This window comes from Bacteroides sp. 2_2_4 (assembly GCF_000157055.1).
In the GTDB taxonomy this organism is placed as follows: Bacteria; Bacteroidota; Bacteroidia; order Bacteroidales; family Bacteroidaceae; genus Bacteroides; species Bacteroides ovatus.
In genome coordinates, this window is record NZ_EQ973365.1 from 19,519 (window position 1) to 60,128 (window position 40,610).

Annotated in this window: 34 protein-coding genes and 3 pseudogenes; 23 read left to right on the top strand and 14 right to left on the bottom strand. The window is 43.5% G+C overall.

The features are described from left to right. The 22 genes and pseudogenes from BSCG_RS07070 to BSCG_RS07020 all read left to right on the top strand — a co-directional run. On the top strand, positions 1 to 2,455 hold a 2,455-nt coding region (locus BSCG_RS07070; protein WP_083793668.1), incomplete at its 5' end, for a SusC/RagA family TonB-linked outer membrane protein. 12 nt (positions 2,456 to 2,467) lie between these two features. Next, the gene (locus BSCG_RS07065) at positions 2,468 to 4,129 is read left to right on the top strand and encodes a RagB/SusD family nutrient uptake outer membrane protein (RefSeq protein WP_008776798.1); all 1,662 of its coding nucleotides are present in this window, start codon (positions 2,468 to 2,470) and stop codon (positions 4,127 to 4,129) included. Positions 4,130 to 4,222: 93 nt separating this feature from the next. Next, positions 4,223 to 4,633, top strand: a complete 411-nt coding sequence (locus BSCG_RS0127675; RefSeq protein ID WP_255421438.1) for a Spi family protease inhibitor — start codon at positions 4,223 to 4,225, stop codon at positions 4,631 to 4,633. A gap of 33 nt (positions 4,634 to 4,666) precedes the next feature. Then, complete coding sequence (locus tag BSCG_RS0127680) at positions 4,667 to 5,656, top strand: C10 family peptidase (RefSeq protein ID WP_175285330.1); 990 nt, start codon at positions 4,667 to 4,669, stop codon at positions 5,654 to 5,656. A gap of 122 nt (positions 5,657 to 5,778) precedes the next feature. Then, positions 5,779 to 6,054, top strand: coding sequence for a hypothetical protein (locus BSCG_RS07060; RefSeq protein WP_139016503.1), 276 nt, complete (start codon positions 5,779 to 5,781; stop codon positions 6,052 to 6,054). Positions 6,055 to 6,060: 6 nt separating this feature from the next. Continuing rightward, positions 6,061 to 6,420, top strand: coding sequence for a hypothetical protein (locus tag BSCG_RS07055; RefSeq protein WP_008776801.1), 360 nt, complete (start codon positions 6,061 to 6,063; stop codon positions 6,418 to 6,420). Positions 6,421 to 6,449: 29 nt separating this feature from the next. Continuing rightward, positions 6,450 to 7,922: a glycoside hydrolase family 30 protein gene (locus BSCG_RS07050; RefSeq protein WP_008776802.1), complete on the top strand. Its 1,473-nt coding sequence runs from the start codon at positions 6,450 to 6,452 to the stop codon at positions 7,920 to 7,922. A gap of 336 nt (positions 7,923 to 8,258) precedes the next feature. Then, complete coding sequence (locus BSCG_RS07045) at positions 8,259 to 9,764, top strand: sulfatase (protein WP_008776803.1); 1,506 nt, start codon at positions 8,259 to 8,261, stop codon at positions 9,762 to 9,764. Between the two features lie 2 nt (positions 9,765 to 9,766). Next, positions 9,767 to 10,116: pseudogene (locus BSCG_RS30935) on the top strand (nitroreductase); the annotation flags it as partial. Between the two features lie 61 nt (positions 10,117 to 10,177). Continuing rightward, positions 10,178 to 10,699, top strand: a pseudogene (locus BSCG_RS07040) (EamA family transporter). 899 nt (positions 10,700 to 11,598) lie between these two features. Continuing rightward, positions 11,599 to 12,165 carry a DUF3575 domain-containing protein gene (locus BSCG_RS07035; RefSeq protein WP_032849669.1) on the top strand — a complete coding sequence of 189 codons (567 nt, stop codon included), beginning with the start codon at positions 11,599 to 11,601 and terminating at the stop codon, positions 12,163 to 12,165. A 92-nt stretch (positions 12,166 to 12,257) separates the two neighbouring features. After that, positions 12,258 to 13,922, top strand: coding sequence for a hypothetical protein (locus BSCG_RS30540; RefSeq protein WP_234116396.1), 1,665 nt, complete (start codon positions 12,258 to 12,260; stop codon positions 13,920 to 13,922). 86 nt (positions 13,923 to 14,008) lie between these two features. After that, a complete protein-coding gene (locus BSCG_RS30545) occupies positions 14,009 to 14,632 on the top strand; it encodes a fimbrial protein (RefSeq protein WP_008776811.1) in 624 nt (207 codons plus the stop codon). A gap of 30 nt (positions 14,633 to 14,662) precedes the next feature. Continuing rightward, complete coding sequence (locus BSCG_RS30550) at positions 14,663 to 15,187, top strand: hypothetical protein (RefSeq protein ID WP_050428057.1); 525 nt, start codon at positions 14,663 to 14,665, stop codon at positions 15,185 to 15,187. A 393-nt stretch (positions 15,188 to 15,580) separates the two neighbouring features. Continuing rightward, a complete protein-coding gene (locus tag BSCG_RS07030) occupies positions 15,581 to 16,405 on the top strand; it encodes a FimB/Mfa2 family fimbrial subunit (protein WP_229077592.1) in 825 nt (274 codons plus the stop codon). 75 nt (positions 16,406 to 16,480) lie between these two features. Further along, positions 16,481 to 18,175 (top strand): fimbrial protein, encoded by a 1,695-nt coding sequence (locus BSCG_RS30555; protein WP_008776814.1) that lies wholly within the window; start codon positions 16,481 to 16,483, stop codon positions 18,173 to 18,175. Between the two features lie 28 nt (positions 18,176 to 18,203). Beyond that, positions 18,204 to 18,815 (top strand): hypothetical protein, encoded by a 612-nt coding sequence (locus BSCG_RS0127720; RefSeq protein WP_050428058.1) that lies wholly within the window; start codon positions 18,204 to 18,206, stop codon positions 18,813 to 18,815. Between the two features lie 78 nt (positions 18,816 to 18,893). Beyond that, positions 18,894 to 20,342 carry a BACON domain-containing protein gene (locus BSCG_RS0127725; RefSeq protein WP_139016504.1) on the top strand — a complete coding sequence of 483 codons (1,449 nt, stop codon included), beginning with the start codon at positions 18,894 to 18,896 and terminating at the stop codon, positions 20,340 to 20,342. After that, positions 20,287 to 21,504: a hypothetical protein gene (locus BSCG_RS28360; protein WP_008776817.1), complete on the top strand. Its 1,218-nt coding sequence runs from the start codon at positions 20,287 to 20,289 to the stop codon at positions 21,502 to 21,504. Before BSCG_RS0127725 ends, BSCG_RS28360 begins: the two co-directional genes overlap by 56 nt. A 281-nt stretch (positions 21,505 to 21,785) precedes the next feature. Then, a complete protein-coding gene (locus tag BSCG_RS29735; RefSeq protein ID WP_008776819.1) occupies positions 21,786 to 22,031 on the top strand; it encodes a hypothetical protein in 246 nt (81 codons plus the stop codon). A gap of 272 nt (positions 22,032 to 22,303) precedes the next feature. After that, positions 22,304 to 23,077 carry a peroxiredoxin family protein gene (locus BSCG_RS07025; RefSeq protein ID WP_241762157.1) on the top strand — a complete coding sequence of 258 codons (774 nt, stop codon included), beginning with the start codon at positions 22,304 to 22,306 and terminating at the stop codon, positions 23,075 to 23,077. 526 nt (positions 23,078 to 23,603) lie between these two features. Beyond that, complete coding sequence (locus BSCG_RS07020; RefSeq protein ID WP_008776822.1) at positions 23,604 to 23,849, top strand: hypothetical protein; 246 nt, start codon at positions 23,604 to 23,606, stop codon at positions 23,847 to 23,849. A gap of 415 nt (positions 23,850 to 24,264) precedes the next feature. Here the strand turns inward: BSCG_RS07020 and BSCG_RS07015 are convergent, their stop codons facing one another. The 12 genes from BSCG_RS07015 to BSCG_RS0127745 all read right to left on the bottom strand — a co-directional run bounded on the left by BSCG_RS07015 (position 24,265) and on the right by BSCG_RS0127745 (position 38,834). Next, positions 24,265 to 25,551: a sigma-54-dependent transcriptional regulator gene (locus BSCG_RS07015; protein WP_008776823.1), complete on the bottom strand. Its 1,287-nt coding sequence runs from the start codon at positions 25,549 to 25,551 to the stop codon at positions 24,265 to 24,267. After that, a complete protein-coding gene (locus BSCG_RS07010) occupies positions 25,548 to 27,944 on the bottom strand; it encodes a hybrid sensor histidine kinase/response regulator (RefSeq protein WP_008776824.1) in 2,397 nt (798 codons plus the stop codon). Before BSCG_RS07010 ends, BSCG_RS07015 begins: the two co-directional genes overlap by 4 nt. Before the next feature lie 391 nt (positions 27,945 to 28,335). Beyond that, complete coding sequence (locus BSCG_RS30060) at positions 28,336 to 28,491, bottom strand: hypothetical protein (protein WP_008776825.1); 156 nt, start codon at positions 28,489 to 28,491, stop codon at positions 28,336 to 28,338. Positions 28,492 to 28,725: 234 nt separating this feature from the next. Beyond that, entirely contained in the window at positions 28,726 to 29,109 is a 384-nt protein-coding gene (locus BSCG_RS07005; protein ID WP_008776826.1) for a hypothetical protein, read from the bottom strand. Positions 29,110 to 29,417: 308 nt separating this feature from the next. Continuing rightward, complete coding sequence (locus tag BSCG_RS07000) at positions 29,418 to 30,320, bottom strand: peroxiredoxin family protein (protein ID WP_008776827.1); 903 nt, start codon at positions 30,318 to 30,320, stop codon at positions 29,418 to 29,420. Positions 30,321 to 30,344: 24 nt separating this feature from the next. Further along, positions 30,345 to 32,504, bottom strand: coding sequence for a BACON domain-containing protein (locus BSCG_RS06995; protein ID WP_004308145.1), 2,160 nt, complete (start codon positions 32,502 to 32,504; stop codon positions 30,345 to 30,347). Between the two features lie 83 nt (positions 32,505 to 32,587). Beyond that, on the bottom strand, positions 32,588 to 34,039 hold the full coding sequence (locus tag BSCG_RS30560; protein ID WP_008776828.1) for a hypothetical protein: 1,452 nt from the start codon (positions 34,037 to 34,039) through the stop codon (positions 32,588 to 32,590). Next, positions 34,040 to 34,948, bottom strand: a complete 909-nt coding sequence (locus BSCG_RS06990; RefSeq protein ID WP_032849690.1) for a fimbrial protein — start codon at positions 34,946 to 34,948, stop codon at positions 34,040 to 34,042. A gap of 47 nt (positions 34,949 to 34,995) precedes the next feature. Next, positions 34,996 to 35,919 (bottom strand): FimB/Mfa2 family fimbrial subunit, encoded by a 924-nt coding sequence (locus BSCG_RS06985; protein WP_008776830.1) that lies wholly within the window; start codon positions 35,917 to 35,919, stop codon positions 34,996 to 34,998. A 238-nt stretch (positions 35,920 to 36,157) separates the two neighbouring features. Next, a complete protein-coding gene (locus tag BSCG_RS06980; RefSeq protein ID WP_004318672.1) occupies positions 36,158 to 37,318 on the bottom strand; it encodes a hypothetical protein in 1,161 nt (386 codons plus the stop codon). A gap of 108 nt (positions 37,319 to 37,426) precedes the next feature. Further along, a complete protein-coding gene (locus BSCG_RS0127740) occupies positions 37,427 to 38,185 on the bottom strand; it encodes a hypothetical protein (protein WP_004308152.1) in 759 nt (252 codons plus the stop codon). After that, positions 38,136 to 38,834 carry a hypothetical protein gene (locus tag BSCG_RS0127745; protein WP_241762158.1) on the bottom strand — a complete coding sequence of 233 codons (699 nt, stop codon included), beginning with the start codon at positions 38,832 to 38,834 and terminating at the stop codon, positions 38,136 to 38,138. The genes BSCG_RS0127740 and BSCG_RS0127745 overlap by 50 nt, the downstream gene beginning before the upstream one ends. Positions 38,835 to 38,889: 55 nt before the next feature. Between BSCG_RS0127745 and BSCG_RS30565 the strand changes: the two genes are divergently transcribed. Beyond that, a complete protein-coding gene (locus BSCG_RS30565; protein ID WP_225680069.1) occupies positions 38,890 to 39,186 on the top strand; it encodes a hypothetical protein in 297 nt (98 codons plus the stop codon). Positions 39,187 to 39,193: 7 nt separating this feature from the next. Here the strand turns inward: BSCG_RS30565 and BSCG_RS06975 are convergent, their stop codons facing one another. Both BSCG_RS06975 and BSCG_RS30270 read right to left on the bottom strand, forming a co-directional pair. Further along, positions 39,194 to 39,760: a DUF3575 domain-containing protein gene (locus BSCG_RS06975; RefSeq protein ID WP_004318675.1), complete on the bottom strand. Its 567-nt coding sequence runs from the start codon at positions 39,758 to 39,760 to the stop codon at positions 39,194 to 39,196. A gap of 581 nt (positions 39,761 to 40,341) precedes the next feature. Continuing rightward, positions 40,342 to 40,610, bottom strand: a pseudogene (locus BSCG_RS30270) (hypothetical protein); the annotation flags it as partial.

Consider the following 40,610-nt stretch of genomic DNA (forward strand, 5'->3'; position numbering starts at 1 on the left):
GCTGATATTGGTTGATGGCTTTGTACGTTCCATATCAGACCTGACAGTGCAAGAAATAGAATCTGTGGTTGTCTTGAAAGATGCCGTAGCTTTGGCACTGTATGGAATACGAGGAGCTAATGGGGTCGTTTATGTTACCACGAAACGTGGAAAGACTGGCAAGCCGGTAATTAATTTCAATTATGAGTTTAATATGGGGACTCCGGTCCGTTTACCGGAAATGGTAGATGGATATACTTATGCCCAAGCTTTGAATGAAGGGTTGAAAAATGATCATCTTAGCCCCCGTTATACTCAACGTGAACTAGACGCGTTCAGAGATCGTACTTACCCAGACTTTTATCCGGACGTAGATTGGTGGGGAGAGGCTTTGCGGAATCATAGCCTTGGTCAGAATGCAAACTTTTCCATTCAGGGAGGGGGTGATAAGGTACAATATTATGCACAGTTGAATTATCTGAAAGATCAGGGAATTCTGAAGCCGACTAATGACAATGAAGATTATTCCACCCAGCTTAAATTCTCAAAGTTGAATATACGGACTAATCTTGATATACAGGCTACCAAAACCACGAAAGTGCAATTGAGTATGCTAGGTAATTTCTCAGAACACAATCGTCCAGGTGCACAGATAGATGATATCTTCACAGCCTTGTACCAGGTTCCTTCAGGAGTGTTTCCTGTTAAAACAAAGAATGAGGTATGGGGAGGTTCTACTATTTATTCTAATAATCCTATTGCTCTCATTTCAGGTAAGGGATATGCGCGTTCACAAAATCGTGCTTTGTATGCCGATATGAATATTCAACAGGATTTGAGTACTCTTACTCCCGGTCTATCTGCTTCAGTCCGAGTGGGGCTTGACAGCGATGCTAGTTACTGGGATTCCAATACTCGTAACTTTGCTTATGAGTCTTCAGTGAAAGGATGGGATGGAGAAGAAGACCAATATAAAAACTTGCGTAATGAATCTGCTTTGAGTTTTAGCAGCAGTACAGGAGAAATTGTCCGCCGCTTTAACTTTAATGCCCAATTAAATTATGATAGAAATTGGGGATTACATCGGCTGAATACAGTTTTACTTTATGCTATGGACCGGATGGATCGTGATGGACAGAATGCTTCCCGGGCATATATGGATATGGTTGGACAAGCGCATTATAGCTATAAAAACCGTTATTTACTTGATTTTGCTTTATCGGGTTCGGCATCCAGTGTTTTGGAACCGAATCATCGTTGGGGAATATTTCCGTCAATAGGTGCTGGTTGGATTCTTTCAGAAGAAAGCTGGATGAAAGGAAAATCGGTTGATTTCTTAAAATTGAGAGCATCTTATGGTATAGTTGGAAGGGCGGATTTTGGGGTAAATCTGTATAAGTATTATATGGGAAGTGGTAATAGTTATTATTTCAAGGATACTCCGGCCAGCCAAAGTGGTATGACTGAAAAGCAAATTGCTGTAGACGGGCTTACTTATGAAAAGTCGCATAAGTTGAATGTTGGTATGGATTTCATGGCATGGAAGAAGTTGTCATTAACTATTGATGGATATTATGATCATCGGACTGATATTCTGGTAGATGGTGGTAATGCGATTTCTTCTGTGTTCGGAATGACCGTTCCCAAGCGTAATGATGGTGTTGTCAATAACTATGGAGTGGAATTAATGGCAGGTTGGAATGATCGGATAGGCGAGTTCACTTATCAGATAAGCGGGCAATTCTCCTTCAATCGGAGTAAAATTATCAACATGAATGAAGAATACCGTCCGTATGATTATTTGGAGCGTACAGGGTGTCGTGTCGGTCAAATATTTGGTTATGAAGTAGAGGGAATCTATAAGAATCAGGAAGAAATAGACCAACGTGAGGTAAAACAATATTTGTCGGAAGTACGTCCTGGTGATCTAAAACTCAAAGATCAGAATGGTGATAAACGTATCGATCAATATGATCAAATTGCTATGGGATATAATGCTACCTGTCCGGAAATTTATTATGGTTTCAATTTAGGTGCTGAATACAAGGGATTGGGAGTTTTGGCGCAATTTCAGGGAGTGGCCAATTATAGCCAAGTGCTGGATACACGAAGTGTATACCGACCATTGATTAACAATAATACAATTTCCAGATATTATTGGGAAAATCGTTGGAGCGAGAATAATCCGAATGGGACATTACCCAGGCTAACTACATTAGGATCAGCGAATAATTATAATAATAACTCATTATGGGTGACAGATACTTCGTTTTTGAAGTTACGAACATTAGAAGTTTATTATCAATTACCTGATAAATGGCTACGTAGGCAGAATATTGTGAAATCGGTGAAACTTTATGTTCGCGGACACGACCTGTTATGTCTGGATGGCATTGATATTGCAGATCCGGAGGCGTTGGGAGTTACTCATCCTGCGATGAAACAATATACATTTGGTTTTAATTTACAATTCTAAATTGGAGAGACAATGATAAAAAAAATAAAGATTAAAAATATAGTACTGCTTCTATCTTTATTGATGATGACAGGATGTGATTTTATGGATTGTGATGAGTCTGATAACTTTACCAAACAAGAGGTGCTTGATAGCTATAATCGTGTGAAGCAACTGGCAACCAATGTATATGGTTTCTTAAAAGCGGACTTTTGTTCTATAGATGGGGCCATGCTGGATGCGGCTACGGATGATGCCGTCCATATTTACAAGTCTTCCAATATCCAGCGGTTTGTGGATGGTACATGGTCTGCCAATAATTTGGTGGATAATGTATGGGGACATTATTACAAAGGAATTCGGGCAGCCAACTTCTATTTGAAGGAAACTGCCGGACTGACATTTGATGAATGGAAATATTCGGATGATTATGAGGCTATAATGAAAGAGTTTACTAATTATCAATATGAAGTCCGTTTCCTTAGAGCATATTTCTATTTTGAATTAATCAAGCGTTATCGCAATATTCCTTTTGTACTAGATGTCTTGGCACAGAATGAAGCTAACGGGGTAAATCCTGAATCTTATGAGAAAATTGCTAAATTCATCGTGGATGAATGTTCGGATCTTGCACAGATTTTGCCTGTGAATTATGATAATTTCAGTACAAAAGAGAAGGGACGTGTTACGCGGGCAGCTGCTATGGCATTAAAATCGCGTGTTACTTTGTATATGGCCAGCCCTTTATTTTCAGAAGATAGTGAAGATAAATGGAAACAAGCCGCAGAAGCTGCTTATGATATTATTAAACAGAAAACAGATTTAGGCTTGGACTTGGTTCCTTATCCTCAAATATTTAATGACGTTAATAATCAGAAAGCTGAGGTGATATTGTATCGTCCGACAGGTGAGAGCGGTGACTTTGAGAAGGCTAATTTTCCTATTGGAGTGGAGGGTGGAAAGACATCTACCTGTCCGACACAAAACTTGATGGAAGCGTATGATATGAAGGATGGTACTCCTTTTGTATGGAATAATCAGTCAGATCCATACGATAATCGTGATCCTCGTATGAAATATACGATTGTTTGCAATGAAATGAAATGGCCTGTAGACCCTGTGGAAATATGGGAAGGAGGAACTAACGGATTGCCATTGCAGAATGCCACTACTACAGGATACTATTTGAAAAAGTATGTAAATAACACGATTAGTTTCGAGGCTGGTAGCACTGTTACGAAAAAACAGCATAATTGGGTATTGTTCCGTTATGGTGAGATTTTGCTTAATTATGCAGAAGCTATGATTAATGCTTTTCATGATCCCAACTATAAAGATGCTGTTTACAACATGAGTGCGCGTGAAGCGGTAAATCAGATTCGTGGTCGTACAAATATTTCGTTGCCCGGTTTTCCGTCGGATATTACAGAAAAAGATTTCGTTAAACGCCTGAAGAATGAGCGTCGTGTTGAGTTAGCTTTTGAAGGTCATCGTTTTTGGGATGTACGTCGCTGGAAGGAACTGGGACAGACGGCCAATATATATGGAGTAAAAATAACGAAGAATAATGAGGTAATCAGTTATGAGAAATTCTTACTCGAAACCCGTGCGGTAACTGATAATATGTATTTTTATCCTATACCCAATACAGAACGCTTTAAAAATCCGAATTTGGGACAGAATCTCGGATGGTAATTATAAAAAGAATATTGGAGTGTCTCCCCGGTAGGAGAGAATACTCCAATATCCAGTTTTTAACTACACCAACGTGGTCTAATGCTCTTTTTTATGAAATATATTTTTTTCTTTCTTATATTATTTTCCTCAAAGCATATTCTTCTTGCTAATGAAATTACAATGGAGCAGGCTAGAAAAGTGGCTATGAGTTTTTTTTGTGAAACGATACGATCCCGTGGTGGAATTCCCAGACTTCAGCTCGTCTGGGATGGTGAAAGTACTACTACGAGAGGTGGATCATCTCCCGCATTTTATGTGTTTAACCGTATGGATAGTGATGGGTTTGTGATTATCTCGGGAGATGATGTTACCATGCCGATATTAGGATACTCTTGCTCGAATCATTTTGTAGTTGAAAATATGCCTCCCAACTTGCTTGATTGGATGGATGAATTACGCAATCAGATTAATGCGGTCCGGGAGGAACATGTTGTGGGCACTTCTTATATTTCGAAAGCTTAGACGCGGGCATCAGACGCTATTGGTACGCCAATAGTGAAATTAACCACAGCCTTGTGGGACCAGCAAGCGCCTTTCAACAGACTATCTCCGACAACCAGTGACGGAAAGTCAATTACCGGCTGTGTAGCTACTGCAATGGCGATTATTATGCAATATTATCAATGGCCGGATCAGGGTGTAGGAACTGTACCTGCTTATACTCTACAAGCTGATAAGAATACCCAGATACCAAGCAAAACTTTTGATCGTCCTTATGTTTGGAGCAAGATGCCGGTAAAAGTTGATAAGAATTCGGATACTGATATAAAGGATGAGGTTGCAACTCTTATATATGATTGTGGCATTATTTCAAAGTCACAGTTTGGCAGGAAGTCTACGTGGGCATATTACGAGAATGCACTGGAAGGTATGATAAAGTATATGAAATATAATAAGGGGACTCATATGCAGAATCGGGCTACCCGTGTTATGAGTGAATGGCATCAGATGTTAAGGAAAGAACTTGATGCAAAAAGGCCGATTCTATATACAGCTTCTACTAAATCCGGTGGAGGGCATATGTTTGTAATAGATGGCTATACCCAGAAAAATTATTATCATGTTAATTGGGGGTGGAGTGGAAGTTCGAATGGTTATTACTTATTGACTGTTATGGATCCGTCAAATCCGGGTTCCGGCAGTTCTAGCGGTGGATACACTCAAGAGCAAGCTGCTTTTTTTAACTTGATACCAGATAAGGATGGCACCTCTGCTTTTACAGATAATTTGGTTCTTATTAGGAAGGAAGTGAATGGTGTCTATTATGAAGGACTTGTAATGGATGCTGTTAATATTCAGCCAGAACAAGAATTTAAAATAAGTATAGGAGCTGTTTACAACATCGGACGGTCAGCTTTTGACGGAAACCTGAGAATAGCTTTAGTAGGCAAGAACGGAACTATAAAAGAATATATATCGAGGAAATCCCTGTTAAGTATCCGGCAGACTCTTACCATAGTGAAACAGACTGTTTCTGTAAAATAACCCTACCAATAAAGGCCGGAGATCGGATTAGAGTATATTACAAGGGTAAATATTCAGAGGATTGGGAATATTTGCGGGGTGGCTCACTATTGAAATCTGAAATTATTCTCAAGGAGGAAGATATGCCTTTGGAAAAAATGACCAGTTTTGCTTATGATAAGAAAAATAAGAAGATTAGTCTGAAGACTTGTCCCCAGGTAGAGTATCAGGTGCTCTCACTAACTAATAACGTGGTATTTTCAGGAATTACTAATGATGATAACCCGGAGATTCGGATTGATACAAGTGAGTTGATTGACAGAGAGTATGTCATTGTGCTCCGGAAGAAAATAGAGGATGAAGACGAGTATGAAGAAAAAAGAATACGTTTTGCAATAGGTAATCAAAATAAGAAATAGGAGAATATGAAGGAGATATTGAAACATATTGGACTGACTTTAATTTTTTTCATGGTATATTCATGTAGCGGTGGAGAGGATATTTTGCAGGAGGGACCGGAAGAAGACCCTTTTAAGGACTATTGCCTTGTAACAATAGAGCATAGCGGGAAATCATTTGGTTTTCTTGAATTTACAGGCAGTAAACTGTCTGGTAATATTCAATGGGGAGATGATAAATCTGAGATGTTTGCAGGAAAAAACACTCCGTCACATGTATATCAGACCGCGGAGGAACATATTATCGTCATAAAAGTTCAACAGGCTGATGGGATTATGTTGCCAAGTATCGAGGGGGTATCTCGGATAAATTTATCTGATTTTTAGTTAATTGAAATATTCTAAAAAAGGAGAAAATGAAAAGAATAATTTTTATATTTATAGTTTTGTTGATGGGGGTGGAAAGTGTATCTGCCCAGTCCTGCACATGGATCTACAGCACGGAAGGAAATATGTGGAAAGAATCGAAAATCAGATTACAATTAAAGCCTGATAAGGAACCCGCTTTAAAGGTGGATACAACAGAAAGCATTCAGGTATTCAAAAGATGGGGAACTTGTCTCAACGAACTGGGATGGGATGCTTTGAATTTGTTGCCCTTTGAACAACAGAAGGAAGTATTAAGTAATCTTTTTTCAAAAGAAGGCGCTTTACGTTTTTCCATGGGGCGTATACCGATGAATGCCAATGATTATGCACGGGACTGGTATAGTTGTGATGAAGTGTCCGGTGATTTTCAGTTAAAGTACTTTTCTATAGAACGTGATAAGAAGACAATTATCCCTTTCTGTAAAAGAGTTCTGCACTGTAATCCTGATGTAATCTTTTGGGCATCTCCTTGGTCACCGCCGTCCTGGATGAAGGTTAACCATTATTATTCAGTACGTAGTTGGAATGGACAGAATAAAATGTCTCCTTTGTCTGATGTTGTTCTATATGAAAATACTACGGGGAAGGATGCTGCATATTATCCAAAGCAATTGGCTGTGAATGATTATTTTATTCAGGATTCTCGTTATTTGAAAACCTATGCCAATTATTTCTGTAGGTTTGTTTCTGCCTATCGGGAAGAGAATATTTCCATATCAAGAGTGATGTTTCAGAATGAACCATGGGCATATACCATTTATCCGGGTTGTGCATGGACGCCTGAGGGGATTATAAGATTTAATGTCGAATATTTGGCGCCAGAGTTAAAGAAACAACACCCGGAGGTTTCACTTTTTCTTGGAACACTCAATACCAATCGTTTTGATGTTGTAGATAAGATTCTGTCAGATTCTCGTATGAAAGATGCAGTGGAAGGATTAGGATTTCAATGGTGGGGAGGACAGATTTTGCCTGCTATCCGCAAGAAATATCCGTATTATAAGTATATGCAGACAGAGAGTGAATGTGGTTCAGGAACGTTTGATTGGAAAGCGGCAGAACATACATTTAGGTTGATCAATCATTATATAGGTAATGGTTGTGAGGAGTATACTTTTTGGAATGCGATTTTATCTGACGAAGGAAAAAGTAGCTGGGGATGGAAACAAAATGCTTTGATTCGTGTAGATTCTAAAACCGGGACTATTACGTATACACCAGAATACTATGCGGTGAAGCATTTTTGCAATCAGGTTGTTTCAGGTACAAGGGTTTTACAATATAAAGAGAAGGGGGAGGATAATTTGTCTGTTATTGCTTTCTTGACTCCAGAAGGTAAATATTTGATAGTAGCAGGTAATTATGGTGATGTTGCGCAGCAAATGACGGTACAATTAGGGGAGAAGCATTTAAATGTAACTTTACAGGCACATTCTTTTAATACGTTTGTTGTGAAATAATTGCTATTTTATATTACGACTATCATAAAAAGACATGTTTTCTATGTAATAGGAGCTTTCAATCCTTTGTCTGTCTCGGACGCTACTTGAAAATATATTGCTCCCAATAAAGGAACAGTTTTTATACGATTGGCACGGACTGAGACAGGTAATGCTCTGATGGACTAATTATATAATTTATGAAAAGGTGAAATGAAAAAATGTACTTGGTCGAAAAATATTCGGAGAGGGTAAAAGTGACGAAAGCTATATTGGAAAAAGAAGAAAGTAGAGAAGTCAGAATGGAATATTCTATTTTTAGGTAGTTTGAGAGATTTTTAATCATAAAATGTAAGCATGCTCTTATTTAATTTTCTAGTAGCAACTTCGTCAATGATTGGCGATTATCAAGAACGTCCCAATATCATTGTTTTTTTGGTAGATGATATGGGGCTTATGGATACTTCTGTTCCTTTTTTGACAGATGAGAATGGAAATCGGGTACGTCATCCATTAAATAATTGGTATCACACCCCTAATATGGAGAGAATGGCGAAACAAGGTATCTGTTTTTCCACTTTTTATGCGCAAAGTGTGAGTTCTCCCTCCAGGGTTTCGCTTTTGACAGGACAAAACGCTACAAGACATCGTACTACTAATTGGATTAACGCTGAAAGTAATAACCGTACTCCTTTTGGGCCTCCCGCTTGGAACTGGAAAGGATTAACAAAAAATACTCCAACTATGCCCAAGGTTTTGCGACAGGCCGGATATAAGACAATTCATATTGGAAAATCTCATCTAGGTTGTATGAACAGTGAAGGTGAAAACCCATTGAATCTAGGTTTTGATGTCAATATTGCAGGTGCGGGAATCGGACATCCCGGCAGCTATTATGGTGAGTGGGGGTATGGCCATATTAAGGGAACAAGAGCTAGAGCAGTTCCTGATTTGGAGAAGTACCATGGTACGGATACTTTCTTGACTGAAGCGTTGACAATAGAAGCTAATCGTGAGATAGCTAAAGCTGTAAAGGAAAAGCGTCCTTTTTATTTGAATATGTCTCATTATGCTGTCCATGCACCTTTTCAGGCTGATAAAAGTTTTCTGTCCCGTTATACAGATCCAAATAAGAAGGAACAGGCCAGGGCCTTTGCTACATTGATAGAAGGCATGGATAAGTCTTTAGGAGACATCATGGACCAACTTGAAAAATTGGGAATTGCGGAAAACACTTTGATTTTCTTTTTGGGAGATAACGGTGGAGACGCACCTTTAGGAGAAGAACGGGGATATGGTTCTTCCGCTCCATTGAGAGGAAAAAAAGGTACGGAGTTTGAAGGTGGTATGCGTGTGCCTTTTATTGTGAGTTGGGCAAAGCCCCGAAAAGGTAATAAATTTCAGAAACGTTTACCAATTAAAGTTGGAGGTATACAAAATCAATTGGGAACGATTATGGATATTTATCCAACCGTTTTATCTGTGGCTGGATGTGAACCACCTGCCAATTATGTGATAGACGGATTCAATTTAAAAAAACAGTTAAGTGGTAAAGTAAATAAAAAGCGTTCTGAAATGTTTCTCATGCATTTTCCCCATGCTCATCGTGGTAATTACTTTACAGTATATCGGGAAGGGGATTGGAAATTAATCTATTATTATTTGCCGGAAAATCCAAAGCAACCGGAAGCAGTGCTTTATAATTTGAAAGAGGATCAGGAAGAGAAGGAAGAGCTTTCTTCTGTATTTCCAGATAAATGTAGAGAGATGATTCGTAATATGATATTCCTGTTGAAAAAAGAAGGTGCTCTTTATCCTATTGATAAACTGGGAAATCAGTTGGAACCATTTGTTTATTTCTAATGACACTGTCCAAGCAACAGCATATGCTGACACAGAGTGGGTTGTTAATCCTGCCCTTCTTCCGCCAGAAACAAAGTCCGTTGCTCTAACCCTAAGAGTAAAGCTCGTTCAACTACTTCGCTTCGGCATGGTGCGTATTGGAAAATATGCACCATGCCGCCACCGTTGAAAGATTGGGAACTATATTCCACATTCCCGTTGCCGACGAAGTGGAAAAAGTCAAAGGGATAGTAGGTGCTCCCGAAGATTGTGAGTTTACCAGTCTGCTTATGGTGGGCTATTCTGCAGAAAACGCCTTCCTGCCCGAACAAAAAGAATCGATGTCGAGGAGAGAATACATACGAACGTCTGATAACGCTATAAAATAAGGGTATGTTTTGATATTATCGGCAAAGATCTTGTTCAGTGTCAGTATGCCGATATTCAAATACCTGTTGACCTCGTAATGCTGCCGGAAGCGATTATCGTCATGCGGGCGATTTTCGTCTGCATGATGTTTTGGTTTGCGTCCCTCTTCATGCCGAAAGAAAAAGCCCTGCCTTCCGTGACGATGATGAAATGGATGTTTCTGTTTTCCACATTGGCACTCGCTTTGTTTTGTCTCCCGCATGTGCAACATGTCCCTATATTCCATCGGGAAACATTTAACATGACGCAGCTGTGCGCGCTTCTTTATCTGCTGTTCAGAGTCACGTTCGTTACGTTCATGCTCATCCCGATGGCATTGAAACACATTCGTCCTATACAGCCCAGCATGTATAATTACGCACACCCCATCGTTGCTTCCGTAATTGCCATTGCTGTTGGGTAGGACACACTCTCGATACAGAAACTATTGTCGACGGCTTTGGTATTTATCGGTGTTTACTTTGTGACAAAGACTAAGAAAAGGGGAGGTATAAAAAGCTTAGATATTGCATAAGACACGAACATAAATACAGGAAGACGGACAGATATCGTCAATTCTTACAGCGACTGGCTGTTGAACTGATCCGAGGAGGTATATGTCTATTCGCGCAACTCGCTGTTCTAGAATTACATTACAAAATACACGCCCGACCCATCGGTAGCGAATTGCGTGGTTTTCTGCTCCAAAAACTACCGCCCGATTCTGCCGGAGCTTCATTGGATTACCGACCATTTCAACGTATTTTGCTATTATATTATCATGGTATACGGCAAAGATGTGAAACTTCAATGGATATATTTTTTCAGCTTTCTGTTAAGCTTCATGAGTACAAAACAATGAAGGTTCTGCTATAATCTTTGCGTCTTGCTAATGAGTTATCTGTGCCTCTTTATAAACTGTATTGTTCATTACATGTCCATAGAGGGCTTAATAATACTTCAGTTTGTTCTTATTATCACATCGTCAGCGGACAGGGGGATGTTTATGATATTATTTTGTATCATAAAATCTTAATATATACTCTTTATATTTGTTTGAAAATTATAAAAAGAATTTCTTGATTATGAATCCAGGCCTATAACCGAAAAACGTTATTTGAAACATGTATTTTTTATCTTTTGCAGTAAGTGTTAGGCTTGTGTTAGAAATAAGGATGTATGTGCTTTGTATTATGCTGTTAGTTATATATTTACGCTTTTTATTGTTAGCGTTTATAACGCTGTTTTTTATTTGAGTAATACTGATAACACATTACTTTTGCAATCGGGAAAATCAAATTAATGTGATAGTATGAATATAGTTAATAGATTTTATGATTTTATATGTGTGTTGCTTTTTGTGATTTCTTTAATATAGTGTTTTATGTAATAAATAATATATTAAAGTAATAAAGTCTGTATCTTTTGAGTTATCCTGTTTTGCGTTATGAATTTGAATAGAAAGAAGAATTTATTCTGTTTATCTTTTACCCTGTTCTGCCTGATATGCTCCGGTGAGGTTTCCGTGCAGTTTTATTCTGTGTGTACTAATATTGTCGGTTTAGCTACAGGCAATATAAACATTGAAGGTTTTATGGCTTTGTCCTCCCATTGGTCTGTCCATCTTCCGTTACAGTACAATCCGTTTAATTTATGGAATGACGGCAAGCTAAAGAATATAACCGTTTCTCCCGGCGTCCGCTATTGGATGCGCGAAACTTACGGTCGCGGATATTTTTTGGGCCTTCACGGTGTTTTCTCTCATTTTAATGCCGGCGGTCTTTTCGGACACAGATACCGTTACCAGGGTACTGCCTTGGGCGGCGGTATTTCGGTGGGTCTGGTACGTCCCCTTTCCCGTCGTTGGAATCTGGGGTTTGAATTAGGCGGCGGTGTAGTCTGGGCGGATTGGGAGCGTTTTCGTTGTACCCGTTGCGGACGCCGCACCGGTAAGGGCAATGGCGCTCGTGTTTTACCGACCCGCACGGCGGTCAATCTCGTTTATTTATTTTAATGTCAATTCCCGATTGGAAGATATATTAAATACTCCGAACAATGAACCGAACTTTTAAATTTCTGAAATTACCAGTCTTTTTTTGTATGGGTATGTTTTTAATAATATCCTGTTCCACTTCCCGTGAACCGAAGACTATGCGTTTGTTTTTGCAGGCGAAGCGGCCTAATATCCTGTTGCCTTATGAAGAGAATGGCAGTTCCGGTATATTAGGCGAACAGGTGGAGTTTTCCACGCAGAGCGATACTGTCTCCGTTGTATCAGCGGAGAGCGTTGACAGTTCCGGTATCTGGCGGACCGCACATTTGGACCGTGTCGATGTTGTTGCCGCCCGTACGGTGGTCAAACAGGTTTCCATGCGGCGGGGCTCCGTCCGCCTTGAATTTGACGTGCAGGTTCCCGGCGTATTAATCGACAGCTGCTGGCGTCTGGTGCTTACTCCGGTATTGAGCGGTCTTGACAGTATTGAGAGCCCTCTTCGCCCTGTGGTGTTGTCCGGAAGTGATTTCCAGCGGATGCAGGAGGCGCATTATAAGTCGTATGACCAGTTTCTCAAAGGTATCATTGACCCTTCCGCTTATGACAGCATTTATCTGGACCGTAAAAGCATAGCCCGTGATATTTTCCGTCGCCAGAAGTTCTTTTATGACCTCTATGATAAGGAACGTGACCGTCAGCTGGCCTATGAGAAATGGAAACGTCTTGCACTCGACCGTCAGAATTTCTGGAACATGCGCGTGCAGGCTAACCGTACCGACTTGCATCATCGTCTGGAACGTAAAAAAATAAAGGAGAGTGTACGCTCCTATGTTGCAGGGCGTGATACTTTTGGGCTGTCTTCCAGTTACAGCCGTAAGTACCATCGTATTGCCAACTTTTGGCCTATGTACCGTATGGAGCGTAAAATGAGCCTGTCCAGCGTCCCTTCCAAATATCAGGACCTTTATTCCGGCGGTCGCAGTTTGTCAGATATACGAAACTATGTGCTGTCCTCCTCCGATTCTACAGATATTTCCCGGCACCGTTATTTCTTTGGCCGCATAGCTGAGAATGAGATGAATAGCCGTAATCGTGACGTGATCCGCGAGCGTATGATTCCTTTTCCGTATATCGATTCCGCTATGGTCCGTCAGACGGCTGTGCCGGGCAAGGACTATATTTACAGTTACGTATATTCTCTACCGGTCAAAGAAGGAATGAAGAAACTCCGTTTGCATCTTGAATCCATCGTCGAGGCCACTGATCGTAGTACGTGGCACCCCGCCCCTTCGGATACCCTGCTTTTTGTGGTAGCGTCCTTGAGCGATCTGGCGGACTACTCCCTGTTGCAGAAGTTTGCCATACCCCCTTTGGAATCAGGCTCTGATTCGGTCTTTGCAATTTCCTATACTCCCGAGGGTGAATCCTATGCTGAAGGACTCCGCTTCTTGCAGGAACGTGAATATCACAAGGCGTTGCCTTTGTTGCAGGCATATCCTGATTATAATACAGCCCTTTGTCTTACTTCAATGGGTTACCATGGTGAGGCTTCAGCCCTTTTGCCCCAGCTTCCGCGTACAGCCAGTAGGGAATATTTGTATGCCGTGGTTTGTGCACGTATGAAGAATGCAATGGAGGCTGTTGAACACCTGCTTGAAGCCTGCCGTATGAACCCTGACCTTGTCTTGCGTATTCCTCTTGACCCGGAACTGTCCGATCTTGTACCGCAGTTCGTCGGTCTTCGCCAGGAGTTGGACAAGATTGTTTCCGGAGACTAGTCATATAAATATGACACCCGTTATCAATATGCTCACTTTATCAGATGAGATAGTTCACATTTTTTATTAATTAATTTTTTAACTTTATGAGAAAGATTTTTTTAAAGAGTTTATTAACCATTTGTACATTGGTCGTTACTCTGGCTTCATGTAATAATGAAAATGATGTGCCTGAAGTACCTCAAAAGATAGGCAATGTGTTTATGAAACTGAATCTGGGTCAGAAGGCGGATACACGTGCCAATGAGGCACCGCTTGCCGCCGGTACTACTGCTACGGTAAACAGCCTGCATATCTATTTTTATAGTAATGGTGATCAAAGTATCCAAAAATATTTGAGAGTGGATAATACCACCACACCTTCCATTACTGATCTTACTACAGGTGCACAGATATCTGATGTTCCGACGGTTGCGGATAGAGTGCTTGTACGTGGTAATGTTCCTGCCGGTGTATCATTGCCTACAAGCGGTCTAATTACAACGGTTGAAAATCAGGAAATTGAAATTACAACTCAAAATAGTAGTAACAATATTCTTCTTGACCATCTTGCAGCTTCTATTCAGACCTATGCTGCCGGTGGAGGTGCTGCTCCTATTGTCGGTATGCAGAATGGTGACAAATATGCCGAGATAGAATTGGAACCCGCTGTTGCCCGTATAGAGATTGAAGGTCTGCAAGCCCGAGGTACTGTTATAGATGCTTTTTAATTATCAGGAATTTATTTGACTAATTTTTATATGAAAATGAAATTGGGAGATGGAACTTCGATCCCTGCTAGTAAATTACAATACGGGACTGACGTTTCGAAATATGAAAAGAATGCTGTCGGTACCCTTTATCTTCTGGCAAATACTATGCTTTTTGATGATTTTGAACCTACTCCTATACATGCTTCTGGAACCCCGTTATCAGTAACTCCTAATCCTTCTACTAACCGTTGGACTTATTATGCGTTTTCTAATGATGCTACGACGGCTAATGATCAGTTACAACTCGTTTTCAAACTGAATAGTTTGGTTGCAAGTGCAGGTAGTGGTATGGTTTTTCCCGTCGGTCCTCAGTTCCTGACTGTTAGAGGTTTCAAGGATAATGCCGGTAATATCGTAAAATTGGAGAAAGGTAAAATATATACTATTTCTAAAACCGATTTTACTTTCGATGAAAGCAAGCTTTCTACAGTTCCTAATACGAATGCCGTTGGCGTTTGGCTTAAAGTAACTGTTAAACCTTGGACGGTTGTTGCTGTAAAACCGAATCTCTAAGATTAGATAAAGGAATAAATAAAGTTCCCCGATTGTTGCTTATACAAATTTGCTTTTGCAGGTAAGAAAAGAGAGTCCATTTCTATTCACACGTGTACCTTTACCATGTTGGGCATCTGCAAGCTACGATTTCCCCTGCCTCGTAAGCTTGCCTTTCGGGGAACACAAAGTTGAAAGAGAATTCTCCCCGCTCTATTCATTTGTATTTAAAATATATTATTTTCAAAAAACGAGAGTTGTTTATTTCCATATATAATTAAATAATACACAGTTATTCACTTAAAATGACACTACGCATAAAATTGTATAAAGCTGTATGCTTCCTGATACTTCCCGCCCTTTTTTCTTTTCTTTTGTCGGGGTGTATTGGGGGAGTCTTTAGAAGGGTGTCCGTTGGACATTCTGTTGCAATTCACTTATAAGCCTGACGGGGCGTCTGCCGACCTTTTCAGGGACCGTGTGCAGCGAGTGACGCTGTGTGTGTATCGCACTGACGGCAGTATTGAGCATACACGGACACTTGAAAAGAATGAACTTGACCGCCTTCAAGGGGTTGAAATGTACCTGCCACAGGGTACTTATACAGTAGCTCTTTGGGCCAATGCCTCGAATACGCGTACCAAACTCGGCGGATTCATTGCCGGACAGACAATGAATGATCTTTTTGCCTCCCATCCTCAGGCAGAACGGTCGTCAACCATTTCGACGCTTGACCGTTTGCTTTTTGCCGCTGCCCGGTTGACCGTTGATGAACATAATGCGAAAACGAATGTCGTCAATTTCTCCCCCGGTACCATACGTGTAGGGGTACTGCTTGAAGGGATAAGCCTACAGCCGGTCGTTCATATAACTAATATGGCATCCGCTTTGCAACCGATGTATGACGAAACCGCCAGTAAGTGGAACCTGCATTCTGTGGTTCAGGGTAAAATATTCGGTCCGGAGGTGACTTATGAAGCTTCCACTAAACGTGCTGAAGTTTTCTCTGATATGCCGCGTTTTACGGAAAACACTCCCGGATTGGTTGAGATTATTGATCCGAATACGGGTGTTCACATTGTCCCGCCCATTTCGTTGCCCGATCTCATTCACCGCTATCATATTTCTATCGGGCCCGCTAATGAGGTGATTATTCCCATACAGATAACTTTCGGTCCGGGCTATACCCGAATCACTATCAAAGACTGGCAGAGTCAATCTGTTAAACCCGGGGTATAGAAAACAGGACGGCTGATATCCCTACTGCTAGATTGAAGTTACTATTATTAATTCATTTATTATCAATATATAATCATGCCTAACTCTATAATCACCCTATTCCGTCATCTGACCGGGAGTTTGTTGCTTTTGTTTTTAGCAGTAAGTTGTCGGCAGGACGAATCTCTTCTTCCGTCTGCGCCCGGCAAAGGCGCAACGAGCGAAGTGACACTTTCCGTCAGGATTCCCGATTTCCGGGCGGCGAATACCCGTGCTGTAGACGAGAAAGGAATAGCAGAGATTACCGTACTGATGTTTGCCGATGAAGGCGGCACGGAAAAAGTCAAGGTGAAATATGATATTCCGGGCAGTTCGTTGCGCACACCCTCGGGCTCTTCGGATACGAGAACTTTCTCTGTGCCCGTTACTGCGAGTACATACAAACGTATAGCTCTTATAACTAATGCCCAAACAGAACTGGCAGGCATTGCAGCCGGTTCCACTTATGATGCTCTTAAGCAAGTGGAGGTCACGGGCAGGTTCGGGCAAGCAGGAACGGGAACATACATCCCCATGTACGGTGAGCATGCCCCGGCGGGAGGCTTTGAGTTGAAAGCCGGTGTGTCGCAAACCATTGCGCAGGAAATACCCCTTATCCGTATGCTGGCCCGGGTGGACATTATCAACCCCATAACTTCGGGGGCCACGACAGCGGCAGGAGAGGTTTACTTCGTCAATCCTGTGGGCAACGGACGTGTTTGGGTAGATCTTGCTACATACAATACTACTTCTACACAGTCAGGATACATGACTCCCACACTACCTGTCGCACCGCAACCGGCAGTCGGTGGCGGACACCCGCTTGAGGGAATCGCAAATACCACTTCTCCGAATGTTATCACCTATTATCTGAACGAACAGTCGGCGACCGCCGGTGGCAGTCGTCCCTGTATCGTGATGCTTCTTGACTATCAGGGAAGAGAGTTCTACTACCGAATGGATTATACATGGGATGGCATTAAGGGCAGCGGTGCACCTCCTTATGAAAAGGGTAAATACATGCCCATTCTGCGCAACCACCGTTATATTTTTACAATAAAAGAAGTGAAAGGTCCGGGGTTTGATACAATGCAAGAGGCAATAACCAGTCCGGAAAACTTTACCAACCGTAACATCGTGGTGACGCCCATTGTGATAGACGAGGAATTCGCAGATATAGCGTTCAATGAGTCGGGGCATTTTCTGGCTGTAACCCGCGCAGAGATGATGCTGTTTGGCAAACACGGCGCTGCAAGTACAGAGAATCAGTTTTCCGTACGGACCAGTTACCCTGGCGGATGGAATATCGTGGCCTATAATTCAAATGGGGCAGAGCTCACAGCGTCCAATTCATGGCTTCGGACTTCTGCGGCCTTTGGTGCAGCAAACAGTACGGCTGCTGTGCAGGCTCTTACCAATGGGATAGGTTTTAGACGCGGATACCTCGAAGTACGGGCCGGCCGACTTTATACGAAAGTCAGAGTCACTCAAGGAGGTACACCTTTGGATTATGTTGCCGAGTATAACCTTGCAGGTGGTTCCATTTACGGTACTTCTTTTTCGTCATCTAATCCTCCCGGTCTATCTCCTACAGCAGCACAAACTGATGTTAATCTTCGCTGGGCTGCAAATCATAATAATAATCAAAGCGGTTATTACAATTATTTTGTTTGCAATAGCGATAATGCAATATCCCCCCCCGGATACAAAGAAGCTCTTCGAAGGTCCTTTTTTTATCACAGGCGAGGGTAAGGGATATCATCTGCCATCTCATAGGAAATTGGAGGGGATTTTCGGTAGCCATCTAAATAATACTCGGACTTATTACAAGAATGATTATTCAAATAGTGGTCATGAGGCTATTGAGTTTGGTGGCATTAAAAAAACTTTTGACGCAGATATTAAATCTATTACAGGTATTTGTTATGCCCTACGTTGTAAGAAAGCTACGGGCGATCCAAGAGGTGGACCATTAACAGACTTTCCTCGTGCTACAGATAATAGCTTGCTTTGTGCTTATCGTTACGAGCGTGGAGGTTCATTCTTACGCAATAGCCTTGATTCCCATTTAAAGGTTCAGTGTGTTTACTTGGGCAGTACATTTACTGGAGATATCAATACTATTAGCAATGAATCTTGGTGGAATACTCAAATTGCCATTCCCGATAAAGTTACGACTCGTATCTTTCCTATTACTGGTCATGTTGTCCCGCCTATTCAATCTCCCCATTCGATGATCAGTGATAATGGTGTTTCTGCTTATATTTGGTGCCAGACAGACATGAAATTAGGACCAAGTATTATACGTATCGACGACTATAGTGCGGATTTGCACTACAGCACTGTTTTTTATAATAGTGCCAATACAGTACGTCTCTTTGCAGGCGAATAGCCAGAAAATCACATATTACTGCTTTGATTGCTTGTTTAAGTTTATAAAATGATAATAAATAGAAAATATAATATCATTATGAGAATATTTATTCATCCTAATCCATTAAGATATTTTTTATTATCGGTAACTATTGCGATTGTTACATTCGGGCTCATATTTTCATCCTGTACTGATTACGAGCAAGAATCTGTTCCCGTGCCTGACCGTACAGCTGTTATTTACCTGAACTTCAAAACCGGTGCTTCATCAAAACCGGCCGCCGAAATGGACACCTCGCAAAGTGCCGAGACGCGTGCACCGATGCTACATGCTATAGATGAGAATGGTATCAATACTGTAGATGTACTTTCATTCAAGGTTGATCCTGCAGATCCTACGAATATAAAGAAAGGGACCTTCTTCTACCGTGCACAGGGTACATATAATGCGGGCACACAGACTGTACGCGTACAGTTGCTGGGAGCTTCCGAACATCAGACACTCGTGATACTCGCCAATGTTCGTGAACAGGTGAATACCCTTGCTGCCGCTTTAGGCGAACAGAAAGAGATGGTGATGAGCCGTCTCCTCTTGCCTGTCACGTCTGATGGCATGCCTGACTTAACGAACGGCATGCCTATGTGGGGAGAATTGCCCGATCAGGCTATTAATGAGACCTATGCACAATCTTCAATAACAGCTCCCACAGTGACGATGATACGTTCTTTGGTGAAAATCACCTATAAAGAGCACATTCCGCAACTACTATCTCCTGATGGTGGTAATTTATGGTATAATGGAATAAAATTTTTGGTATATAATCACCGTAGTAAAGGATGTATTACTCCTAATAACTTTCAAGTGATACCTCTTTCTGTAAGTACGCCTACTATCCCTATCGGTGCAACAGGGATACAAGGAGTGCATCATACTTTACTTGATCATTCTGCTTTGACAGGTAGTGGTGGCGAGGAATCGTTTTACATGTTTGAAGCGGACAATTCGAAAGTAAATTCAGGCTCCGCACTTGATGCTACTTGCCTTGTCGTGCAATTTCTCGGAGGTCCGGCGAGTGGTTGGCACCGTCTTGATTTTCGAGATTATATGCAACCACCTGGTAGTGGTTTTATGGATTTATTGCGTGGGTATCACTATGTGATAGAACCAAAGGAATGGGACGGCAGCATGGGAGCAGCAACACCTGAAGAAGCGCTCAAGGGGAAGTATACACTTAAATGTAAGATTGTTCCGTGGAACGAGGTACAGGGAGAGGTTAAAGTAGATGGGAACAAACGGCTGAAGGTGGACAAAAGAATATTCTCATTCCCCGGAGATCCTAATGTGACAGGCGAAATAGGTGGTACACAGACACTCACTCTCAGCACGGAAAACACAGGCGGCTGGCGCATTGATGGCAAGCCTGACTGGGTAACCCTTTCACAAAATTCGGGTACCGACGGCACACCGGCTACCGTGACACTTACCGTAGGTGTTGAACCCCGGACGTACAGACCGTACGGCAGTAATGAATCTCGTGGCCGGTAATCTGACCTATAAGATTCATCTCTCTCAACCCGATGCTTGCGGAAAGAACGGGGTGCCCAAGAAGATGCGCATCGGAAATAACGACTATTACACACACCGTTTCGGCGGATCTAACGGGCAGTGCTGGATGTTGGAGAATTCACGTGAAGGAACGCCGGATCATACATTGTCCGCCTTGCCGGGTGGGCACCCACGATATCTGTGGAATGGAATCAATTTCGCTTCTCCTGAGAAAATCGGCTTGCCGGCAGGCTGGGCTGCCCCCACGTACACGGATGTTTATAATCTGAGGAAAGCGACGTTTCCGGATGGTGCAGGGACGGGGAGGCAGCTATGGCTGCAATGGCAGAAGGATCCGGGCGTGGTTGCCTATTTTCCCACTTATGATGCAAACGGTCCACTTGTTCAGCCTTCACCGGATTGGGATCGGTATTATAATGGCAGAACTCCCGACAAATTTTGGCCGGGCGACTATCAGGCTTGGGAAACAAGACAACTGCCGCGATTGGCTTCTTATATACAAAAGCAACAGGATCATATATCCGCGTTTTGGTCGCATCAGTGGATTACTGACATTAGTATGCATTCCGGTGCCTTAGCAATACCAGCCGCCGATGGCAAGGTTGGAACCGCCTACATGGCACGCATGCCGATTGTTACGAAAGATAATGGCCCCATAAACAGTATTATTCAAATTGCTACTGATTTAAGAGAGCCCGGAACACATGCTACCCCTTACGAAAGAGCGAAAGATTGGCTGACAATCTATTGGTGGGTAGATCCAGACACGGGACAGAATTGGTCTCATGGCTATGGGGGGCGTTGGGGTAAAAAAGGATTATTGCGAAAGGCTTCGGGCAGTCGTGGTTGGTTTGGTCCCTATGATATGCCCTGGCGACTTACGCAATCTCAATTTTATACCACTATGTTGGAACGGGATGGTTATATGTCTGCTAATTTATTGCGTGGCGGAGGGTATTACTATAAGGCTAAGCGAATTGGCGGCAAAGATGAGTATGAATTTTATCCGGGTGCAAAAGAATTGATCACTTATGACCCATCATTACCTACTGGCTACTTCAATATGTATTTTCCTCACCTGTCAGGATTGGGTGCTTATCTCGAGAATTTGCTCCCTCTTCGTTTCGTGCGTAGAAATTGATTTATCGGTATCCACTATTCCGCATCGGGTTTATGGCATGTCGATGTTGTGCAAGTTTCTTCATGGATCCGTCCGTCTGGAAATGTGATTATGATGCCAATGGAGTTGTAAATATTGACAAAGAAGAAGTTTCGACCGCATCTTCCCGGCAAAAGCGATGCCGAGGTCGGACTTCGGCATGGTCAAAGTCCAACCTTGACAATACCTCCTCAGGAGCATATCCTGAGGCATGTCTGGCAAGAGGTGCAGGCTATTGTTTAACCCTTGAATAATTTGTTACAGTGTTATTCTATAAAAAAACAGAAATCACAGCTCAAAGATCAGCTTGTGAAGTATTATCCGCAAGTAGTGACCATAGGCAAAGCAAAGCCGCTGACACAAAGGAAGTGGCACGCCGCATTGCGCACGAGAACACCGTATCATCGGCTGATATGCACGTCGTTATCCGTACACTGCCGGAAATAATGTCGCAAATCATGAGTGAGCGACATCAGTCTCACCGAATGGCAGGGACAGCCGACGAATAAGAAACCCGAAAGCGGCAGCAATAAGTTCTCACCGGTACGAAAACCCGGCAAACCCGGAGAGCCCCGACTCGACACTGTAAAAGGTGTGGTGTAAGGCACAAACCTGTAAGAAGTTGTCTCATTCAAATTTTAAAAAAGGCTTTATAAATCAATTCCCTGTTTTCCTCTCCCTCTTTCTGCTACTGCTTTGCTACGGGTGTGGCAAGGCGGGGAGGCAGACCGAAATCATGCGGCATCAGAAATATCTGCTGCATGCCCTCACGACAAACAACATGGCATCTCTCCGCCAAGAGCAACGTTATGTGTCAGATACGCTGTCGGTTGACAGCCTATCGGCTTCGCCGTATATGCGCGATTATCTGTGTGCATGGGTAAACTCTTACTGTTTCCACCAATACACGGCAGAGGATTCGGCAACATCAGGAAGCCCGTTAAACGCGGCTACGGAGCAAATTTCCGCCGATGTGAAACGTCTTGCTGTGCGCCTGCTTGATGCCGGCAAGGAGAAACAATTGGAAGAGATACTACGCATCGTTTCCGGGCAGTTGCTGGAGCTAGGCATGAACAATGCGGCGGCTGTTACTGCGGCAGCCGTGATGGGGGTGGAGGCTAATGCTGCCTGTCCGGGTGATATTGCCTACCGTCTACTCACTCGTTTGCTGTTTGTAGGGAAAAAAGCTCCACGTTTATCCCATGCCGTGCCGTCAGTGTCAACTGGCCCAACATTATTGTTGTTCTATGAAACGGATTGTCCTAACTGTGAGGCTGTCCTGCGTGATCTCTGTGGTTTTTATCCTACCCTTAAGGATAAAAACATACGGGTGATCTCTATTGCTTCAGATGATAACGAAGAAACTTTTGTCTCTCGTGCTGCCTCGTTACCATGGGCGATAAAATGGTATGAGCCTCAAGGTTTCTATAGTTCTGATTTTGAATCCTATGGCGTGGCATTTACACCTACACTTGTAGTCGTGGATTCGAATGGGTGTGTGGTGGGTTCTTACCGGACATTGGAAGAAACAACTCTCATTAGAAGTGAGCTTTAGTCTTAACACAGAATGATACAAGTACGATGAACTTATTTTATTTATCAGCCTACACAGATATGCATATCGGGTACTCTGAGCTATCCTGCCCGGGAGCTAAAAATAATTTGCTGTTACTGAACTCTTATCTGACACAAATCCCCAGATTGTATAATCGAGTTCCCGGGAAGGCATGGAATAATTCTCGTCCAGCTATTCGGCAAAATCCAAAACGTGGATGGTGGAATATTCTAAAATTTCTTATTGTTTTCATCATTATTGTTCTTTTGTTCGTTCTATTATTTCTTGTGACTATATTGACTGAATAAGGATGGAAATTGGCTTGCTATTGTATATGAATATAAATATAAAAAAACAAGTGTCTACATTAATGAATATGGATGATTTATTTATATGTAAGAGTATTGATAACTTTAAAATAGCACTTGCATTACTCTGTTCACGAATTCAATTATACTACTTGATATAGTGGCGTATCTGGCATCATCGAAATAAACGGAAAGTTCGTGAGGCCCAGAAACAACTAATGCAATTATCCAATATAAGAAGTGAATTTGCGGTAGGGCAGAGTAGTGAACAGCTGTATAAATACTATCTTCATCTTAATGAGTTTTACCGTCGTGAATTAGTATTGGTCGAATATATTCTTGAACAATATCCTGATTTATTGCTCATGCCGGAATGGAAGATAGTAAAAGTTATGGAAAAATCAGAGGAATTAATAGAATTGAAACTAAGCGATATTGCTTCCTATTATCAACAAAATAAATAAAATCTGGATATTGAAGGTTAGTGGGCGATCTAACCAATTACAAAACATATTTACCTATAATACAGGTGATAAAATCGGATCGTATTGTTGTAGGTAACTTAAAAGTAACAAACATAAAAACTATTTGAAGAACAACACATATAACATAACTTATAATTGAAAATACATTCCTCGAGACCGAAAAATTCCACGTTAATGATATATATGTTTCGTGCGACATCATACACACTTTAATTTCATGTCCGAATCTAAGATTAAGACCAAGATTCATACCTTACCGGATATTTTTCTCGAAAATTAATAATTTTCCTGTAAATCAACAACATAGAATACAAAACGGGATTTCAACTGTAAGCATCAGTTGTTCATCTAGCCTTACACTTTGTACGGGGAGTACACAGATTTTTGTACGCCATCAGATAATATGATATTTCCTTAATTTCTCATAAAACGTAGTACGGCTTAATTTTAGCATCTTGGCTGCCTTTGAACGGTTATTACCAGTTCGTTCCAGTGTCTGAAGAAGTATAACTTTCTCCTTTTCCTGTTCCGTTGCATCTTCCGGTTCTTCTTCCGTCTCTATCGAAAGATCCAAACTCAGGTCTTTTACCGTAATCCATTGACTTTCGGCTATCAATGCAGCACAGTTTATCGTGTTTTTCAGCTCACGGATATTTCCGAACCAAGGATATTGTTCAAGAGCCGTTTCTGCGAGACGGTCGAAACCTTGGAAATGACGTTTCAGTTTTTCTGAGGCACGTCTCAGAAAAAAGTTTGCCATCGGCAGAATATCTTCCTTGCATTCCGACAGTCGGGGAAGGGTAAGGGTAAACTCATTTAGGCGATAGAACAAGTCTTCCCGGAACCGTCCTTCCTTGATGGCCTTCTCCAGATTTTCATTGGTAGCTGCGATAAGCCGTATATTAAAGGCATATTCATGGGTAGAGCCCAATGGCTTGTATGTTTTTTCCTGCAAAGCTCTCAAAAGAAGAGTTTGTGTCTTATAAGACAAATTACCGATTTCATCAAGAAACAAGGTGCCGCCATCGGCAGCACGAAACAAACCTGGTGTATCGCTTTCTGCTCCGGTATAGGCTCCCTTACGATGACCGAAGAATTCGGAAGCGGCAAGCTCTTCGGGGATTGCCCCGCAATCAACAGTAATGTACGGCTTACTATGGCGGTGGCTCTGGTCATGAATTTCTCTTGCCACATGTTCTTTACCCACACCGGATGCTCCACGGATCAAAATAGAATAGTCTGAAAGGGCAACCAGTTTCAACTTTTTATAGAGTTCTAAGGCTTGCGGACTTTCACCACGGTAAAATTCATTCTCTTCATGAGACTTGCTGAGCACATTAAAGATAGCCTCCGAAAGCTTATCCGGCCGAATAGGCTTGCACAGATAATTGACGGCGCCGAGTTGCATGGCTTGCACCGCATTTTCCACCTGTCCGTAGTTAGTCATGATAAGGAAAGGGATCGTATAATTTTCATCATTCAGCCATTCCAGAAAGAGGGTACTGTTTCCATCCGGCAGACGCAGGTCTGCCAGTATCAGATCGTATTCCTTTTCCCTAACGGATTTCTTCGCATCGGAAAGTTTCGTTACGCTTTCCACCCTCATGCCTTGTTTTACCAGCCAGTTACCGATGGTACGGCTGAAAATAATATCGTCTTCTATAATCAGAATACTTTTCATTGTTTTTCCTCCTGTAATTTATGTTCTGCAAAATCAATAATTTCTTTCATAGAACGGATGATCTCCTGTATATCTGTTATTTGTCTTTTTGTCCATGAACCTGTAGCTGTAGTTACCAATTTCCTCAATTGCATTAACGGATAGTTTATATGAACGGTTTCCCAGAGAGGCAGATTTTTATGCAGGATGGATTGGACGGTTTTCAAATCATTTTGGCTTATGGCTGTAACTATCGAATCCACGTCCTTCCGTGCTTCCGCTATGAATAAGCGCAACATCTCCTGCCGGTTGTCCTCCCCGGAGAGAATGACTGAAAAGTCAGGGCTCTGATCTGTTGCTTCCTTTTGACCGACTATCTTCCTGGTGACATCCATCAGTTGCTTCATTGTAAAAGGCTTGTGTATGCTTCCTGCAAAACCTTCGGATAGATATTCGTTATCATCATCGGAGCGGGCAGTCACTGCGATGACCGGTATGTTTTTGTTTTTTTCTATGTTAGAAGAACGGAGTATTTCCAAAACACCGAAACCATCCATTTCCGGCATCTGGATATCTGTCAGTAGCAAGTCATAATTATTTTTCTTTAACAAATTTGTCAGCTCCCAACAGTTGGTACAGCAATCACATGCCACCCGGTTCTGAGAGAACATTTCACGAGTTATCCTCTGTTGGATAAGGTCATCGTCAATGACCAGCACGCGGATATTTTCTAAATGGACACCGACAAACGGCCTAGTTTCTTCCTGAACGGAATTATTGTCGGCAACCGGAAAGGGAAGGAATACGGAGAAAGTGCTTCCTTTTCCGATACGGCTCTCCACCGAGATCTCACCACTCATCCATTGTATGAGTTTGGAGGTGATCGCCAACCCCAATCCGAAGCCGGGTGTATGCTTTGCATTATCCAGTCTTTCAAAGGCATTAAATATTCGTTTTAACTCTTCCTTTGTCATGCCCGGACCGCTATCTTGCACTGAAATACGTAATTTTTCATTGCTATATTCCGCAGTCAAAGTGACTGTCCCTTTTTCTGTAAATTTCAAAGCATTAGACAGCAAATTATTAATGATCTGTTGCAGTTGTGCCCGGTCACCGTTTACGATGACATTTAGATTCTCAAAACGGGTAGTAAACCTGAGGCGTTTCTTTTTTGACAGCAAGGTGTAGTTCTTTGCCGTTTCTCTGAAGAATACTGATAATGAAAAGGGCATCATATTCAGTTGGATTTGTCCGGTATCCAGCAGATAAAACTCCAGCAGGGTATTTACCAGACTGAGCATATAGTCGGAAGAGTGGCATATGTTCGCTGCAAATTCATCGCGTTTGTCTTTTTCTTCCAATCGGGGCAACAGCTCTGCACTTTCCTTGATGATCGCCAATGGGGAACGTAGGTCATGGGCGATAGAGAGCATCATGTTCTTCTTAGACTGTAGCAATTCTTTGTTCTTTTTATCTGATTCTTCCAATTCTTTTTCATAGCGGGAACGCCTTTTCACATCCCGATGGATAATGACATAAAGTACAATAATTAACATGCAGACAAAAAAGGTAAGACCTGCAAAAGTAAAAAAAGAACTTTCCCTGCCGGATATGGATTGCCCATATCTTTGGAATAAACGCCGGTTGGTTTCCTCTTCGAAATCCTTTACTAAATTATTTAATTTCCGGTTCAATACAAGATTGTTATTATAAAGACTGTCCATCTGTAAAAGAAGCCTCTGCTGCTGTTCCTGCTGTTGTTCCATGACTTCTTTATCCAATGAATAAAGCAGTCCTGCGGGAGAAGAGACTGGATTGGTATCCGTTTCCTTTTCCCTGGCAACTTTTTCCCGTTGTTCCGGATAAGCTGATCTGGACTCTTTTCTATGGAAGATAGACCGTAACCCTTTTTTCATTTTGGAGGCGGCGAAAGATTGCATAGCATTCATCGTTTGTTTTTGAGGTGAGATACGCTCTATCCGGGAAACAATAACCGGTATCTTTTCTCTGACAAAATTACCGGTCTCCTGTAATTGCAGAAAGGTATTCATGACAGCCGAGAGCAGGAATTCTTTTTCTTGCAACAGCAAACAGAGGGTATCTATTTGTCTTTCCTGTTCCGGGGCATGCACATAATCTCTCAACACTTGTAATGTATCGCAGACTTCCCTTCTTTTCACACGGTAACGTTCCTGATCAGCCTCTCTCCATACGCTTACCAGTTCGGCTTGTGTAGTCAGCTCCCAAAGGTGCATGTACGTCCTTTCCACTAACTTGTGGGTATAAACCATTTCCTGTTCCGCTTTTTGCAGGGTATTGTGTTTTATCTGTTCCTGACGGAATAGATATACAATAAAGACGAGCAGGGTAATCAGTATGCTGTAACCGATAAGAATCTTAAACCTTAGTCCCATTTTTTCAGAAGTCTTATAAATGAATATCGTTTTTCAGAATGTCTCCTTCAAACATCCCAAATGAATAAAAGGCTCATTGACATCTATTCTTAGTTGTCAGACTTTCATGACCTTAGAACCGTTCTTTCATCATATACGGTAAAAGAATTACACAGTAACCGGACTACATATACCAGGCTTTAAATATTACATAGAAATAGCATTAAGGAAATACCTCTTTTATTTGTTTTCTAAATAATGGACGTTCACTTCCATCTAATATCCCTTACTTGACCGTAAGCCCATAACAAGTCCAGCTTTTTTGTCAAGAACATACAAGCGGGTTGTAACATTGCATTTTTATGTTCATAGTATATGTTTTAAGATATTGCATAACTAGTTAAAACGGACTTTAATATATTTTTTTATTCAGTTTCACAGCAATCATAATCAAACCATCTTCCACAGAGCAAATATAGTCCAAAGTCACCAATGTAGTGTGATACTCTTCACCACTAATCCATGCCACTATCGAACAGTCGATTCTTTTGTCGATGAATGCTACCATGTGGCTAATGATAATAAGATCTCGTAATTTATAATATTCATATATTCAATTCTTAATGTGTTTACATGTTTATTATCTATTTGCAAAAATAGACAACACCCCCCAAAACAGACTTATACAAATTACTGTTTATCTGATCTTTTTTACAAGATTTACACCACAATGGAGTCTATGGTTTATAAAATGATATAAAATGAAAAATATTGTTTTATGAAAAGGCTTAATGTTACTGCACTAATATAAACTCACTGTGTCTGTTTGTTCCGGCTTTATTTCTTTTTCCGCCTCTTCCATAACCCTTATCATTTCCTGTTCGGGCATGAGCATCAGGTCAGGATATTTGTCCAGAATATATTCCACCAATGCCAGTTCCTGCCTGTAAAGCATACTGAGAAGAACATATGGTTCATATGGTCGGGAACCGACCAGTCGTGCAATGAACTCGCTTCGCATGTCAGAGAATAACATAAGCCTTCTTCTGGCTTCATCCATTTTGCAGATGTCCCGGTTACGCCAGACACGCCACCGGATCAAATAATAGAGCTGAATCCGTGAACAAAGCAGGGCTAGTTCAGTCTCAAGGATAGCCCTGTCATTTTTACTTAAAAAATCATTCATAGATGTATGCATTAAATGTTCATATTGAAGTGTCGGCCAGTTTTCGCAGCCCGACAGTTATACAATTTCCTTACGAAATAGACTAACTGTTGGATAAGAGTAGCATCAGGGTAAGAAGGATTGACATAAGGAGTATAAGAAATCCTAGGGTATATTTACGCCTGCGCTTGCGATACGGTCTATGACTTTCATAACTCTGGCGGGAAGCATTCCAGGCTTTTCCGGGGACACGGTTATACAGCTTGGGAATTCGTGTCAGAAAACAAAAAGTGTCTGTCATATGTGTCATGCTTTCGTAGGTTAACAGGTTAAGGTATGCTTATCAGCCCTGTTTCCTCCAGTGTGTGATAGGAACCGGCAATCCGGCCATCAGGGTTTACCACGACCAGAGTAGGCGTAGATGCCACACCGTAATTTTCGAAATCAGGACTATAAAAACCACGAGAATCGTACCATTTCTCTGTCCATGGCAAGGAAGCGGCGCGGGAAGAAAAGATATGCTCGTCTTCGTCGGAAGCAATAGACAGCACTCGCACTCCCCTGTCCTTCAAGGTAGTGTAAAATCCGCAGAGGTCACGTAGGACAGCTTCACAGTTAGGGCAATCCGTTTCATAGAACAATAGTAATGTAGGACCGCTTGCCACCAACGGTACTGTATGGGAGAGACGCGGGGCTTTTTTTCCTGCAAGCAGCAGGCGGGTAAGCAGGCGGCGAGCAATGTCTCCCGGACAGGCGGGATCAACATCGATGCCCATAACGGCTGCCGCAGTGACAGCCGCTGCATCATTCATACCATGCTCCTGTAGTCGGGTAGCCACGATACGTAACATTTCTTCCAGTTGTTTTTCCTTGCCTGCATCAAGCATACGAGCTGCAAGACGCTTGACATCTCTGCAAAAGCGATAGGTAGCCAGCTTAGTCGTAACTTCAGCTTTCCCAGCTTTCATCATCATATTGTAAAAAATATAAGAATCAGTCCACGAATACAAATATTTGTGCCTGTGCGAAAAAGCAAAAGACACATCAGACGAAAGCGTATCCGTTACGTAATGCTGTTCACGGCGAAGAGTTAAGGAATCATCTGTTGCAAGGGCGCGCAGCAGACATTCGTAATGTCGCACAACTTCCGCCTCTTCACCGCCCTGACGGGAACTGCCACAGCCCCCCAAAAACAGTCCAAACAAAAAGACTAAAACAGTTGATCGTTTCATGGTGCTGTTTGTTTAATGGTTAAATTACTGGTCATGCACACAACGGACACTACCGCCCAGCAGATAATGATAACCATAATATTCATTAAACCCTGCAGGTAACCCGGCCGGACTATGAATGTCATTACCGGCACCATGCATTAAGGCCCATCTATTACGATTAACCCTATATGTGGGCGCTGTTTTTCCAGCTCCGATATCAGGATTCCAATATATTCCTGTATGTAATACAGAGGCAGGAGAATGTCGTTGAGGTGATGAATATATCATTGGAGTTTGTGTCCAGATAGCTAAAACGCCTTCTTCATATCCACCATCGGGGGCAGATATGGCTGGAAAAGACTTAGCTATTCCCGCACCGCTTTCTATCAATCGAGTAAATACAACAGGATAAGAGCCTGTTATAGACTGTATCAGATTAATAACCTCCCAAGCCGTAGGGAGTCGCCAGCCATCGGGGCAGGCACGTTGGGGAATACTGCCATAATAAATGGGTCCGACCATAGCTGGTGCCAAAGAATATGAACGAGGACGAGCAGCCATATTAGGACCTCCTTCCCTACTGGCGTCTATCATCCAACAAACACCACCATTACCCATACGGGTAGTCTGATAGTTACTGCCACCGATACGCATAAGTTTCATGGAATTTCCGAAACCACAAGCCGGTTGCTGGCTTACATGCAAACGATATTCCAATTCGTTAGCAGAATTTCCTGTTCGTATGGAAAGGACAGCACTACGCATATTCTGGGTAAAGTTCTTACTGTTTGCCGAAATAGTAACCGTGGCTGGTACTCCCGCTGTACCCGAGGTTTGGCTGAGTGAAATCCATGAAGGTTTTCCGGTTATTTGCCAATTGGTATTCTCTGTAGTTATATTTACGGGTAATGAAGCGACACCTATTTGGATATCACCGTCAAAAGCGAACACCCGTTTGTCCACCGTCAGCCGTTTGTTCCCTCGTACTATTACTTCTTCTTGTACCTCGTTCCACGGCACGATACGGCATTTAAGGGTATGGTTTCCTTTGAAAGCTTCCTCGGGAGTTTGGGCCGGCAACCCGTCCACACTTTCCACTTGTACTTTATATTCATGATTACGCAGAATATCCATCGGCACTCCCGAACCGTAGTCCTTGAAGTCGAGGCGGTAGTAACCGTCTACCGACGGCTTAGAGCCGGTGAGATACGGCTTCACGTGCATAACCAGACAAAGGTCGTCCAGCGCATTCCCGCCCGAGGGGCGGTTCTTGTTGTCCACCTCGCACAGGTAGAACGTCTTTTGTGAGCCGTTGAAAATACCGATATTCCCGGGTGACACATCGCTGTTCAATGAGGTGAATGTACCCCGTGTCTGCCGTGCCCCGACGGGTACGGTGGGAGTATTCACTTGCTTGCCCGTCACATTATAGTTGTCCGGTGCAATGCGTCCTTTTGCCCGGTAATTGTACAGCCGCAGATCGTTGTAATAATAGAAAAAGCCTTTTAGGTCGGATTCAAGAGGATTGATAAGCGTGAACTTAGCTACCGCACGTATCATCGTCACCTCTTGGGGAGCGCCAGAGGGAGAGAAACCTTCGCCCACCGCTTGGTTGGGAAGCTCGCCCCACATGGGTATGCCATTCGTAAAGTCGGGTGCGGCATCCGTTCCGACATCGAATGCCAGGCGGTTCATTACCCCCTCTTTCTGTTCTCCGAATGCAGCAGCAAGGGTATTCACCTGCTCACGGACATTGGCAAGCACCACGAGTGTCTGATGTTCGGGAGCTCCCATCAGCTGTACACGTACGGTTTGTGTGCCGATATCGTATGTACCCTGTGCACGGTAGAAGAATGTACCTTTCTTTATATTCGTAGGATCTGCAGGATCAACCTTGAATGAAAGTACATCTACAGTATTGATTCCATTTTCATCTATAGCACGTGTCAGCGGCGCACGCGTTTCGGAACTTTGCGAGGTGTTCATTTCAGCAGCCTGTTTTGAAGCACCGGTTTTAAAGTTCAGGTAAATAACGGCTGTATGTCCGTTCGCTTGCGGCACCGACTGCTCCGCATCATCACTGCAAGCGGTCGGAAGGAGCGCCGCCATTGCAATCCACAGCACAGCTGAGGCATGTCGCCTCCACAGATATGCCACACGGGTGAAACCGGATAAACCGGAAGTCTGAAATCCTATATTCATTTTTCTTCTTTTTTTAGTAATATATCTATTTTTTATATCAACTTTCTTACAAACTAAATTGCATCGGTCATATACCGTCTTACTTATTTATCGGCGAACAGACGAACGGAAAACCCGTGGTGTTTAACGTCTCTGTAGTTCGCGAACGCAGAGTACGAGTAGAAAGACACGTTCCAAGCATTGCCGAGGAGGCTGGGAAACTCCGTGCTCGACCAATACCGACCATATTCGCCTCGGGCTTCGAGCAAACCACTCGAAATGAACGTTGGGAAGGAGATATAACCGGCAGCCGGAAAAATACGAACGACAGCCTCGGAAGTATGGCTATCCCACCAAGAATCATTATTGATAGTGCTAATGTTTCCTGTAAATGCGCTGCCCAAGTAAACACAATCCACTTTCAATAGGGAAGTAAAGTCATGGTTGGCAAACGAACCCACGCGGGTGTAACGGTAAGCACAAACCATATTATTATCAGTAGCAAGAGGGAAATCGGATAGGGAAGAATCATCGATAGGATTACCGGTACCTTGTTTGAAACGCAGAGCGTAACAAACACCGTTACCCGAAGAGAAATAATCGTTGGCGAAAGTTTTTTTGATGCCACCGAACTCAATAGCCTCGTTGACATTAGAAGTATTAGTAGGGGAATCATATTGGGTATTACCGCTGTAGGAGAAAACGCCCGTCAACTCCCAGCGGGAAGGCAGGTGGTAACCATAACCGGGATGCCCCAGTTTAAAAAAGACATCATCAAAGAGCTTCTTGGCATTTGGATTGTAAGTATCATTATTCTCTCCTGTGAGCACGTACCAATTATAATAACCGGATTGGTCATTGCTATGGCTCGAAGCCCAATGAAGATTAGGGTCAGTCTGGGCTGCAGTGGGAGAAATACCCGGAGGAACGGAAGAAATGAAAGGAGAATTATAGATAGAGCCACCGGCGAGGTTATATTCGGCAACATAATCCAAAGGCGTACCGATCTGCTTAATATTGATTTTAGTATAAAGTCGTCCAGCCCGTATCTCCAGATAACCATCCTTGAATCCCTTGCCATTCGTGATGGCCTGCAATTCCTCCGTAACCGGATTGGTGAGAGTGGCGCCAGCCGCCCCACTGTTTTGACTGGGTTTCAGCCATGAATTAGAAACTGAAATTGTTGTTCCGTCGGCATTATAGGCACCGACCTTCCACCCACTGGGGTAATTGGTGCGCACAGAAAATTTGTTCTGTGTGCTTGTGGCATCGTGCTTGCCTTGAAGTGTCATCGCCGTTCGGGTCACTGCCAAGAAATGCCCCGATTCATTGAACGTTATATCTGTGAATGCGTCTATCACGATGGGCACTACTACGATGTTATGGTTGGTAAAGTTGTCCGGGCTGGTTACAGCCTCGTTCAAAGTGGCAAACCCCGGCCCTTTCACTTCCTTGATGGTGAAAATATAGCGGTGGTTGCGCAGAATGGGCATGTATTTACCCTTTTCGTAAGGACTCGTGCCACCGCCCTTGATACCGTCCCATGTATAATCCATTCAGTAGTAGTATTCTCTTCCTTGATAGGCAAGATTTATAACTATACAAGGACGGCTGCCGCCGGAGATAGCCGACTGTTCATTCAAATAATAAGTGATGACATTCGGAGATGCGGTGTTTGCAGTTCCCTCAAGCGGGTGCCCGCCACTGACTGCTGGCTGCGATGTGGCAGGCAGTGTGGGAGTCATGTATCCCGATTGTGAAGCGGTGGTATTGTATGTAGCAAGATCTACCCAAACGCGTCCGTTGCCTACGGAATTGACGAAGTAAACCTTTCCCGCAGCTGTCGTGGCTCCCGAAGTTGTAGGATTGATGATATCCACCTTCGCCAGCATGCGGATAAGCGGTATTTCCTGCGCAATGGTTTGCGACACACCGGCTTTCAGTTCAAAGCCTCCCGCCGGGGCATGCTCGCCGTACATGGGTATGTATGTGCCCGTACCTTCTTGTCCGAACCTACCCACGACTTCCACTTGCTTAAGAGCGTCATAGGTGGAACCGGCTGTTATATTTGCCAGTTCTGTTTGGGCATTAGCTATGAGAGCTATACGTTTGTATCTGCCCGCAATAACGGGCACAGAGAAGTATTTCGTATCCGAAGAGCCTGAAAGTGTATGCAACGAGCTGCCCGGAATATCATATTTCACCTTGACTTTCTCCGTACCGCCTTCATCGGCAAACATCAGTACGGTAATCTCTGTTATCCCTTTCTCGTCTACACCACGAGTATTCGCCGCCCGGAAATCGGGAATCCTGACAGAAAGTGTCACTTCGGCCGTCTCACCTTTGCCGGACACGGGCGGAACAGGAAGAATGAGTTCGTCTTGCCGGCACGAAAGTACGAGCGGCAGTAATAACAGGACCGACAGCAGGTTGCGGAACGGTATGATGATTGAACTACTTGGCATAATATATTGTTTTATGATTTGCATTTCATGATTGACCGGTGCGTTTTTTACACTCCTCCGGGTTTTACATTCTGATTTTCCCAATTCCTGATCGTTATTTTCGCATGACCGTTTGTAAAGGTAATCTCGATAGGAATGGTTACTTCAATATCTTCCTCCATCGGTATGTGGTAGCGGGCAATAAGCCCTGCCAACGAAATCGGGGGCACGATATGGTTTCCCGTGGTGGGATCGATAATTTCCACCATGCCGGGGGTATCGGCCTTGAAACGGGGGATGTCAGTCGTGGCATTAGCATGGCGGTTGGTGACATCATATGCTACGGCAGGCTGGAATGTCTTGTTCCGGCTTACGGACTGGAGACGCCATGTGCCCGAGGTTTCGTCGAACACCGGTCGCAAGGCTGACTCCATGCCCGTGATGTGTACCACAGGCTGCACGCTCACACCATCAAGGTGAAGACTTACACGGATAGTGCCGGGGCTGAAATTGACAGTATGGTCTCCAGTCTCGTGCTCACTGACCGTAAGTGGCGTGACAGCGAAAAGAAGCCGATCAAGCGTGGGGATGGAAGCGGAAGTCTCCGCATGCGGGTGTGAGGCGGAAAGGTTCCTTATGGTTTCTCCTTCGGAAAAGCCGCCGAGCTTGGTCTGTGCATCCGAAGCATTCGCCCAGAGCACGACAGTGTAGTTTCCCTGCGGCAGATACATCTCAACACCCTGCAAACGGTCAAGTTCACTCTTCTCCAGCGTCTGCATATGCTCAATACTGCCATCGGGACGGTACACACACAGCCTCACCCTCTGAACACGCTCTCCGAAAAGGTCAGCGGCAGAGCCGCGAGGCTTGTAGGTAAATCGTAACAGGGTATCCAGAGGGCAGCCCTCCAGGGACTCCCTGATGCACCCCGACAAGACTAAGGTTAAAATACCGGAAAACATCAGGAAGCGTATAGCTTTATACAATTTCATGCGTAGTATCTTTTAGGTGAATAACTGTGGTTATGACTTTATATGAATATACGTGTTATGATTTAACAGGTTATAGAAATACAGGTCGTGAGGTCAGGGCAAAAGACACCCACGACCTGCTTACATTCCGCCGTGCGAGAGGAACTGGTGAACTAGTAAAATGAGCTAAAAATCTCCTCTACGCAAACGGACTTGTAAAAGAAACAAACAAATACAATATACCTTGATGGTATGACAGTTAGAGATTAGGCTTGACAGGAACGACCGTCCAGGCTTTTACCGTCACCTTCAACCAAACGCTGACAGCACTGGTATTAGGTATTGTGGAAAGGTTGCTCTCGTCAAATGTAAAGTCGGCTTTCGAGATAGTATAAATCTTTCCTTTTTCCAGTTCTACAATATTGCCACTGCCATCTTTGAATCCTCTCACGGTGATAAACTGGTCACCTGTGCCGAAATTCACGCTGCTGCCGGCCTTAGCAGCCAAATTACTCAACTTAAATACGAGCTGGAGTTGCTCGTTCGCGTCAGTACTGTTACCGTTAGGAACAACCTGATATGCCCAACGTTGCCCTGCAGTTGGCGGAATGACTTCCTTTGGGATACCTGTAGCAGCGACGGCAGACTGGTCAAAGAGTTTTCCAGCGTTAGCAGGGGTGTAAAGCCCCTGTCCTTGAGCATAGGCAGCAGGAGTAGCACCATATTGTACTTTCGTTCCCACAACGGTACCGGCCAGGTTGAACTTTTCAAAGAAGTTATTCACATAGATTCCTTCCAGCGTAAAACCATCCACCGCACTGGAGGCCGTAGTCGCCAGACCTTCGATTTCGACACGTGCCACGGCAGGACCGATTTCCACTTCGGCATACTTGTCACCGTCCGTTATTCCAGGGGCATAAGGCAGGGCCGGACTACCGGTAGTCCATGTCTGCAGGGGTTTGTCATCGCCGCTCAACACCACATCCGCAACTGCAGACTGGCTTGTGATTTCCAGTTGTACAGCTTTCAATGCAGCTACGGTTCCACCTGTAGGCAATGAAGTTCCGGCAGGAATATTACCACATACCGTTACAGTGGTAGCCGCCGCGGGTACATCCGTTATTTGGGTACCGGTAGTCAGATTCGCAATCGTGATGGGAGTGGTTGTAGTCGCGTTCACATATTTCAGAATGCTGGTCCCGTCATGGAAGTATACATGCAGATTACTTACCGTAGCAACCGTTCCCGAGGCTACAGGAGGCTCGGTCGATCTCGTCAGCGTCGGCAACTCCAGCTTCATGAATACGCTTCTCGCTTCCCCGTTCTTTACGTCAGGCACTTCGATGTCATCGTTACTGCACGCGGTGAATGCTGCAGCCATAGCAACCATTGTAAACACGCTTAACAAACTTTTTTTCATAATCATTGTAATTAAATTGTTAATAAAAAAATAAACACTAATAAAACACTTGTTAATATTTAATTCGTACTTATACTTTTTTTCCTGTTTTGTTCTTTCTACTTTTTACTATTTCCCTTCCGCTATCCTGTCCAGTTCCATACGGAGCCCGAAGAACTTGGGAATGAGGTCCGACAGTTCCGGATCCAGGGGAATACGCAGGACAAGATTGGGATTCATGCGGCAGGCCGCAAGCATATGTTCCACTGCTAAGTAATCATCGCCCTGCCGGGCGCTTACCACAGCATGCAGGTATTCCTTGCGGGAATCTACGGGTAACTGGTCTAAAAGAGCGGAAGCCTCTTTATGATAACCGAGCTGTGTCAGGCAAAGGGCGGTGTTATAGTCAGGCCGTTTTTCCAATATCGGCAAGGCTTGCCGGTATTGTCGCTCTGAAAGGAGCCGCAAGGCTTCGGCATACTCTTCTCCCTGCGGAGTATATACGGGACCGCTTGCCGCAAGAGAGTCTGTCTCCGCAGAAGCTATGACATATTGGTCCAGAGCGGAACGGTCAACCAGGTCGCTAAGCGAGGCCACAATGAAGAGCAGCGTGTCCGAGGCGGCAGGCCGCCATGTGCTGCGGTCGGTGGCTTCCACGATAGACTCTAGCCGCACACGGAGCTTTTTCATTCCATCGGTGACGGGCAGAGAATATACATAGTTGTAGATATAATCATGTCCGGAAACTGAATCCGAATTCTGGCGGACCATCACGGAGTCGATATAGGGGAAGGGAATCATACGCCGGCGGATTTCATCACGGTTACGGTCATTCATCTCATTTTCGGCAATCCGGTCGTAGAAATAACGGTGGCGGGAGATGTCCATCGAATCGGTGGCGGTGAGGACATAGTTGTGTATGTCGGACAGGCTGCGCCCCCCCGTTATAAAGGTCACGGAATTTCGAAGGTACACGATCGGCGGTAAGCTCGCGTTCCAGCCGGTACATCGGCCAAAAGGAGGCCGTACGATGATATTTACGGTCATAGGAGGCCCACAACCCGAGCGTGTCACGACCAGCCACATAGCGCCGTACGCTTTCTTCGATCCGCTTGCGTTCCAGGCGGTGACGGAGTGTCGCACGGTTGGCCTGCGTACGCGTGTTCCAGAAATTCTGGCGTTCAAGGGCAAGGCGTTTCCACTTCTCGTAGGCAAGCTGACGGTCGCGCTCCTTGCCGTAAAGTTCATAGAAGAACCTCTGCCGGCGGGCGATATCCTTATTGATGCCTTTACGGTCAAGATACACACTATCATAAGCCGAAGGATCGACAATTCCATTAAGAAACAGCCTGTACGCCTTATAGTCCGCTTCCTGCATGCGGGTAAAGGAAGAACCGGAAAGCACAACAGGTGGTAGCGGGAAGCCTGAACTGTCAGAGGTGCAGAGCATCGGGGTGAGTGTGACACGCCAGCAACTGTCAATCAGGAGGGAAGGGACATGGATATTGAATTCCAAACGCACGGAACCTTCCCGCATGGTGACCTGCTTGACGACCGTGCGTGCAGCGACGATGTCAACACCGCCCAGGTGTATGGTTTTCCATACGTCATCCGTACTGTCGGAGACCTCTTCGAACTCACCGGGAAGAGTGTCCGAAGAAGTGGTGAACCCCACCTGTTCGGCAAGCACTCCGGAAGGTGCGCTCTCCTCGTGGGGAAGAAAAATATTAGGACGGCCGGACTGCATAAACAGCCGCATAGTCCGCGGTTCGCGGGAAGTGGAACAGGACACGGCCAGTAACACTCCCGCGCAGAAAGCGGCGGCCGTTATGTGGGATTTGAGATACTTATTCATCATTCAACTTTTTATATCTTGTTTCAACAGATAAGATGGTTTCAGAAAAGATAAACCAGATTAACGGCGGTACGTGTGGGTGTCACATAGACACCGGAGCCCTTGCCGGTACGCTTACCGCAGTTCACGCAACGGTAACGTTCCCAGTCGGCCCAGACAACACCGAGACCCAGTTCGAACTCCAGATTCCAGCGACGCGAAAGGGGGCGCACCAGCCCCGCAGAAAGCCCGCCGCCGAAAGCTGTGCCTTCGTAACGGTAGCGATGTCCGAACAGACCACCCGCATTATATATGGAGAACACACCGTGGAGCCCGATAAAACAACCCCTTCCGTAAGTTTCGCGCATCCAATAACGCACACCAGGCTGGACTGTGAAGTTTTTAAGCTTGCCGTCATCCCAAAGACGGAAAGGATTGTACTGTACGGGAAGATGGGCGGACCAATGCGTGGAAAAAGCCATGGAACCCTCCACATTCAGATTCCCCGTACCTAAACCCACCAGATTGGTTCTGACAGAATAAAACTGCGCGGAAACCTTGTCTGAATACACAAGGCAGGCCAAGACACAGGCAAAACATAAAAAGTACTTTTTTCTATTCAAATTCATAATTCAAACTAGGATAACTCAAACTTTAAGTGGATAAACAAAACATGCACCCAAAGTAAACGGATGAAAAGCTGTGTCATCATAATAAGACTGTTCTTATTCTACGTGCAACCTGTAAAAATGAAGTATTTTAATGAACAAGAAACAGTTTTATATTATCACATCTGTTTTGTTTTTCCTGGTTGCAAAAGTAATAACACATAAATCACGAGTTACAAAATGAAACCACAAATCTAACGTCCGCATTGCATAAAACATTATAATACAGAAACATAAAGACTTCGTTCTTCTTATTTTTCTAACACGACGCTAACAGATGATTTACAACCTTAAAAAATATTGGGCAATCAATAAGTTTCTGACAATTGACTGGAATAGTAACAGATATTATAATGAAAGCATCTTCATACTTTCCGGACATACCTCCCAGGAGAATTAAACCTGTTATGGCTTACCTCCATGACAAAACCATTCTACAATTACATCATTCCGGTATTATGGCAAAAACAATCTGAACATATTCTAGATTTAATTACCGGATGATGCATTAGTCATTGGAACCTAGTATAAAGTTGAAATACCTATCCCAGAAGGCTTAAGAATAATTCTTTATTAGCTGTTTCCGTAGATTTAATACGTGATTTGAGCCGTGACTTGCGAGCGTATACATTAGCCACCGTATCCTTCATGAATAAGCTAATTACTTGCGGTGAAAATCCTACAAAAATATAGCATAATAACCTGGTGTCGGAAGCTTTCATAGTTGGAAAATCTTCCTTGAGCTTGTACATGGCATTGTCATGACAAGTGTTTACGATTTTTTCCAGTTCTTGCAGTATGCCATTGTTTT

Coding starts and splice junctions, on each gene's coding strand:
- BSCG_RS07065 (WP_008776798.1), top strand. CDS start 2,468: ATGATAAAAAAAATAAAGATTAAAAATATAGTACTGCTTCTATCTTTA.
- BSCG_RS0127675 (WP_255421438.1), top strand. CDS start 4,223: ATGAAATATATTTTTTTCTTTCTTATATTATTTTCCTCAAAGCATATT.
- BSCG_RS07060 (WP_139016503.1), top strand. CDS start 5,779: ATGCCTTTGGAAAAAATGACCAGTTTTGCTTATGATAAGAAAAATAAG.
- BSCG_RS07055 (WP_008776801.1), top strand. CDS start 6,061: ATGAAGGAGATATTGAAACATATTGGACTGACTTTAATTTTTTTCATG.
- BSCG_RS07050 (WP_008776802.1), top strand. CDS start 6,450: ATGAAAAGAATAATTTTTATATTTATAGTTTTGTTGATGGGGGTGGAA.
- BSCG_RS07045 (WP_008776803.1), top strand. CDS start 8,259: ATGCTCTTATTTAATTTTCTAGTAGCAACTTCGTCAATGATTGGCGAT.
- BSCG_RS07035 (WP_032849669.1), top strand. CDS start 11,599: ATGAATTTGAATAGAAAGAAGAATTTATTCTGTTTATCTTTTACCCTG.
- BSCG_RS30540 (WP_234116396.1), top strand. CDS start 12,258: ATGTTTTTAATAATATCCTGTTCCACTTCCCGTGAACCGAAGACTATG.
- BSCG_RS30545 (WP_008776811.1), top strand. CDS start 14,009: ATGAGAAAGATTTTTTTAAAGAGTTTATTAACCATTTGTACATTGGTC.
- BSCG_RS30550 (WP_050428057.1), top strand. CDS start 14,663: ATGAAAATGAAATTGGGAGATGGAACTTCGATCCCTGCTAGTAAATTA.
- BSCG_RS30555 (WP_008776814.1), top strand. CDS start 16,481: ATGCCTAACTCTATAATCACCCTATTCCGTCATCTGACCGGGAGTTTG.
- BSCG_RS0127725 (WP_139016504.1), top strand. CDS start 18,894: ATGAGAATATTTATTCATCCTAATCCATTAAGATATTTTTTATTATCG.
- BSCG_RS07025 (WP_241762157.1), top strand. CDS start 22,304: ATGGCATCTCTCCGCCAAGAGCAACGTTATGTGTCAGATACGCTGTCG.
- BSCG_RS07020 (WP_008776822.1), top strand. CDS start 23,604: ATGCAATTATCCAATATAAGAAGTGAATTTGCGGTAGGGCAGAGTAGT.
- BSCG_RS07015 (WP_008776823.1), bottom strand. CDS start 25,551: ATGAAAAGTATTCTGATTATAGAAGACGATATTATTTTCAGCCGTACC.
- BSCG_RS07010 (WP_008776824.1), bottom strand. CDS start 27,944: ATGGGACTAAGGTTTAAGATTCTTATCGGTTACAGCATACTGATTACC.
- BSCG_RS30060 (WP_008776825.1), bottom strand. CDS start 28,491: ATGGTAGCATTCATCGACAAAAGAATCGACTGTTCGATAGTGGCATGG.
- BSCG_RS07005 (WP_008776826.1), bottom strand. CDS start 29,109: ATGAATGATTTTTTAAGTAAAAATGACAGGGCTATCCTTGAGACTGAA.
- BSCG_RS07000 (WP_008776827.1), bottom strand. CDS start 30,320: ATGAAACGATCAACTGTTTTAGTCTTTTTGTTTGGACTGTTTTTGGGG.
- BSCG_RS06995 (WP_004308145.1), bottom strand. CDS start 32,504: ATGAATATAGGATTTCAGACTTCCGGTTTATCCGGTTTCACCCGTGTG.
- BSCG_RS30560 (WP_008776828.1), bottom strand. CDS start 34,039: ATGGATTATACATGGGACGGTATCAAGGGCGGTGGCACGAGTCCTTAC.
- BSCG_RS06990 (WP_032849690.1), bottom strand. CDS start 34,948: ATGCCAAGTAGTTCAATCATCATACCGTTCCGCAACCTGCTGTCGGTC.
- BSCG_RS06985 (WP_008776830.1), bottom strand. CDS start 35,919: ATGAAATTGTATAAAGCTATACGCTTCCTGATGTTTTCCGGTATTTTA.
- BSCG_RS06980 (WP_004318672.1), bottom strand. CDS start 37,318: ATGAAAAAAAGTTTGTTAAGCGTGTTTACAATGGTTGCTATGGCTGCA.
- BSCG_RS0127740 (WP_004308152.1), bottom strand. CDS start 38,185: ATGGACATCTCCCGCCACCGTTATTTCTACGACCGGATTGCCGAAAAT.
- BSCG_RS0127745 (WP_241762158.1), bottom strand. CDS start 38,834: ATGCGGGAAGGTTCCGTGCGTTTGGAATTCAATATCCATGTCCCTTCC.
- BSCG_RS30565 (WP_225680069.1), top strand. CDS start 38,890: ATGGTTTTCCATACGTCATCCGTACTGTCGGAGACCTCTTCGAACTCA.
- BSCG_RS06975 (WP_004318675.1), bottom strand. CDS start 39,760: ATGAATTTGAATAGAAAAAAGTACTTTTTATGTTTTGCCTGTGTCTTG.